Annotated in this window: 35 protein-coding genes; 30 read left to right on the plus strand and 5 right to left on the minus strand. The window is 47.5% G+C overall.

The features are described from left to right. A partial coding sequence (locus B2X00_RS00035) for a hypothetical protein (RefSeq protein WP_290485596.1) occupies positions 1-396 on the plus strand: 396 nt, incomplete at its 5' end. Positions 397-524: 128 nt separating this feature from the next. Here B2X00_RS00035 and B2X00_RS00040 read toward each other — a convergent pair. Beyond that, entirely contained in the window at positions 525-1,253 is a 729-nt protein-coding gene (locus tag B2X00_RS00040; RefSeq protein WP_290485597.1) for a sulfotransferase family 2 domain-containing protein, read from the minus strand. A 158-nt stretch (positions 1,254-1,411) separates the two neighbouring features. Between B2X00_RS00040 and rfbD the strand changes: the two genes are divergently transcribed. The 12 genes from rfbD (at position 1,412) to B2X00_RS00100 (ending at position 18,555) form a co-directional block, all read left to right on the plus strand. Next, on the plus strand, positions 1,412-2,290 hold the full coding sequence (gene rfbD / locus B2X00_RS00045) for a dTDP-4-dehydrorhamnose reductase (protein WP_290485598.1): 879 nt from the start codon (positions 1,412-1,414) through the stop codon (positions 2,288-2,290). Beyond that, positions 2,280-3,149 carry a glucose-1-phosphate thymidylyltransferase RfbA gene (gene rfbA / locus B2X00_RS00050; protein WP_290485599.1) on the plus strand — a complete coding sequence of 290 codons (870 nt, stop codon included), beginning with the start codon at positions 2,280-2,282 and terminating at the stop codon, positions 3,147-3,149. The genes rfbD and rfbA overlap by 11 nt, the downstream gene beginning before the upstream one ends. Before the next feature lie 16 nt (positions 3,150-3,165). Next, positions 3,166-3,708, plus strand: a complete 543-nt coding sequence (gene rfbC / locus B2X00_RS00055; protein ID WP_290485600.1) for a dTDP-4-dehydrorhamnose 3,5-epimerase — start codon at positions 3,166-3,168, stop codon at positions 3,706-3,708. Positions 3,709-3,715: 7 nt separating this feature from the next. Next, complete coding sequence (locus B2X00_RS00060; protein ID WP_290485601.1) at positions 3,716-6,103, plus strand: glycosyltransferase; 2,388 nt, start codon at positions 3,716-3,718, stop codon at positions 6,101-6,103. Positions 6,104-6,223: 120 nt separating this feature from the next. Further along, complete coding sequence (locus B2X00_RS00065) at positions 6,224-8,443, plus strand: glycosyltransferase (RefSeq protein ID WP_290485602.1); 2,220 nt, start codon at positions 6,224-6,226, stop codon at positions 8,441-8,443. A 5-nt stretch (positions 8,444-8,448) separates the two neighbouring features. Beyond that, the gene (locus tag B2X00_RS00070) at positions 8,449-9,321 is read left to right on the plus strand and encodes a hypothetical protein (protein WP_290485603.1); all 873 of its coding nucleotides are present in this window, start codon (positions 8,449-8,451) and stop codon (positions 9,319-9,321) included. After that, positions 9,318-10,145: a glycosyltransferase gene (locus B2X00_RS00075; RefSeq protein ID WP_290485604.1), complete on the plus strand. Its 828-nt coding sequence runs from the start codon at positions 9,318-9,320 to the stop codon at positions 10,143-10,145. The genes B2X00_RS00070 and B2X00_RS00075 overlap by 4 nt, the downstream gene beginning before the upstream one ends. Further along, positions 10,142-13,000 (plus strand): glycosyltransferase, encoded by a 2,859-nt coding sequence (locus B2X00_RS00080; RefSeq protein ID WP_290485605.1) that lies wholly within the window; start codon positions 10,142-10,144, stop codon positions 12,998-13,000. Before B2X00_RS00075 ends, B2X00_RS00080 begins: the two co-directional genes overlap by 4 nt. Continuing rightward, positions 12,993-14,351 carry a hypothetical protein gene (locus B2X00_RS00085; protein WP_290485606.1) on the plus strand — a complete coding sequence of 453 codons (1,359 nt, stop codon included), beginning with the start codon at positions 12,993-12,995 and terminating at the stop codon, positions 14,349-14,351. Before B2X00_RS00080 ends, B2X00_RS00085 begins: the two co-directional genes overlap by 8 nt. Before the next feature lie 122 nt (positions 14,352-14,473). Further along, complete coding sequence (gene cysD, locus B2X00_RS00090; RefSeq protein WP_071463227.1) at positions 14,474-15,382, plus strand: sulfate adenylyltransferase subunit CysD; 909 nt, start codon at positions 14,474-14,476, stop codon at positions 15,380-15,382. Continuing rightward, the gene (cysN, locus tag B2X00_RS00095) at positions 15,382-16,800 is read left to right on the plus strand and encodes a sulfate adenylyltransferase subunit CysN (protein ID WP_290485607.1); all 1,419 of its coding nucleotides are present in this window, start codon (positions 15,382-15,384) and stop codon (positions 16,798-16,800) included. The genes cysD and cysN overlap by 1 nt, the downstream gene beginning before the upstream one ends. Before the next feature lie 21 nt (positions 16,801-16,821). Beyond that, positions 16,822-18,555, plus strand: a complete 1,734-nt coding sequence (locus B2X00_RS00100) for an SLC13 family permease (RefSeq protein WP_290485608.1) — start codon at positions 16,822-16,824, stop codon at positions 18,553-18,555. On the opposite strand, the gene B2X00_RS00105 is transcribed toward B2X00_RS00100, so the two are convergent. Genes B2X00_RS00105 through B2X00_RS00115 form a run of 3 tightly spaced genes read right to left on the minus strand, consistent with a single transcriptional unit; the run spans position 18,552 to position 22,547 of the window. Next, positions 18,552-20,570 carry a glycosyltransferase family 2 protein gene (locus B2X00_RS00105; protein ID WP_290485609.1) on the minus strand — a complete coding sequence of 673 codons (2,019 nt, stop codon included), beginning with the start codon at positions 20,568-20,570 and terminating at the stop codon, positions 18,552-18,554. The genes B2X00_RS00100 and B2X00_RS00105 overlap by 4 nt on opposite strands. Continuing rightward, the gene (locus tag B2X00_RS00110; RefSeq protein ID WP_290485610.1) at positions 20,537-21,484 is read right to left on the minus strand and encodes a glycosyltransferase family 29 protein; all 948 of its coding nucleotides are present in this window, start codon (positions 21,482-21,484) and stop codon (positions 20,537-20,539) included. Before B2X00_RS00110 ends, B2X00_RS00105 begins: the two co-directional genes overlap by 34 nt. After that, positions 21,474-22,547 (minus strand): hypothetical protein, encoded by a 1,074-nt coding sequence (locus tag B2X00_RS00115; RefSeq protein ID WP_290485611.1) that lies wholly within the window; start codon positions 22,545-22,547, stop codon positions 21,474-21,476. The genes B2X00_RS00110 and B2X00_RS00115 overlap by 11 nt, the downstream gene beginning before the upstream one ends. Before the next feature lie 112 nt (positions 22,548-22,659). Here B2X00_RS00115 and B2X00_RS00120 point away from each other — a divergent pair, with 112 nt between their 5' ends. The 11 genes from B2X00_RS00120 to B2X00_RS00170 all read left to right on the plus strand — a co-directional run bounded on the left by B2X00_RS00120 (position 22,660) and on the right by B2X00_RS00170 (position 35,849). Beyond that, positions 22,660-24,609, plus strand: coding sequence for a capsular polysaccharide biosynthesis protein (locus tag B2X00_RS00120; RefSeq protein ID WP_290485612.1), 1,950 nt, complete (start codon positions 22,660-22,662; stop codon positions 24,607-24,609). A gap of 319 nt (positions 24,610-24,928) precedes the next feature. Next, positions 24,929-25,990: an undecaprenyl-phosphate alpha-N-acetylglucosaminyl 1-phosphate transferase gene (locus B2X00_RS00125; RefSeq protein ID WP_290485613.1), complete on the plus strand. Its 1,062-nt coding sequence runs from the start codon at positions 24,929-24,931 to the stop codon at positions 25,988-25,990. A 15-nt stretch (positions 25,991-26,005) separates the two neighbouring features. After that, positions 26,006-27,172, plus strand: coding sequence for a nucleotide sugar dehydrogenase (locus tag B2X00_RS00130; RefSeq protein ID WP_290485614.1), 1,167 nt, complete (start codon positions 26,006-26,008; stop codon positions 27,170-27,172). A gap of 23 nt (positions 27,173-27,195) precedes the next feature. Beyond that, positions 27,196-28,260, plus strand: coding sequence for a UDP-glucose 4-epimerase GalE (gene galE / locus B2X00_RS00135; RefSeq protein WP_290485615.1), 1,065 nt, complete (start codon positions 27,196-27,198; stop codon positions 28,258-28,260). Then, positions 28,247-29,728 carry a glucose-6-phosphate isomerase gene (gene pgi, locus B2X00_RS00140; RefSeq protein WP_290485616.1) on the plus strand — a complete coding sequence of 494 codons (1,482 nt, stop codon included), beginning with the start codon at positions 28,247-28,249 and terminating at the stop codon, positions 29,726-29,728. The genes galE and pgi overlap by 14 nt, the downstream gene beginning before the upstream one ends. Further along, a complete protein-coding gene (gene cysC / locus B2X00_RS00145; RefSeq protein ID WP_290485617.1) occupies positions 29,718-30,314 on the plus strand; it encodes an adenylyl-sulfate kinase in 597 nt (198 codons plus the stop codon). The genes pgi and cysC overlap by 11 nt, the downstream gene beginning before the upstream one ends. 18 nt (positions 30,315-30,332) lie before the next feature. Continuing rightward, positions 30,333-31,079, plus strand: a complete 747-nt coding sequence (cysQ, locus tag B2X00_RS00150; protein WP_290485618.1) for a 3'(2'),5'-bisphosphate nucleotidase CysQ — start codon at positions 30,333-30,335, stop codon at positions 31,077-31,079. Positions 31,080-31,219: 140 nt separating this feature from the next. Next, a complete protein-coding gene (locus tag B2X00_RS00155) occupies positions 31,220-33,445 on the plus strand; it encodes a S8 family serine peptidase (RefSeq protein WP_290485619.1) in 2,226 nt (741 codons plus the stop codon). Positions 33,446-33,465: 20 nt separating this feature from the next. After that, positions 33,466-33,951: a hypothetical protein gene (locus B2X00_RS00160; protein WP_290485620.1), complete on the plus strand. Its 486-nt coding sequence runs from the start codon at positions 33,466-33,468 to the stop codon at positions 33,949-33,951. 124 nt (positions 33,952-34,075) lie between these two features. Further along, positions 34,076-35,395: an alkaline phosphatase gene (locus B2X00_RS00165; protein ID WP_290485621.1), complete on the plus strand. Its 1,320-nt coding sequence runs from the start codon at positions 34,076-34,078 to the stop codon at positions 35,393-35,395. 58 nt (positions 35,396-35,453) lie between these two features. Then, the gene (locus tag B2X00_RS00170) at positions 35,454-35,849 is read left to right on the plus strand and encodes a hypothetical protein (RefSeq protein ID WP_290485622.1); all 396 of its coding nucleotides are present in this window, start codon (positions 35,454-35,456) and stop codon (positions 35,847-35,849) included. A gap of 32 nt (positions 35,850-35,881) precedes the next feature. On the opposite strand, the gene B2X00_RS00175 is transcribed toward B2X00_RS00170, so the two are convergent. After that, positions 35,882-37,057: a DcaP family trimeric outer membrane transporter gene (locus B2X00_RS00175; protein WP_071463245.1), complete on the minus strand. Its 1,176-nt coding sequence runs from the start codon at positions 37,055-37,057 to the stop codon at positions 35,882-35,884. 158 nt (positions 37,058-37,215) lie between these two features. Between B2X00_RS00175 and acs the strand changes: the two genes are divergently transcribed. The 6 genes from acs to B2X00_RS00205 all read left to right on the plus strand — a co-directional run. Then, the gene (acs, locus tag B2X00_RS00180; RefSeq protein WP_290485623.1) at positions 37,216-39,156 is read left to right on the plus strand and encodes an acetate--CoA ligase; all 1,941 of its coding nucleotides are present in this window, start codon (positions 37,216-37,218) and stop codon (positions 39,154-39,156) included. 12 nt (positions 39,157-39,168) lie between these two features. Further along, positions 39,169-39,801, plus strand: a complete 633-nt coding sequence (locus tag B2X00_RS00185) for a response regulator transcription factor (RefSeq protein WP_290485624.1) — start codon at positions 39,169-39,171, stop codon at positions 39,799-39,801. 51 nt (positions 39,802-39,852) lie between these two features. Beyond that, complete coding sequence (locus B2X00_RS00190) at positions 39,853-43,299, plus strand: PAS domain-containing hybrid sensor histidine kinase/response regulator (RefSeq protein ID WP_290485625.1); 3,447 nt, start codon at positions 39,853-39,855, stop codon at positions 43,297-43,299. A gap of 140 nt (positions 43,300-43,439) precedes the next feature. Beyond that, positions 43,440-43,706, plus strand: a complete 267-nt coding sequence (locus tag B2X00_RS00195) for a DUF4212 domain-containing protein (protein WP_006954159.1) — start codon at positions 43,440-43,442, stop codon at positions 43,704-43,706. A gap of 6 nt (positions 43,707-43,712) precedes the next feature. Then, positions 43,713-45,419, plus strand: coding sequence for a sodium:solute symporter family protein (locus B2X00_RS00200; protein WP_071463248.1), 1,707 nt, complete (start codon positions 43,713-43,715; stop codon positions 45,417-45,419). Positions 45,420-45,489: 70 nt separating this feature from the next. Then, a partial coding sequence (locus B2X00_RS00205; RefSeq protein ID WP_290485626.1) for a DUF294 nucleotidyltransferase-like domain-containing protein occupies positions 45,490-46,963 on the plus strand: 1,474 nt, incomplete at its 3' end.

Below are 46,963 nucleotides of genomic sequence, written 5' to 3' on the forward strand. Positions count from 1 at the left end.
CGTGTTGGTGAAAGTATCGGCATGGGTCGATTGCTTTCTCGAGAAGTGCTGGAATTACTTGATTATAATGTTTGGACAGGCGAGCCGATAAATAAAGGGCTCGATCTGAGGATGAGAAAAAACTTAGAAGCACTTGGCTTTTTGCATGTAGAGTATGAAGAAATGAATGTTGGAAGCTTTAAACTTGCGATCCCTAACGCAATTGTAACGCTTAAGTCCGGAGATGAGCATATGCTGTTAGACGTGAAGTATCAGAATAACGTTACAGACTTTGAAAAGTACCGTATCAATTCTTCCAAGATTTACGATTTTGAGGTGATTCAAAGAAAGCATTTTGGTGCCGAGTTAGTTGGTCAGTTAAGGTCACTACGAGAAGCGGATAATCTTTCGGATTAAGTTTTATAAATTAAAGAGTAGACGGACGAACCATTTAGTCAAATGGGGGCGCTCTTGTTTATACAATCTGGGTTATTTAAAAACCTCGCTCATCTAAAAGGCTGTAAATTACTCTTTTAAAGAGCTGATTATTTAATCAGCCTCTCGTGGATACGATACTCTTCACTAAAGTATGCGCGCTCTTTATCGCTCAGCTCTGGTGCAGGCTGTTTATTTTGGCTTGAGTTAAGCTGCTGTCTAGGTAACGGTCTTTGCATAAGTTCGGCAAGCCGGTCTAAATCCTCGTCGTAGTGTTCCGTTGAGCCGACAAAGAAGAAGAATTTTTTGTTAAATGATTTGTAGTCGCGTGTGTAGATATTAAGAAACTTTGCACTTTTTTTGTGTTTTATCATTGCTCTAAACAACTCTTCACGGTCAGTGATACCCTGATCCAAGAAGTTAGTTTTTATGAACTGATAGACGTTGTCATTATTTTGCACGTCGAGGGTATGGTTCAACAGCGACCAAGCTCGCTTAATGGGATCGCGCACCCATGTAATGCGTTTTCCGTTTGGAAACAGCTGTCGATGAAGGGCATGCGGTCTGAAATGTCCATGAATTACTTTCGTGCTGGCTGGCAACCAGATGGGTTCACCACGGCTTAGCTCATTAGCCCCCGAGAATTCATAAACTGCGAAAAATTCGCGCTCTTCAAACGCGTTTTGCAATGCTGAACGGAATGATGTACCCGCTGTTTTTGGAATGTGGTAAGACACCCACTCCACTTTTTCTGCGTTAGTTAACATCCGTCGACGTACGCGTTTGGCAAATGCTCGCTCGATTCTCTCTCTCAAGCCGAGCTTGTTAACGTTATCCATGCTTTTACTACTGCGTTTTACTCATTGAGGTGAGAAAGATACCGCAAATGAACGCTCGATGAAATTACTATCCTGTTCTGATATTAAAATAGTCTGAAATGACAACAAATTGAACCCGATGTTATCATACCGTTATATTGTTCGTTTAGGGGTTGGCAATGAAGATTTTTGTTACGGGTGCAAACGGCCAAGTCGGTTTTGAACTGGTTCGTAGTTTATCAGTTTTCGGACATGTATTGGCACCCTCACGGGACGAACTCGATCTCAGTAATGAACAAGCGGTTGCGGACTATCTTGCTCAGCATGAGCCAGAGCTTATCGCCAATGCCGCTGCGTATACAGCGGTTGATAAGGCTGAACAGGAACCGGAACTAGCTGATCGATTGAATCATTTGTTACCAAAACAGCTCGCAGAGTATGCTTTACACAATCGGGCATCTCTCGTTCACTTCTCGTCTGACTATGTTTACCCTGGGACTGGTGATACGGCTTACACCGAAGATAGCAAAGTGGGGGCGTTGTCGGAATACGGACGTAGTAAGTGGGCGGGTGACCGTGCTGTGATGGGGAGTAGTTGTAACCATATTATTTTACGTACGAGCTGGGTATATAGCGCGCGCGGCAATAACTTTATGAAGACCATGCTACGGTTAGCCGCTGAACGCGATCAGCTAAATATTGTGAATGACCAAGTCGGTTCTCCCACGCCCGCGCGCTTGTTGGCGCAAGTTACTAGCTTATCGGTACACCCTTTACTAGAACATAAGCTCACGGGGGTGTACCATGTTGCGCCGCGTGGGGAAACAAGTTGGTGCGGCTTCGCAAACGCCATTTTCGATGAGGCATGTGCCCATGGAAAAGCTCTGGCGGTAAAACAAGTACACGGGATTCCAACGTCAGAATACCTAACACCTGCAAAGCGCCCATTGAATTCTCGATTGAATATCAACAAAATTGAACAGGTATTGAATATTACGTTGCCAGATTGGCAAACATGCCTGCATTTAACACTATCGGAGTATTTGGATGCCTTATAAAGGAATTGTTTTAGCTGGTGGCTCGGGAACTCGACTGCATCCGATAACCCGGGGCGTGTCTAAACAGTTGCTACCCGTTTACGATAAGCCGATGATTTACTATCCAATATCCGTACTGATGTTGGCAGGCATTCGCGATATTTTGATCATCTCCACGCCGGAGGATATGGAACAATACCAACGCTTGTTAGGCGATGGTAGTGCATTTGGTGTCTCATTTTCTTATAAAGTACAGGCATCGCCCGATGGGCTCGCACAGGCGTTTACCATAGGTGCTGACTTTATAGGCAACGATCCCGTCTGCTTAGTGTTAGGTGATAACATTTTCCATGGGCAGTTTTTCTCTGATCAGCTAAAACGTGCTATTAGAAGAGATAGAGGGGCAACGGTTTTTGGCTATATGGTTAAAGATCCTCAGCGGTTTGGCGTCGTTGAGTTTGATAATGAGGGCAAGGCGCTCTCGATTGAAGAAAAACCGGTTGAGCCAAAGTCAGACTACGCGGTAACTGGACTCTACTTTTACGATAACGACGTAGTGAATATTGCGCAAAATGTAGAACCTTCGGCACGTGGTGAGTTAGAAATTACGTGCGTAAACAATGCCTATTTAGAGCGGGGTGATCTGCACGTTGAGCGCCTCGGGCGTGGGTTTGCATGGCTCGATACCGGCACACACGACTCGCTGCTCGAAGCAAGCTCTTATGTCCAAACGGTAGAGCATCGGCAGGGCCTTAAGATTGCTTGTTTAGAAGAAATAGCATGGAAGAATGGCTGGATAAATGACCAAGAATTAAGAGTTCATGCTCACTCGTTAGACAAGACACAGTACGGTCAATATTTACATGAGCTTTTAAGCTAATATCGATAGGAATAATATGAAGTATCAGCCTCTTGCAATTGCAGACGTGATATTGATGACTCCCAAAGTATTTGGCGACGAACGTGGTTTTTTTATGGAAACTTTTCGTCAAAATGAGTTCGAAAGGCACTGCGGCAAGTATTCCTTTGTACAAGATAACCATAGCAAGTCACGGCGTGGTATTTTGCGGGGGCTGCATTACCAACTCAAACAGCCGCAAGGAAAGCTCGTGCGAGTTACTCAAGGTCGAGTCTTTGATGTCGCAGTCGACCTTCGTCAAGATTCTCCTACGTTTGGTGATTGGGTGAGCGTAGAGCTGAGTGACGAAAACCGTCAAATGCTTTGGGTACCACCCGGTTTTGCGCATGGGTTTTATGTATTAAGCGAAACAGCGGAATTCTCGTACAAGTGCACCGATTATTATGCGCCTGATGACGAATATAGTTTGAGGTTTGATGACCCTTCTCTCGCTATTAACTGGCCGCTTAATGGCGAGCCGCAACTCTCTGAAAAGGACCGCCAAGGACTGGCGCTAACAGACTGCCCTACCTATGATTAATGTTGTTATGTTCTGGAAACAGAACGATTCAGAGCTTTATGGTCGCCGCAGTGATATGGTGGCTAAGTACTTAGCCAGCAGAAGCGATGTAGGTAAAGTACTGGTGCTTGATGCGCCGATTGACTCAGATGCGCTCGAGCAACGAAATTCGGGCGAGCGATTTGATCAAAATCAGTTTGTTTATGATGGCACCAAGGCGATCGCTGATAAAGCCCGAGACCATGAAAATATTTACCGCCGCGTATTTGTTTACGACAAAAGCAAACAAGGTGTTGCAGACTACTTTTCTTTTTTGGATGAATGTTTCACGGCTCTTGAAATCGACCCTGCACAAAGTGTTTTTTGGATGTACCCCAAGTTATTATGGGGCGAGCAGCTCATTGAGCACTTTAGACCCGCCAAAAAAGTCATGGATGTTGTCGATGATCACCGAGCTTGGCCAAATGTGGGTGAGAAAAAGCGAAATCAATTGAATCAGCATTATGGGGCAATGCTCAGCAACGCCGATAAAGTGCTGACCAACTGCTTACCCGTAAAGCTATCAATGTATGAGTTTAATCAAAACATCGCTTTAGTGCCAAACGGGTGCGAAACTGACGCGTCTATTGCCATACCCGAGTCTAACGAACACTATCAACGTATTGCCTCGCATAAAGGTCCTGTGTTGGGATTTGTTGGCAATCTAGAGGCAAAAATTGATGACGTATTACTACGTCGATTATCCACCGACATGCCAGATGCGCTAATTGTATTAATTGGTTCAACGCATGCTAACCCCAGCATACGCGCATTAGAAGCGCTTCCTAATGTAGTTATGACAGGTGTTGTGCCATACCAATATGTAGGTGCCTTTGTCAGGCTGTTTACTTTGGGAATGGTGCCTCATAAGCGGATGGATCTGACCGAAAATATGAACCCATTAAAGGTTTATGTTTATTTAACCCATCATGTCCCTGTGGTTGCGACAGACGTACCTAATATCGCTATGTGTGATTATGTTTGGCGCTCTGAATCGCACGAGGCTTTTATTGAAAACGTAAAAAAGCTAATTACCGATCGCAGTCATTTAGACCCTGAAGTTTTTGACCGCTTCACTCACAGTAACAGTTGGAGAATGCGGCTAGCAGTCGTCGTTGACGATATCATGAACACTAAAAACGAGCAGTCAGTAAAGCGCATAGCTAACTCCCAATGTAACGAATCAATTTGTGTTATTGATAAGTTCACTTCAAACGATAGCCTCAGAGTTTTAGAAAAAAAAGTCGCGGCTATAGTATTCACTGATGTGCAGGAGCACGCGTTTGATTCTGCGCGACTATTTTCTCGCCGAGCCAATCATGAGTTAGACGTGCTTATTGCCTGCTGTGAGAAGAACGAACGCGACGAGCTACTTATACGCATTTTAGATCATACATGTTATCGCTTCATCATGGTGGCAGATAGAAGTGCATTTCCTTGTCGTGACTGGCTTCAGTTTGGCCATGAAGCGCTATTAAGTAACGGCGAGGTGATAGTTAGAGCAGCCTCAGTTGCTTGTGACTCTGTAGAATCCAACTATGTTTTCTCCTACCGAACAGTGTTGCGTAATATGCTGTCGGGACGCATGATTAAAGAAGTCACAGATGACCGTTTTCTCGTTGCTGACTTGGGTGCAATTGGCGATAAAAGATGCTGGGGAGATGAAGCAGAAGTTTCAATTGTTGATGTTAATGAGCTTAACTCTGCTGAATTGAGATTCAAGCGTGATATCTGTGTGGTGATGCCTTGCATTAATAAAGAAGCTGGCATTAAGCGAATTCAGTTACTAAAGCGTACAGCCGGTATTGAAGCGGACTTTGTTGTTGCTCTTGATACAGAGTATCAAGGCTTCATAAAAACGCTCAATCAAACAGCGCGGGTATCCAGCGCTAAGTACGTTGTTTACTTGGCCGAAGATGCTGTGCCCGGATGCAATTGGCTGAAGCTTGCGCATGATAGATTAGAGCAAGAAAATAAGTCGGTATTGGCGTTTAACTGTGGCAAGTGGCACGGTCGGATAGCAGCCTTTGGCATGGTGCGTAAAGAGTGGGTTTATCAATACTACGGAGACTGCATTTTATACCAGGGTTATAGATCGCATCGAGCTGATAACGAATTAACCGTTATTGCTCGAGCTTGTAATCAGTTCATTTACGCGCCTGACGCCATTTTATTCGAAAACGATAAGAGTAAAGACTTTAAGAAGAAAGAGTCTGATGCTGGCAACTTCACAGAAGAAGACAAAAATCTTTTTAAGCAAAGGTTTAAGAGTGGTTTTGGTGGTCAGCTAGATTACTCGTTATATGAAGATCTACACGACGAGTACTTAAAGCGGAAAAGATTTGTAAAGTCGAAAATTCCGTTTGTGATCGAATGATATAATTAATGACAGTCGATTGGTTCTAGCCGTTGATAAGATTGATATTTGGCGCTTTAACCAGTAGCCTAATGACAGTTTTTTGATGGCATGAGTAAATAAGGTGCAGGTAGTGACGTTATGCTAACGAGTGACGAGCTGATTCAAGAGAATGCAGCATTGCGTGAAGAAAATGCGGCTCTTAAGGAAAAACTTAAGCAGCAGGCAGAGGATAACGCTAAGCTTACAGCACTATTGCTTAAACTTCCTGAACACCCTGCGACAAAGCGTCTAACAGGTGGTGATAATCAGCGTCGAATAAAGCCATCAACCCAACGTCTTTTGAGTAAAGTGAAAAGGGCTTTGAGAAAAACTGATTCAGATACTAATCTATCGACGTCAGATGTTGAGCTGCTGCGTAACTCTGAATGGTTTGATGGCAAGTGGTATCTGCAAGAATATCCTGATGCCGCCTTATTAGACATGCACCCGGCCGAGCACTACTACAAATTTGGTGCGAAGTTGGGAAGAAATCCCAGTGTAAATTTTGATACCGAATTTTACCTTGAGCGCTACCCAGACGTCGCCGAGAGTGGAATGAACCCGCTGGTACATTATATTCTGCATGGTGCGAGAGAAGGTCGTCACTGCAGTGAGAATAAGCTGGATGTCCTAGAAGATAAAATGTGGTCTGGACACGCGATTACAGCCTGTCGTGTTCTCACTGAAATTCTCGACAATGAGCGTGCACTTTTGCGCGAGCGCTACCTGGCTGCGTGGTCATTGGCTCGGTATCGTTCATTTAGTGGCGAGCATCAAGAGGCATTAGCACTTAGTTTTAAAATGGCTGAGTTGTTACCAGAACAGCGTTTAAATAAAACACGTGTGTTACTTCAAGCGAATAGCCAGTTAAAGCTAGAGCAACCAAATGAAGCCGCGGCGATACTCAACGAGTACTTAGCCGAAGATCCAGATGACCCTGACACACGTCTGATGCTTGCCAATACGTTTAGCGACGATGAACAGCGATTAGCTTGCATAAATGAGATGTATCAACGCCATGGTTATTTGCCGGTCACACGAATTGATGAGCATAAACCGCTTGGCTTTGATAACTTAACCTCAAAGCATGATGTATCGGATGGTGCTGTTGAGCCTGATGAGCAGCGCGAGAAAGTATCTATCATCATGCCAATTTTTAAAGCTGAAGAGCGGATAGAAATAGCGATCAACTCACTACTAAACCAGACTTGGCGTAACATTGAAGTGATCGCGGTGGATGATTGCTCGCCGGATGATACGGTCGCGGTGTTAAATGCTATTGCTGCTCGTGATAGTCGTGTAAAGGTGATACAACAGCCGCATAACCAAGGTGCTTATCCTGCCCGTAACCGAGGTTTAGAAGAGGCGACCGGAGATCTCATCACCACACATGATGCTGATGATTGGTCTCATCCACAGAAGCTTGAGCAGCAGATTGAGTTATTGCGTGCTCAGCCTGAAGCGCAGGGGGTGATACTCAGTTGGGTTCGCGCTTCGGATGACTTGCACTTTACCATTAACTGGCGACCTTCAGATAGTATTATCCATTATAGCCACTCGTCCTTTATGTTAACTCGTGAGGCTGTGAACACGATCGGTAACTGGGATGAAGTGCGTATCAGTGCGGACACTGAATATATTTGGCGTGCGCAGCATTACTTTGGTAAAGAAGCGATATTACATGGAGTTGCCGAAGTACCTATGGCGTTTGCCTTAGATGATGAAAGCTCGTTAACTCGTACTAAAGCGACGCATGTAAGTACGGTCTACTTTGGACTACGCCAAGTCTATCGCGAGATATGCCGCTGGTATCATAAGCGGGGTCTTGACCCTACAGCAAAGACCTCTATCCCTAAGGCAATGTTGAGAAAACAGGGCGATTATCAAGTCTTTGATACGGTCGTTGTTGCCGACTTTTTGAGTAAACAGAATAGTCGCGACGTACTTTCCAATGCTCGAAAGCTTGCTGAGCAAGGCGAAAAAATTGCCCTCTTACACTGGCCCAGCTTTAATAGTAAACAGAACCGCTTTTTTGATGAGTACTTTGAGCTGCTGCATGAAGGTTTAGCAGAGCCTGTTGTTTTTGGAGATAAAGTAAACGCGGCACGCTTAATCGTAAGTGATGTCGAGTTGCTAGTTTATCCAGTTGTCGCAACACCAGAGTTTTATGGAATAGAATCAGCGTTGCTTTATGATCGAAGAGCGGCACCCGTGACTGACCCTCATTCGAGTGTTATCCAACAAGCCAAAGAAGCATTGGCTGATACATTCAAAATGTCATCCGGTCACATTGATGTCAAAAATATAAGTGAAGAGTAGTTACAGTGAAATATAGTCTTAGCACGGATTATGAGTTTAGTGGTTTATCGTCTCTAACTTGTGTTATTGCAACCAAGCGAAGTGGTCATCACGCATTTATTGAGTGGCTGTGTTCTCACCTACACGACTACTTTTATTTAAATAATGTTAATGTGAATCCCGACGTTGAGCGTGATAAATATCAGAAAAAGCATATCGAGACTGATATTAATATTGAGTTCTTACATTCAGAAGCTGACGAGTTTGGGGATGTACAGTACAGTGAAAAGGATGTAGAACATTTCCTGATGAGCTTTGAAAACAAAGCGGTACCCAGTGTGAGTCGTTCGGGACGACTTGAGTCTTTAAAGAATCTTTCGCTGCGTGAGCATCTGTCAAATACTGCCATCCTATTTTTACGAGATCCGATTAACTGTCTCGCCTCTATCGCTCGCTACAATGAAGTTAACCCCAATTTTAGAGTTTCTGTCGAGCAGCAAGCCGGTCATTGGGTAGCACTAGCAAAGGATTTTTTTGATTCTGAACGCGCGAAGAGTTTACTCGGGCTTAACGTAAAAACTGTTCGCTACAATGACTTTATCCGCGACAGAGTTAAGATAACCGACTTGTTGGGTAACCACTTAAAACACAGCGAAAAACGTATGTCGAACTTGTCTCGCTTTGGTGGTGGCGGTGACTCTAAATTTAAGAATGCTAAAAGTGATATGTCAGTTGACGCGCTTGAATCACGCTGGAAAATGCTTGAGTCACCAGCTGTAATAACGGATATTTTTAAAAGCAATGCGGACCTGCGAGAACTCTCCCGTCAGTTTTATCGAGACTCACAGATGTCAGATGCTATGAAGCTCGGCGTAGAGAATTTCTTAGGGGCGTTATGAAAAAAAAGATATTTTATTTGATTCGCTACTCAGTGTTGCAAGACTCCAAGCAATGGAAGATCGCTCGGGATAACGATTACGAGCAATATAAGAGGGCGCTGTTTGGTGATGAGCGCTTGGCGCTTAAATATAAGCTTTTTAGTCAATTGACTTTACCAAGCGTTGTCGCACAACAACGACCGGATGAAGCGGATAACTACGAGGTGATTTTGCTCACCTCAAAAGACTTACCAACTGATCGTTTAAACCAACTTGAACAACTTGCTAAAAAGCACCCCTGTTTGACTATTTTAGCGGTCGATCCTAACCGCAGTTTTGTTAGCGTAGCGAGTAACTATCTCAAACAACAATTTGATAGGGCATCAGAAGACTGTGTTTACTCGACAGTTCGGTTAGATGACGACGACATTTTACATCGACGTTTTGAGCGTCGCTTGCGCTTTTATACAGCGAAAATAAATCTAAATTATATGGTTACTTTTTCTCAGGGGTATGAGGCGTTTCTAGATAAGCAGCGTCAGTATGAACTCAGTCAGGCTATTGAGCTTTACTATCCAAAAATTGCGTTAGGTTTAGCGCAGGTGGGATTTTACTCGGCCGAGAAAAATAGTGTCATAGGTAAGAATATTCATGTTTACCAAACAGGAAAGCATACGACGGTTAACCAGCGCTATAATTTAATTGAAGATACAACGCCGCATATGTTTGTCAGGGTCAGTTATGATTTACAAGATACTCAAGCTGAAGGATTTCTAAAACGTGTTAAATCGGCCGAATGCACAGATATTAAAGTATTAATCGAACAATTCCCGGAACTCGTGTGAAGCAACTACTAGGAAAACTCTTCAACGCGCAGCATTACAGCCGTGCGTACGCGGATATTAAAGCTGCTTGCTTTGATTCGGCCGAAAGAGCTTTTCAACACTATATACAACACGGTCGTTTCGAAGGGCGTTGGCCCGCGGCGTTCAGGTCTGTCGGACTCTCTCACCAGCTTTGGAGCAATGAAGCTGCTCGTTTTGAGTTAACTCAACTTATAAAAAACTCAGATAACAATGATGAGCTGATCGTACAGGCAGATGCGCAGCTAGCGCGCTGGTTTTTAGCTCAGTACTACGGCTCCGTAAACTCTTGGCATGAAGTGGTGAGACTTATAGGTGGGCTTACTCAGACGGACGGATTAAGGCTATTGCGCGCTCTGGTGCCACATCCTGGACCGTTCTTGTGTCTTTTTCATGCGTTCGTTCACACCAAACAAAAAGATGCTGCAAGCGCGTTGCTTGAGAACCCCAGCTGGCCACTTGAAAAACTGCTTTATAAGCATGACCATACGTTGGCGCGTTCGATGCTCGCGAGCTCTAAGCAAGAAAAAATTGCTGTAATTAATCAAGTTTATCAATCGTCGGGTATAGCTCCACTTGAAGCCGATGGTAAAATGTTGAATTTTGACCAACTGCACGCATCGAGTCATGTGATGCGTCGGAAATTATGGCAACGCAAGCCCAAGGTCAGTGTGATTATTCCGTGTTACAACTGCGCAGATACGCTTGATACTGCGGTACGGAGCCTTTGCCGACAAACGTGGCATCGTCTACAAATCATCTTGGTTGATGATGCCAGTACCGATGCAACGTTTGAGGTGATGACTCACTTCGCCCAACGAGATAAACGTATCACTTTGTTGCGGTTAAGCGAAAACGAGGGGGCTTATGGCGCTCGCAATGCTGGCTTGGGCATTGCGAAAGGACAGTTTATAACCACTCACGATTCGGATGATTGGTCTCACCCTGAAAAAATTGCTAGCCAAGTCGAAGATTTACTAAAACACCCAAGTGCCATGGCTAACCGCAGTGCTTGGGTCAGAGCGGACAACAAACTCAATTTTAGTCGCTGGCGTCCCGAATCGAGTTGGATTTACCCGAATGTCTCGTCCTTAATGTTTAGAAGAACCGTGTTTAAACGCTTAGGTTATTGGGATGCGGTCAAAGCGGATGGTGATACCGAATTTTATAATCGAGTTATAGCAGAGTTTGGCGATACGGCAATCCGCGAAGTAATGCCAACAACACCGCTTGCCCTCGGACGAGTGGACATTAACTCGTTAACACAGGCAAAGCCGACTCACGTGAGCAGTATGTTGTCAGGGGTTCGTCATAATTATCAAGTCACTGCCGCGCATTGGCATCAAAGTACTCGGTCTCGCTACTTAGCAAGATATCCCCAACAGCGAGCGTTTTTAGCGCCATTAGCACTTTGCCGCGGTACTCAGGCATCCCAACGCGATAATGCAATAAAACACATACAGCAATCACCCTTATTTGATACGGACTATTATCGCAGTCGCTATCCAGATATTGCCGCAGCTGGAATTGAGCCGGCCGAGCACTACTACAAGTTTGGAGCTAACGAAGGACGTGACCCCTCTGCACAGTTTAGTAGTTCAGGTTACGCATTTCTGCACACGTTGGAGGCTCATAAGAATCCGCTAATACATTATTTAATGCGGTTAGAGTCAGCAAATAAGCCACAACAAGCGCCTGAGCTCTCACTGGGGCAAACATCAACAAGTGCGAGCAAGCCCATTTTGATGGTTATCGCTCATAGCACTGCGGGGCAGGCGTTTGGTGCTGAGAAAAGCCTACTGGATGTTTTGTGTATGCTACGTGAACATTATCAGTTATGGGTGGTTCTGCCGGGGGCTTTAAACAGTGAGTACGTTAAACAGATTCAGCAGCTGAGCGATAAGGTGAGCTTTTTAGCGCTACGTTGGTGGCAATCAACACGCACAACAGATACTTATTTAGTTGAAAAGCTCGCGTCATGGATGGATGATGTCGCTCAGGTGTATATTAATACCTTAACCTTACACGAGCCCTTATTGGCCGCACGACAGGCTAAGCGCCGTTGTACCGTCCATGTTCGTGAGTTACCTGCTCATGATCGCGCATTGTGTGAAACGTTGGCTGCGTCGCCTGAATCAATTTGCGAACATTTGTTGCAGAACAGCACTGATGTGATCGCTAACTCGCAGGTGGTTAAAGAGGCACTACAGGCGCCTGAACGGACCTATATTGTTCCTAATGTAATACGCACGGCCGAATACGCAGCGGCGCATACCGATCTGCCTGACGTCGCCGCTGGACGGCCTTTAAAAGTAGCCATGCTGAGTAGCAACCTAGCTAAAAAAGGCGTAAAGGATTTCTATCAACTGGCGACGGCGTTAAAGGACGATATACGATTTGAGTGGCATCTATATGGTCCCGAAACTGACGATTTAGTCCATGCGCGGCAAAGCTATCCGCATGCACATGTTAACAATCACGGGTATGTAGCGGATCCTGTGGATGCGCTTAAACAGTGCGATGTGGTACTTAATTTATCTCATTTTCAGGAGTCTTTTGGCCGCTCGGTATTAGAAGCTTTTGCTGCAGGTAAAGTGGTGATAGCCTACGAGTGGGGGGCCTTGACAGAATTAGTGAGCGATGGTGCTGGCGTTCGAGTGCCTCTAGGCGATCTTGGTGCGTTAACGTCTGCGCTTATTGAGCTTTATAATCGACCCGAGCAGATGGAGTCACTCCGAAATTGCGCGCTTAAGCGTGCGAGGCAGTTTGAGCCCGATTTAGTAAAGTCTAAATTACTGGTAGCCCTAGCCACTTCGCGCGAATTAGAAAATGAATAATAAGGATACGATGGACGTTGTTTTACATATTGGCGCGCCCAAAACAGGCTCGTCTGCGATACAGTACTTTTTACATCAGAACCGCGCCCGGCTATTGAAGCATGGCTATTACTACCCAGAGCATAACTTCGATGAAAACAAAGTATCGGGGGGACATGCTCACTTTGGTACCGCAATTGCTGCCAATGATCTTGATCGTGCAAAGGAATTGTTTGAGCAATGGTTAAACGAGGCACGGCAACTCAATGCTAAACTATTGATTTCTTCAGAGGCGTTGTATCGACATCCAGAGCGAGTGAAGCGACTTGTCGAGGGGCATTCGGTAAGCGTGTTAGCGTATTTTCGTCATCCCCTTGAATCACTTGTCTCTAATCATAATCAGTCAATTAAACGACACTATTCGACACAAACCTTAGATGCCTTTCTGAATAAACAAGTTGGAGTCATTAACCGTGGTGTAAGTGGTCAAGTATTTTTTGATTGGATTGAGTACTTTGGCAGAGATGCAGTATCGGTGAGGCCCTATTTAACGAGCTGCTTTGTAAAGCAGCAGATTGAGCGAGACTTTTTACAACGACTGAGTATTGAGGGTTGGTCCGCGTACCGGTTTAAACGAAGCCGTGCACGTATTAACACAAGCTATACGTATGGTGCGCTCGAAATAAAACGTTTGCTCAATGCGTTGCTTGATCAACAAGAGCCGGAAGAAAGTAGGCGAATTGATCGCACGTTACAAGCTCATGTTGATCAAGCCAATAAACATCCGAGTGCAGTTCATCAGGTTGTGAGTAGTACAGTTTATGAAGCCATTACTAGTAAGTACCAAAGTGCTCTAGAGCGAGCGCAGGCGCAGTTATTAGAATGCTGTACAGAGGAGTTTTTTAAGCCCGTGTCGGTTGTCGCGGTCGATAACGCACGTATAAATCGGCGGTTAGTGGATGTTGTCGATGCGTATCACTTTTTACTTAAACAACAGCCAGAACTCATGGGTCTTTTACAGAAACGCCTACTCATACGTTTGCATGAGCATTGCGAGAATGGCACTAGTGAGGCGTTGCCATATGCTTTGCTTAAGCTCGCTGAAGTCATGGGTGTGCCAGTGGCAGAACCGATACTGCAGACTCCTTTACCTGCGACAACTAGAGATGTTTTTTTGTCGGACAAGTCAAACCGTGTAGACTATTTGATAGAAGTCGCTAAGTTGCTTGAGTTGCAGAGGCAAACTGAGTTTGCGCTAGATGTGCTCGGGCAGGCCAAACAAATCGCCTTGAACAAAAATATGACAGGGCGACGACTGACAATAATCGAACGTCATATCAGTAAATTCAAAGAACGGTTACAGGTAAAATGAGTTTCTCCTCATAACGATATTTTATGAGATATTGCGTCGTGTTAGATTCAAGTTCTTTGCCAAGGAATCGGCGAGGAACATATGAGTATATATATATTAAGAACTAGGGTAAAAAAAGACCAATGGACGAAAAACGTTTAACCCATCTCAAGGCACTTGAGAACGAGTCGATTCAAATCTTCCGCGAGGTTGCGGCGGAATTTGATAATCCCGTGATGCTGTATTCAGTTGGAAAGGATTCTTCAGTGCTTTTGCACTTAGCGCGTAAGGCGTTCTATCCCGGCAAGATTCCGTTTCCGCTGATGCACGTAAACACCACGTGGAAATTTAAAGAGATGATTGAGTTCCGCGATCGCATGGCAAAAGAATACGACTTCGAGTTGATTGAATACATCAACCAGGAAGGCGTGGATGCCGGCGTCGGTCCGTTCTCGCATGGTAGCGCTAAACACACCGACATCATGAAAACACAAGCGCTTAAACAAGCGTTGAATAAATACAAATTTGATGCGGCCTTTGGTGGCGCACGGCGTGATGAAGAAAAGTCGCGTGCAAAAGAGCGTGTGTATTCTTTCCGTGATAAAAATCACCGTTGGGACCCGAAAAACCAACGTCCTGAGTTGTGGAATATCTACAACGGTAAAGTTGATAAAGGCGAGAGCATTCGTGTGTTCCCATTATCAAACTGGACCGAGCTCGATATTTGGCAGTACATCTACCTCGAAAATATTCAGATCCCATCACTCTACTTGGCGAAAGAGCGCCCTGTGGTTGAGCGCGATGGCACTTTGATTATGGTTGACGACGAGCGTATGCCGCTTGAGCCTGGTGAAGAGCCAGAAATGAAGATGGTGCGGTTCCGTACTTTGGGTTGTTATCCGTTGACAGGGGCTGTGGAGTCGAGTGCTGCGACTTTGCCTGAAATTATTCAGGAAATGTTGCTCACCAAGACCTCTGAGCGTCAGGGCCGAGTTATCGATCACGATAGCGCGGGTTCAATGGAGAAGAAGAAAATGGAAGGGTACTTCTAATGAGTCACGCATCACCGCTTATCGAACAAGACATCTTGGCTTATTTGCAGCAGCATGAGAACAAAGAGCTGTTGCGCTTTATCACCTGTGGCAGTGTCGATGATGGTAAAAGTACACTCATCGGCCGTTTGCTACATGACAGTAAAATGATTTTTGAAGACCAATTGGCGGCGATTACTGAAGACAGTAAGAAGTCGGGCACGCAGGGCGATGAAGTCGACCTCGCGTTGTTGGTTGACGGTTTGCAGTCGGAGCGTGAGCAGGGCATTACTATTGATGTGGCTTACCGTTACTTCTCGACCGATAAACGTAAATTTATTATTGCTGATACTCCAGGGCATGAGCAGTACACACGTAACATGGCGACTGGTGCATCGACCTGTGATCTTGCGGTTATTTTGATTGATGCCAGCCAAGGCGTACAAACGCAAACCCGTCGTCACAGCTACATTTGCTCGTTGCTGGGTATTAAGCACGTCATCGTCGCCATTAATAAGATGGATTTGGTGGACTACTCGCAAGAGGTCTATAAGCAAATCCAAGACGATTATCTAAAGCTTGCCGGCTCGCTTGAGATTCCGGATATTCGTTTTGTGCCTATCTCTGCGCTTAAAGGCGACAACGTCGTGAACAAGAGTGAGGCAATGGACTGGTTCCGTGGGTCAACCCTGATGGAGTATCTTGAGACTGCTGAAATTGAGCGTGCACAAGATACCGATCAATTCCGTATGCCGGTGCAGTTGGTCTGTCGTCCAAACTCGGATTTCCGTGGCTTTCAGGGCACTATCACATCGGGTAGCGTAAAAGTCGGCGATACGGTCCGTGCGTTGCCTTCGGGTAAAATCAGCACGATTAAATCGATTGTCACTTTTGATGGTGAGCTGGAAGAAGCCTTTGCGCCAATGGCGGTCACGCTAACGTTAAATGACGAAATTGATGTTAGTCGCGGTGATATGATCGTGCGCAAGGACAACTTGCCGCATGTGTCTAACCGTATGCGCGCTAAAGTTGTGTGGATGCATGAAAAAGCCATGGAACCTTACCGCGAGTACTACATTAAGTTCAACTCTAAGCTGACACGCGGCGAAGTGACCGCGATTCATCATCAAATTGATGTGAATACCTTAAAAGAAAAAGAAGCGGGCAAGCTTGAGTTAAACGAAATTGGCTTAGTCGATGTGCACGTGCATGAACCTGTGGTCTTTGATGCGTATCAAAGCCATAAGGAAACCGGCGCGTTTATTATTATCGACCGCATGACCAACGTGACCGTGGCTGCGGGTATGGTCGATGAAGCCCTTTCATCCGATGAGGGTGAGCGCGAGCCTAACGACTTTAGTGAGTTTGAGCTTGAACTGAACGCTTTAATCCGTAAGCACTTCCCACATTGGGGTGCGAAGGATTTGCGTAACCTATAATACTAGACGAGACGCGCTACTATGGGTGATACCCTGGGATTGATCGCACTGCTCGCTGTGATGGTGGGTCTATTGGTTCGCTACCAAACGCATTCTGTAAAGATTTTTGGTAGCGCCATGTTAGTCACTGTTTTAGTGGGTTGGGTGAACGCCGATGAGCTATTGAGTAACGCGGCGAACCCAGGGCTTATCACCCTGATTATGTTGGTGCTTATTTCGTTTGCGTTAGAAAAAACCTCCTTATTGCGGCGTGTAAGCCGCTTTTTATTTACCGACTCTGAACCTGCCAGCGTGATGCGCACCATTGGTGTTAGCGCGCTGGCGTCGTCGGTACTCAACAATACGGCTGTTGTTGCCGCCTTGCTTAATTCGGTACGCAATAATAAACGCGTGGCTGCATCGAGGCTGCTGATCCCACTCTCTTATGCCTCAATCATGGGCGGTACTTTAACGCTGATTGGTACCTCTACCAACCTTATTGTCAACTCAATGTTCACCGATACGGGACACCCAGGTTTTGGTTTTTTTGATTTCACCCTGGTAGGGCTTGCGGTGGTCGCCGGCGGCAGTATTACACTGTTTATCGTCAGTCGCTGGTTACCTAATGACGGTTGTCAGCACGACGATATAAAAGAATACTACGTCGAAGCCGAGCTCGATGCGGATTCTCCGTTGGTAGGGAAACAAATCGATGAAGCCGGTTTACGGCACCTAGACGAACTGTTTTTAGCCGAAATTGTGCGTAAAGGTGGGCAAGAAAATCTGCGACCTGTAGCACGTTACGATGTGCTGCAAGCCGGAGATAAGCTCTTGTTCTCGGGCGATGTCACTAAAGTGAAAACTTTATCGCAATTTGATGGCTTGCGATTGTTTGCCGACGATCATGGGTTAGAAACTCAAGAGCTCACCGAAGTCATCGTAAAAGAAGAATCGGTGCTTATCGGCAAGACGTTGAAATCCTCGGGGTTTCGTGCACGCTTTGACGCCGCCGTAGTGGCGATTCGTCGCGAGGGTGAGGCGATTTCGGGCAAACTGGGTGAAGTGCACCTACAAGCGGGTGACTTCCTATTACTGGCAACAGGCCCTGACTTTTCTGCCCGTACTAACATCACTAAGAACTTTTATGTATTGAGTGGCGTTGAGCCCGACTCGATGCTCAGTGGCTGGCGCGAAAAACTGACGCTATGGGGATTCTTAGCCGCTATCGCAGGTTCGGTTATTACCGGCACATCCTTGTTTTACAGCATGCTGTTTTTATTATCCGCCTTGCTGATGACAGGCTGTTTGAATAGTAACGAAATTAAGCGTCGTTTCCCTGTCGAAATTTGGGTGATCGTTTCGAGTGCGTTGTGTTTGGCAGAGGCAATGGATGCGACGGGCAGTGCGCAGTTGTTATCAGATTGGGCACGAGCCACATTAACCAACAGCTCGCCCTATATCCTGTTAGTGGGCGTGTTCTTGTTGACCTATGTATTGACTGAGATTGTAACCAATAACGCCGCCGCAGCGCTTATGTTTCCCATTGCCTATAGTCTAGCGACAGGTTTGGGCATTGATCCGATGCCTATCGTGCTAGGTGTTGCTTTTGCGGCTTCTGCTAGCTTCATAACGCCCTATGGCTACCAAACTAACCTGATGGTGTTTAACGCCAGCAACTATCGACTGAAACACTTCGTTTTGTGTGGTGTGCCTGTTGCGATTGTGTATGTGGCACTAAGCCTCGTTTTTATACCTTTGGTTTTTCCTTTCTATTAGACGTCAAAGGATAACCTGATATTAAAGTCTTCGTTTTCGCGGGTTAGGTTCACACTGTAGCAAGGGTCATTTTCAATTTCTTTTGGCCACTTTTGAAGCATATATTCTATTTCACCGGCCTCGCGTGCTTGCTTTTCGGGTGTGTCATCTTTACCACGCGACTTAGACTCGTAATGGTACAATTCGGCGTAAGGCGTCCAAATGTTGTGATACCCGAGCGCTTGGACTTTTAAACAGAAATCGACGTCATTAAATGCGACCGTTAAATCATCTTCGTTTAGGCCATTAACGCGTTGATATATCGACTTATTGACCAGTAAGCAAGCAGCGGTCACCGCACTGTATTTTTGTACCGATACTAAACGGTTCATATAGCCTGGTGCGTGACGTAAGAAGAACTTATGCGAATGGCCTGCAAGCCCCCAAAGACCCATTACTACACCTGCATGTTGAATGGTATTGTCATGGTAATAGAGCTTGGCACCCACGCAACCGACATCATCACGCAGGGCGTATTGTGCCATCTCAGTTAACCAGCCCGTGTTGATGACCTCGGTATCGTTATTGAGCAAACAGACCCAGTCACCCGTTGCGTGCTCTACGGCAAAGTTATTGATAGCTGAGTAATTAAATGGTGCGTTATAGGCTAAAACTTTTACCCGCTCGTCGTGAGCTATTTCATCAAACCAGGCTAAGGTTTTTGGATCGCTACTTTGGTTATCGACGATAATAATTTCGTAGTTCGCATAACTGGTTTTATGCAAGACGCTGTCAACACATGTCTTGGTCACTTCAAGCGCATCCCGAGTCGGGATAATTATGCTTATTTTGGGCTGCTCGCTTAGACTAATAGATGCTTTGGTCACGCCAACCGAGAAGCCCGACTCGACCGATACACTACCTAACTGATGCTGTTGGTACCACTGCTGTACGAGTGTTTGTCGCGCCTCCATCTGCTTGGCGTTTAACCATACACTTTGTGTTGCAGGCAGGTGTTGCAGTACCGCACCGATATGAACAATCGACTGCTGAGAAGATGGGATGTGTTCACCTACCAGCAAGTTTAATAACAGCAAATGCGGACGGTGCGTTAATTCCGCATTATGGCTCATTAATTGTTTAAGTACCGATCCTTTTACCGCAAAGGCTAAGCCAATGTAGTCGTAGCTCATAAAGTAATCTGCATCCCAGCTCGGCTTAAATTGCGGCTGTACGCGGTGCCCATCGGCTAAGTAATCGTGGTCCCAGTACACCACCTCGGCTTGAGGGTGCGCCGAAATCGCTTCGTTGATGGCTTTATCGAATTGGCGTGCATTAGTGACGTCATCCCCCAGTGGGGTGTACCAATGGTTTTCGTTAAACTCATTCAGCTTTGCGAACGCATTGACTTGAATTTTATTTGTAGTTGCTTGGCTCACACTGAGTTTCGGCTCGGCGTACAAACGCCAGTATTGGTAGGGTTCGCATGTTATTAGCTGGTGAGTCAATAACGGCTGATATTCTTGGACCAGTTTTTTTAATGCGTGCGTTGTGCCCTGACGCTTTTGACGCGCGCGGGTGATACGGTAAATTTGAGAATGTTTTTCACCCTTGTTCGACTTTCTTTTAGCTACCGACTGCAGCATGTAGAACCAAGCTTTTGTCGCTGTTATCGCTCGATGCTTTATCACGAAGTGTGCTTTTTCATGGTTGAGTTCGTGGCTGTCATCTTGCCACTCTAAAATTAAGTGGCTCAGCGGGTTGTGACGATAAAATACCAGCGCCAGTTTACGTGGCGACTCTTTAATGAGTGACACGCTGGCGATATTGTCATTTTGACGAAGATAAAAGTTTAGGGTGCCTTGAAGCTTTTTAAGCGCCGTCGGGTTTTTCGCAGCAAGAGTAACCCGTTGCCAGCCCAACTTTTGAGGTCCAACGGCGATCAGCTTAGCGACACCAGAGGTCAGCTTGAGTTTCCAGTGTTTGCTTTTTACTTCGAATTTTACAGTCGGTTTAATTTTGATTCTTTTTTCCACGTTTCTATGACTTCTTGTTCAGCGCGCCAGTTGTGCCGTGAAGTGGCCTTATGCACATCACTTTGAATATGGTAACGCGAGTGTTGAGTGGGATTATAGCCAAAACCCAAGGCGCTGGGGCGAATGTTTGCAATTCTTTGATCATTGATAAGCCAATCAAGGCACGCAAAGCCCGCACTCGGTGGTGCATCGAGCTTGGCGACACTGGCTTGCCATGAAGTGAGTGGAATACCTAGGATTGGACCGTTCGCGCAAGCCAAGTGTTGCCAATTTTGTTGCCACCAAACCATATTGGGGCCCGTGATGAGTATGTAGCGGGCGTGCTCGGGAATCGGATCGCGAAAACCGGGGGACATGACCCAAATATCAAGTTTTTTACCGATACTGCTAGATATATCTCGTCCGTCCGTCGGCAAAAATTGATTAAAACGAATGACCAGGTCGTGAGAGTCGATGAACGCGCCTTGGCTTGATTCCAGTAACTTGGGACTATTGCCAACCACCGCCACCGATTGTGCTTGAGATAGCTCGGACTGCAGCTTGGTTTGCCATTGTGATTGTTGAGATCGCAATGACAAAGCTAGGCGACGACTATGTTTAGGCACTCCGAGTGCCGATTGAGTGTTGTTATTGAGTTCATCAGCCAGATTCGTCAATTGGCGAACTTGGTGTCTAGAAAGCCCTTTTAACAACAGCTTAAAAAAGGAGCTCTGATGCAGCTCGAGTAGTGTTTTTTGTTCTTGCTTATCTAACGTCCGCCCTTGGTTACGTAGCATAATGGCATAGCGCAAAAAGGCTTGCGCCGATTGCTTTGTTTGCCAGTCCCGCCTAAATGCCTCTAAAACAGGCTGGGAGTAGTCTCCCTCACTGGCTGACTTTATCCACTCTTGTTGATTCATAAGTTCAGTTTGCATGGGCAATGGCGAGCAGGTCCTGCGCGTGTTGCTCGGCGCTGTATGTATCGTTGATCACAAAACGGTAATCGTATGCGTTCTTACTCTTTAAACATTGCTCTAACGCCCGCAACCACTCCTTATCGCTATTTGCCAATATGAGTCCTTCATGTTTTAGTCGCTGCATATCGGGGATTGGCGAAGCAATAATCGGTCGCTGATAGAATCCCGCTTCGATGGCTTTTAAAGCTGATTTACAGTCGTTAAATACCGAGTGCTCTAGCGGTGCAATATGTACATGACCATCATTCACTACGTCCGCATATTCAGTGAATGGCCGTTTCGGCTCAAACACGAGTTGCTTTGGTTCGCAATCTAATTGTTCGCGAATACGTTGCTCGTCGATCACCCCTGTTATCTTGAGTTTAGCATTTGGATGCTGACTCAAAAACTCACTGAGTGGCTTATAGACCTGTGCAAAGTCGCGGTCGTGACTGCGTGTGCCAGGCAGGTATTTAATGATAAACTCTTTTGGGCTCGGCGTATTCACCTGTGCATGGTTGCGATGCCAAGACAGATGAGGTGAGTTCGGTAGTAGGTGAACATTAGCACCTTCCACCCGTTGTTGCATGGCCTCGAGTAAAGGCTGGGTAGATACTGTAAAGGCATCGAAGCGACGTAAAATTTTTTCATGCGCAGCAAAATTTTTTTGCGTTTGTTTTAGGCTGACTAAACCATTAACGTAGCCGGGACTAAATTGTGCAAAATCGGGCGAAAACACTAAGTCATCAAAATCAGCGATAAGAACGCTACGTTGCTTTCTTAAACGACGCAGAATACGACTCATGTGCCAACGGGTACGCCAATCTCGCATATGGGGTCGATGAAACACGACCATATCGAACCGTTTATGGGTACTCATAAAATCGTGTACGTGAATTAAGGTCACGTCGTGACCTTGCGCCTCAAGCGCTAACGCCGGATTTTCGCATCGATAAATAAATGCAGGATCCTGCAGCATTTTGTCTTTGGCTTTGTTTCCGGCGACAAATGCAATGGTGTGGGCGCTTTTCGACGATGACAAAACAATATCCTCAAGCATGATTGAATCTGGTATTTTGATGATCTCGTTAACAAAAGGGAAGTAAAGTTTGGAATCTCCTCAATCTTCGGTTAAATATTACACAAGTTCCCGCGTGCTCAAAAATACGCCGCACTTAGCCGACATGCTTAACGCGCGTGTTGTGTACCAATCACCGAGACGACCTCACTTTACAAAAAAACACGCAGAAGGCGTATTAGCGTGGGGCTATAAAGCCTCTTCAGTTAAGGCGGAGCGGCTGGCACAGCAAATGAAGCTGCCTGTTGTGCGCCTAGAAGACGCGTTCTTACGTTCTGTTAAACTGGGCTTTGAGTCGTCCCCACTGGGTATCGTGCTCGATCGCGGAGGAATGTACTATGATCCTACGTCGCCATCGGACTTATTTAAGCTGATTCCTGAATCGTTAAATGATCAACAAACAGCGCGTGCTGAGGCGCTTATCATACAATGGCGCTACGCACGAGTATCTAAGTATAACCATTGTCGACCTTTAGAGATTGATTATTCAGCACCTTATGTGTTGGTGGTAGACCAAACCTTTGGTGATGCATCGATAACACGGGGCGCCGCTGACCCTGAGCGCTTTAAGGTGATGTTGCAAGATGCGAAAGCGCGCTATCCAAACCATAAGGTGGTTATCAAGACCCACCCGGATGTGATTTCGGGCGCGAAGCAAGGGCACTTTGATCCGGATAGCCTAAAAGATGATTCTCAAGTCGTACTCGAGGGACGATCGATTCATCCGCCGGATTTATTAGCGTCTGCCGAGGCAGTATTTTGTGTCACCTCCCAGATGGGCTTTGAAGGGTTGTTATGGGGTAAGCCTGTTTACACCTACGGTATGCCGTTTTATGCAGGCTGGGGACTCACTCACGATTATCTTAATTCGCCTGACTCACGTTGTGCTGTCTCACTGGTGCAACTGGTCCATGCGGCACTGATCCGCTATGCCCGTTATTGGCACCCTGAACGTCAACAGCTCTGTGAAATAGAGTCGCTGATTGATTGGATTGCTAAACAACGCGAGTATCGTTCAGCCTTTCCTCCACAGCTTACCGCGGAGCGTTTTCCTCGCTGGAAAAAGCCATTTATTGAACAGTATTTAGATGGCACCGAACTCGTTTTTTTGCCGCGCCATGTTGCGCCGCCGAAGGATACGCTTTATGTGGGGTGGGGTCGAAAAGACCATACCCCACGTATTTCCGTGGAAGATGGTTTTATTCGCTCGGTGGGATTGGGCGCTGATTTAACGGCACCTAAATCTTGGGTGATTGATGATTTAGGTATGTATTACGATGCTGCTCGGCCTTCTCGTTTAGAGCAGATTCTTGAACACGAGAAATTTAGCGAACACGAGCTAGCGCGGGCGCTGACAGTCCAGCAACGCTTGGTCAACGAGCAAGTCAGTAAGTACAACATCGGCAATGATACGTGGCAGCGACCTGACGGGGTCGAACACATCATTTTGGTGCCAGGGCAAGTTGAGTCGGACGCATCGATACAGTTCGGGTCACCGCATTTAAAAGCGAATATTGAGCTACTTGAGGCGGTGAGAGAACGCAATCCTGAAGCTTATTTGGTTTATAAGCCACATCCTGATGTCGTCGCCGGATTGCGTAAAGCTGACCAAGCACAACAGCGTCTTTATGCACTCTGCGATGCAGTAATATTGAACGATAACATGGCGACGCTGTTAGGTAAGATCGATGAAGTACATACAATGACCTCGTTAACCGGTTTTGAGGCGCTGCTACGGGGGATCCCCGTCACCTGTTATGGCCAGCCGTTTTACTCGGGCTGGGGACTCACCACCGACATCGACCCCAATGCACGACGCAACCGGAAGCGATCCTTAGCCGAACTCGTTGCTGCGACGTTAATTCGTTATCCGCGTTACTTGAGTCGTAAAAGTGGCGCATTGTGTGAAGTAGAGCAAGCGCTTGATGAGATTGCTGAGGAGCGTGCCTGGGCGAGCGAAGCGAGTGCACTTACGCTGTGGCGAACAAAACTAAAACGGGTACTTTTACGGTTTAAGCGTTTCTAAATAGCGAGTATAGTATAATGATCATAATTAAAGGTTATTGAATGATAGTTATAGCTATTGCATAGTGATATGCTACGCCAATATAGACAAGGCTTATAGCACAAAGCGGCTACTTAACTGTGGAGCTATTAAGCAATAACAAATTTTACAACTTGATTGCAGCGACTTTAATGGAATATCCGCTATAATTGAGTAATAATTCCATTGTGTAACGCTGTGTTTGAAACACGGCTAAGCAACTTAACAACAACGAAAACTAATAATCATACGGGTTGCGCCGATTAAGTTACACAACGAGCAGTTTTAGCAAGGATTTTGAATGATCATTGAGCATTGGCTCTCGTTGCCAGTTTGTTTTATTGTAACGGCACTCGCCATTAAGCATTTTAGACATCGCGCACGCATTTGGGGACTCGTTGACCACCCGAATGAGCGAAAACTTCATACCGATAAAACGCCCCTTGTCGGCGGTCTTGCGATCTTTTTGGGGCTGTTGTTCGCTTTTGGCGTTTGGGCTCCGGAGCATGCGACCTTCCGCTTCTTTATTTTGGCGGCGAGTTTGGTGGTCGCAGTGGGGATTGTCGACGATCGCTATGATATCAGCATACGCATGCGCCTGCTGGGACAGGTGCTTGCCGCCACACTGATTGTGATATCCGGTGATGCACGCATTGACTCGCTGGGTAATCTCTTAGGTAATGGCGAGATACTGTTAGGGCCATTGGCAGGCGGCTTTACGGTGTTTGCCGTGGTGGGGGTCATGAATGCGTTTAATATGGTGGACGGTATTGATGGCCTGCTCGGTTCGCTGGTGCTGGTTGCAGTAGCCGCGTTTGCGGCGTTGTGCTTATTCGTCGGTAATAGTACGTTATTTTTTGTCAGCGCGTTGATATTTGCCGCTTTAATTCCTTATCTGTATGCCAACATGAAGCCTGAAGGCCATACCTGCAAGGTCTTTATGGGTGATGCCGGCTCGATGTTGCTCGGTTTTACTGTTTCTTGGTTGTTTATTATGGGCTCACAGCCTTCAGGGCCCTTGCCGCAAGTGATGGAGCCGATTACTGCATTGTTTTTTGTCGCAGTGCCTTTTTGGGATTTACAAACGGTGGTTGCGCGACGCTTAAAACAAAAACGTAATCCGTTTAGAGCAGACCGTCAGCATATCCATCATCTGTATGAAAAGGCGGGTTACTCTAAACGAACTACACTCATATCATTACTTGTAATAGGTGTGTTGATTGCAGGTATCGGTATTTTCATGCAACTATTGGCTGTTTCAGAGCTCACCAGACTGATGGTGTTTGCCTTAATTGGGTGCGGCTTTGTCTACCTGACCAAGTTTTTAAAAGATCGAATGACTAAAGAAATAGAATCACAATAGGGACAGAGGGTTTTGATGAAGATAGCGGTTGCCGGGACAGGCTATGTGGGTTTTTCAAATGCGGTATTGTTAGCTAAACATCATCAAGTCACCGCTGTCGATATTGTCCAAACCAAGGTAGACGCCATTAATCAAGGGCGCTCACCGATTAAAGATCGCGATATCGATAACTTCCGTTCGCAGCATGAACTGGACTTAACGGCGACAACCGATATAAAAAAAGGGTACGCTGGCGCAGAGCTGGTGATTATCGCCACGCCAACTGATTACGACCCTGAGACCAACTATTTTAATACGCAAACGGTCGAACAAGCCGTCTCACAAGTGCGCAGTGTGAATCGCGACGCACTGATTGTTATTAAATCGACTATTCCGGTCGGCTTTACCAAAGCGCTTTGCGAGGAACTTGGCGATAATCAGATTATCTTTTCACCGGAGTTTTTGCGTGAAGGCCAAGCCTTACACGATAACTTGTATCCGTCGCGTATTGTGGTGGGTGATCGGGGTCAAAACGGTGAACTGTTCGCCAATTTAATGAAAGATGCGGCAGTGGTTGATGATGTACCTTGTCTGTTAACCGACTCCACCGAAGCTGAGGCGATAAAGCTATTTGCCAATACTTATTTGGCGATGCGTGTAGCTTACTTTAATGAGCTGGATACGTATGCGGCAAAGCACGGGCTCAATACACGTCAAATCGTTGATGGTATTTCTTTGGATCCGCGTATCGGCAACCACTATAACAATCCGTCCTTTGGTTATGGTGGTTACTGCCTCCCGAAAGATACTAAGCAATTATTGGCTAACTATGATGACGTGCCGCAAACCATGATCAAGGCGATAGTCGAAGCTAATGATACGCGCAAGAACTTTATCGCTGATGATATTCTCGCACGCAATCCGCAGCATATCGGTATTTACCGTTTGGTGATGAAATCAGGGTCTGATAATTTTCGTGCTTCTGCCATCCAAGGTGTGATTGAACGCTTGCTTGCTAAGGGCGCGCACGTCACTATCTTTGAGCCAGCGTTTAACGGTGACAAATTCTTGAGCGCGCGAGTTGAAAAGGATTTTGAACGGTTTAAAGCCGATTGCGATTTGATTGTTTCGAATCGCCGCGAGCCGGTGCTGGAAGATTGCCTAGATAAAGTCTATAGCCGTGATTTATTCGGCTTGGACTAAAAGAATTAATTAAGAGTAACGACATGAATGTATTAGTAACAGGCGCAGCGGGCTACATTGGATCTCATACGTTGGTGGCGCTGATTGAAGCCGGTCACCAGGTGGTTGCGCTGGATAACCTAGTGAATAGTAGCGCAGAGAGTATCAAGCGTGTTGAGCACATTACCGGCAAAACGATTCCATTTTATACTACCGATGTGCGTGACACCGCTCAGGTTACCGAGATATTAAACACTCACGCGATTGAATCGGTGATTCATTTCGCGGGCTTAAAAGCCGTGGGTGAGAGTGTAGATCAACCGACTGCGTATTACTCGGCGAATGTTTACGGAAGTTTGAGCTTGGTCGAGGCGATGCAAGCCGCTGGTGTCACCAGTATTGTGTTCTCGTCCTCTGCAACGGTTTACGGCGAAGATGCGCCTGTGCCTTATCAAGAATCAATGCCACGTGGTCGCACGTCGAATCCCTATGGCACCAGCAAAGCCATGGTTGAGAAAATGCTCGAGGATATTCAGCATGCACATTCCGATTGGTCGGTTTCCCTGCTACGCTATTTTAATCCGATTGGTGCGCATCCTTCTGGCCTCATTGGGGAAGACCCACAAGGTAAGCCGAATAATTTAATGCCATTTATTGCTCAGGTTGCGGTAGGACGCCGCGAACAGCTATCGATTTTTGGCAATGACTACGACACCGAAGACGGTACGTGTGAGCGAGACTATCTGCACGTTGTCGATTTAGCCGAGGGACACAGTAAGGCGTTGATTAACGCGAGTAAGCCCGGCGTGCATATTTATAACCTGGGTACGGGGGAGGGCACCTCGGTACTTTCTATGGTGTCGACTTTTGAGCGAGTTAACGGCGTGAGTATTCCGTATCATTTTGCGTCACGTCGTGCTGGTGATCTGGCTGCATTTTGGGCCGATGCAAGCAAAGCTGAGAAAGAGCTCAACTGGCGCACACAGTGTACGCTGGAAGACATGATGCGTGATACGTGGCGCTGGCAGAAAGGTTTTCCGAATGGTTATCGCACACCTATGGAAGGGCAACAGCAGGAACAAGAAGGAAACAACCATGACGCAAATTAATGGAGCCGGTTTGACACTCGATGTGGCGTTTCAGCAAGAGCGTGTCAGCGCCGTTATCGAGCAGGTTAACTTACCAGAGAACTTTAACTCGTTGCGTGAGCAATTGATGCAGGGCAACTATATTAATCAAAGTGAGCAGCGTCAGGTTGTCCATTGTTTAGAGCGTGCGGAGAATGCCGAGGGTGAGCGCGCTGCTGGCCGTGAAAAGTTTAACCATATGGTACATCAGCTGCGCGGTGGTGAATGGCGTGGTGCCACCGGTAAGCGTATTACCGCCGTGGTCAATGTGGGTGTCGGTGGTTCGGACTTAGGCCCTAATATGGGTTCGTTTGCACTTAAAGAGTTCGATGATGGTCATATCGAGGGTGAGCATGCGCTTGATGTGCATTTTGTGTCGTCGATGGACGGCGGTCAGCTTTATGCGGTATTGCCTATTATTGACCCAGAAACCACGGTATTTATCGTTGCTTCGAAAAGCTTTGGCACTATCGATACTTTTGCCAATATTGATACGGTGCGTGCGTGGGTCAAGCAGCATTTTACCGAGCAAGCGTGGCTTGAACATCATGTGATTGGTGTATCCTCTAATCAGCAGAAGATGCTGGATTACGGTATACCGTTGACGCACCAGCTGCCTTTTGATGAGGGCGTGGGCGGCCGGTTCTCGTTGTGGTCGCCGATTGGTTTGAGCATCGCCTTGAGCTGCGGTCTCCATACGTTTGAGCGTATGTTGGCGGGTGCTCGGGCAATGGATCAGCATTTTGCTGAAGCACCGACCCATGAGAATATTCCGGTATTGATGGCGCTCTACGGCATCTACAACCGTGAACAGCTGGGTATCAATAACTTGGCGATATTGCCCTATGATGGTCGTTTGCGGATGCTGCCGAACTATCTCCAGCAGCTTGATATGGAGAGTAACGGTAAGCAGTCGACAGCAGACAACAGAGCCATTGACTACCCGACCGGACCGATTATTTGGGGTGGTTTTGGACCCAATGGGCAGCACGCGTTTTTCCAACACTTGCATCAGGGGTTTGATCAGTTTACTGCGGATTTTGTTTTGGTACTGGAGCGGCAAGCGCCGGGGTTCTCTAACGAGGTGGCGGCCCAGTTGGCAGAGCAGCAGCAACTTTCGGTGGCTAACTGCTTGGCGCATCGTCAGTTAATGAAATTCGGCGATAAAAATAGCGATTCGCCACGCGATCATTATCCGGGCGGTCACCCTTCAAATTTGCTAATGATGCAACAACTGACACCTGAAACCTTCGGCGCTTTGATTGCCGCTTACGAGCATAAAGTATTTACTCAAGGTGTTTATTGGCAGCTCAACTCGTTTGATCAACCGGGTGTAGAAAAGGGTAAGAAGTGCGCCATTGACATCTTGGCGGCATTGAATTCCAATGATGCGCCTCAGTTCGATGCTTCAACTAACGATATTATTAAGAAGGCACGCAATGGACACTAATATAGTTTGGCACCAAGCGGCCGTTTCGCACCAAGAGCGTTGCGAGCAAAAAGGGCACCAGCCCGCTATTTTATGGTTTACTGGATTAAGTGGTTCGGGTAAGTCGACCATCGCCAATGCCGTTGATCGCATGTTATTTGAGCGTGGCTGCCACACTTATTTATTGGATGGTGATAATGTCCGTCACGGTCTTAATAAAGACTTGGGTTTTGATGACAACTCGCGCGTCGAGAATATTCGCCGTATTACCGAGGTGGCTAATCTATTTGCCGACGCCGGGCTTCTCGTCAGCACGGCGTTTATTTCACCGTTTGTAAGCGACCGCGAGCAGGCACGTGAGCTAGCCGGTGATCGGTTTATTGAGGTGTATGTTGATACACCGTTGGAGGTTTGCGAGCAACGTGATCCCAAAGGTTTGTATAAGAAAGCCCGGAAAGGGGAAATCCCTCACTTTACGGGGATCTCGTCGCCTTATGAGGCGCCTGAATCGCCCGAAGTCCACCTAAAAACCGCTGATGTTGTCATTGAGGCCGCTGCACAGCAAGTGGTTGATTATCTTATCGCTAACGGTTTTATACCCCATTAATAACTAACAAGGGTTGTTATGTTCAAGAAAGATTTACTAACTATCGCGCGTGATGCAGGTGCTGCAATCATGGATATTTACCAAAACGACGATTTTGGTGTTGAGGCGAAGAGCGACGATAGCCCACTCACAAAGGCTGATTTGGCGGCTCATAAGGTAATTGTTAACGGCTTAAATGACCTCGAACATACGTACCCTATTATCTCCGAAGAAAGCTGCGAAATTTCGTGGACACAACGTAAGAACTGGCATCGCTATTGGTTAGTTGATCCGTTAGATGGTACGAAAGAATTTATTAAGCGTAATGGCGAGTTCACCGTTAACATTGCATTGATCGAGCATGGCGAGCCTATCATTGGTGTCGTCTACGCGCCGGCGAAAGATGATATGTATTACGGTGAACGTGACTGTGGGGCTGAGTTGAATGGTGAAGCGATCTCGGTTGCTCAGGAAGAACCCGAAACCTTACGTGTTGTCGGCTCACGTTCTCATCCGTCTGAAGAAACGATTGCTTGGTTAGAGCAACAAGGAAAGCCTTACGAGTTAGTGCCAATGGGCAGTTCGTTAAAGATTTGCTTAGTGGCGCAAGGCGAAGCCGATGTCTATCCGCGTTTGGGGCCAACCAGCGAGTGGGACACAGGAGCCGCGCATGCAGTACTTAATGCAGCAGGCGGAATTGTTACCGAAGTTGACGGTAGTCCGCTCAAATACAATCAGAAGGAATCGTTCTTGAATCCATATTTTATTGCTAAATCAGCAGGTTAAGAAACTTGTGTCCAATTGACGAATAAATGTTAATATGACGTTTACAAACTGTTACATTTTGTTGGAATTTCCTGTTACTAAAAATTAACAATTTCATGTAGCATTGGGTGTCTGGGTAAAAACATAACAATGAGGTTCCCATGACAACCAAATCTTTTAAGCTGGCCAGCCTGTCAGCAGCAGTAATTTTCGGTCTCTCTGCCTGTGGCGGTGATGACGACACTAATTACGCACCTGAAGTTAGCAGTGATAACATTGCCGCTGCCCAGCAGTGGTCTCCGGTTTCCGGTTCTGTGACTGCTACTGATGCGAATAATGACAGTCTTACGTATAGCGCAAGAGTTGTTGTTCCAGAAGATTCTGAAACCCCCGGAACGGTTTCTATCGACAGTAGCGGTCACTTCACTTATTTCCCTATCACGATGGACCCAGCCACCATCGAAATCTCTGTGAGCGACGGTGAAGCGACAACGACCGCGCAAGTGATGATTGAAAGCGTAGAAGGTGACCCGCTAGCTAATCAACAATGGCATTTGCGTAACACTGGGCAAATGGCCTATGCACAGAGCCAAGCGTTCTTCGACTTTTTGATTAACAGCTTCGGTTATACTGAAGAACAAGCTTATGAGCTGTTCCAAGACCCAACCGTTTCGCAAGCAGGAAACGACATGAACATTGCTGCGGCACATATGCAAGGTGCATTTGGCCAAGGCATGATCGTGGGTGTTGTAGACTCGGGCTTAGAGCTGAATCACCCTGATTTGCGCGCTAATATCGCAGCCAATAAATCATTAAACTTAATCAGTGGCGCGACCAATAAGGGCGACCCGACTAGCTCAAGTGTGATGGGTGACCACGGTACGTCTGTCGGTGGCTTAATTGCAGCGGCTGCGAACAACGGCCTGGGTGGTCGTGGTGTAGCGCCTCAGGCCCACATTTTTGGTGTGAACTTCCTTGGTGGAGGGGGCACACAAACCACTTTAAATCGCGGTTTGAGCCATGGTATCCCGGGTAGTGGTATCAGCGAAAACGATCCTATTATCGCTTACAACCGCAGCTATGGTATTTCTGTGCCATTTGCGCTGGCGTGGTCAGCAACTGATGAGTCGTTCGCGACTTATACCATGCTTGGTTTACGGGGTGGTTTAGGTGCTGTCAACGTAAAATCATCAGGTAACGCGTTTAACGATACAGGCAGTGCCGGTTACTTCTCTGACATCTGTGATGCTACAGGGGCGACAGAAGCAGGCTTGAGCTGTATCAATGGTAACTTTGATCCAAGCAATGGTAGTTTCTTCAACGTCTCAGTGGCTGCGGTTAATGCGGATGGTACCCATACCAGTTACTCAACGGCTGGTTCTAACGTATTTGTATCAGCCCCTGCGGGTGAGTACGGTGAAATTGAACCTGCGATGATCACCACTGACCAATCAACCTGTTTACAAGGTTATTCAAGCTTCCCATACGGTGACTCGCTTGATGGCCAAGTCGGTGTCCCTGGTTACTATGCCGGCGTCCAATCGTTCAACGCACCGGGTCACCCAGATAACGTAGCCTGTGATTACACCAGTACCTTCAACGGTACTTCATCTGCTGCGCCAAATGCCTCAGGCGTTGTTGCTTTAATTGGTTCTGCCAATCCTGACCTGAGCGCACGTGAAATTCGCCATATCTTGGCGAGCACTGCAACGGTTATTGATGCTGAAGACCCAGGTGCAGTGCTGACAGTCGGCGATGGCGAGTTTGTGGCTGACGCAGGTTGGGTTGAGAATGCTGCAGGTTATAACTTTAACCTCAAATACGGCTTTGGTCGCGTCAACGCGGGCGATGCGGTTGCCATGGCTAAAGAAATGACAGCCGGTTCAATGGGTCCATTGCTGACCTCGGACTGGGTTGATGTTTCTCCCGAAGCGCCGGTTGACGTACCTGATAATGATCCTGCGGGTGCGACTTACAGCTTCGAAATGGAAGCCGGTATGACGCTGGAAGGCTTGGAGTTCCAACTGACCGTTGCTAACGATGACTTTGCCGGTTGTGCATTATCGACTGCAGGTAACGACTTAGCGGTCGAAGTGACTTCCCCAGCGGGCACGACTACACAACTATTGACCGGTCGCCAAGCACTTAACGTGGGCGCAGACGGCTCTTGTAGTCAGTACATCTTAGAAGACACACGCTTCTTAGCGAACGCGTTCTACGGCGAAGATGTCGCAGGTACTTGGACGATTCGTTTAGTCGATACTAATGGCGAAGACTTGATTGCTGATGGTCGTGCGGTCGGTGGTGTGTTTGGCGATACCTTCGCTAACAACAGCACGCCATCGCGTCTGGAAGCTGTTTCAGTCCGTGCATTTGGTCATCAATAATAGAGCGCTAGGAGATTATTATGAATAAGGTATTTTTAATTGCAGCAGTCGCTCTGGGTGTCGCATCGACCAGTGCAATGGCACAGGATGATGGCAAATTGCCACACCGTGCAAAAGCGGAAGCGCCTGCTAAAGCATTTAACGTAGGTAATGATTACAAAACCTATCGTTTTACCAAGTTACCAGAGGGCGCTGATCCAGTGCTTAAAGGCCGTAACGATGCTTTACTTGCTGGTACTGAAATGACAAACAGCATTACAGGCAAGCCAGCATTCGTTTCAGGTGTTATCTCGGTATTAATGAACACCTACGATGCAGACAGCGTTGCTAACCAACTAGGTTTAACGGTCGAGCGTGTTTATCCACGTTTAGACTTAGTACTTTTCAAGGCCGCGGAAGGCACTGAAATGCTGTCGTTACGCAAATCCATTAAGGCAATTGAGGGCGTTAATGGTGCAGACATTGAAATCGTCGAAGAACGCATGACGGCAGATGTATTGAGATAATGTGACAAGGACTGTGTACAGGCTCAAATAGAGATTTCCCTGGTGTTTTGAGTCGGTACATACATTTGTCATAATTTCTCTGCTAAGATTGGCCCCATTACTTGTTAATGGGGCCATTTTTTGTATGAAGCGTTCTATTTTAACCGCCGCTTTGGCGTTATCTTTTTCAGCAGGTTCGGCGTCTGCTTTCGCAAACGATCACAATGACGATCCAAACATCATCTATATCATCGGTGATGGTATGGGCTTTGAGTATATTAGTGCTTACCGCTATGCGATGTCGGATCTTGAGACACACACGGTTGCACCGATTGAATTTGATGCCATGCTTACGGGCGCCGCGACCACCTATCCTGAAGATAAGACATGGGTCACTGATTCTGCCGCGGGCGCGACGGCGTTAGCCACGGGTGAGAAAACCTATAATGGTGCGATTGCGGTCGACAATGATAAGCATCCACTGAAAACCATTATGGAAATGGCCAAAGACAATGGTTGGGCTACCGGCGCTGTTTCGACCTCGCAAGTTAACCATGCCACACCCGCATCGTTCTTTAATCACCACCCTTCACGTTACGAATATAACGAGATTGCTGATTTGATCGCTGAACAAGTGGTCAACGGCAAGCCTTCGTTTGACGTTTTATTAGGTGGTGGACGCAGTTACTTTGAGCGCGAAGATAAGAACTGGTTTGAGATCTTGCCTGATTATGGCTTAACGATTACCACGGACTTGAATTCCTTAGATCAAATTGACGAGACGCCGGTACTGGGTGCATTTGCCCCTAAAGGCTTGCCATTTGCCATAGACGGTGACGTGAATGCCTTGGCAAAGATGACCGATGCTGCACTGCGTTTGCTTGAGCCAAAAGAGGGTTCGTTTGCACTGATGATTGAAGGCAGTGAAATCGATTGGTGTGGGCATGCAAATGATATTGCCTGTGCGGTGCATGAGATGGATGGCTTAAATCGCGCTCTTGAAGTGGTACGTGAGTTTCAAGAGAAGCACCCAAATACCTTAGTGGTGATGACGGCTGACCACTCGACCGGCGGTTTAACATTGGGCCGCGACGGCGATTACGCCTGGTACTCTGACCGTGTAATGAACATCGAATCATCGATTAGCTCAATGGTGTCTGACTTGCTAGGAATGGAAGCTGACGAGTGGGCGGATTATGTTGCTGATAAAGTAAATTATGAACTCACTGAAGAGTACGTTGATGAGCTGATGGCAGCGGCTGATGAAGATGAGGATGACCGTAAAGACGCATTACATGATGCCTTGGTCTATATTACCGGTGATATCACAGGTACCGGCTGGACGACCAGCGGACATACTGGCATCGATGTGCCTGTATTTGCTCGTGGACCTCATAGCGACGCATTCCGTGGTTACATGAACAACACAGACATCGCAAAAGCGCTGATAAACATCGTTAAATAAACTTGCAAATGAGAACTGTTCGTATTTAAATGGTGTTATCCGTTGAAAGGGGGTAACTATGAACGTGTTCCAACAGCAAGAATTACTGTATCAACAATTGCGCCAAGGCTCGGGGTATTTAAAACGTGCTCAGTGGCGAGACGCCCATACAGTACTCAACGATGCGCAAGCCACTGCACTTGAGTTATCCGATGTGTCGTGGTTTGCGAGCAACGCTCAACAGCACTATGCAACAGCGGTCATGCTTGCCTGTGGCGCTTGTGTTCATTTAGATGAGTTTGAGCATGCACAACAATTGATTCAAACCGCAACACGACAGTTTGATAATTGGCTGAGTGATAGCGCAGTGCATGAGGCGAGAAGAACTTTATATGCGTGTCGTGCGCAGCTCATTAAAGCTTGTCGGCATGTGCATCAAGTGGCCACCGTGCAGACACAAAAAAGCCGCACATAATGTGTGCGGCTTTTTTTATTGGCAGAACCTGCTTAGAACGCGTATTTAGCCATGAACTGAACGCGGTTTAAGTCGCCATCAATACCTGCTTCGGTCTCACGTTGTGCTTTAGAGATTTCAGCACCGAAGGTTAGGTTAGATGCCGCGCTATACATCACGTTGAACGCTAACCGTTGTGAATATTCGGTTGCGCCACCACCGACTAAGGTTTCTGGATTATCGGCCCAACCGCGTGAGTAAATCACGTTCGAGCGAATTTTGTCGGTCCAGAAATGGCGGTATGCGAATGAGATACCGGTTGAATCGATCGCCTCTAAGTCACCGTTGGCATCGATTACCGCGCCATTCCATTGGTTAAGTGCAAGGTACCGTCCTAAACCCGAGCCTGTGGTAATTGACGCGCGGATATCGTCCATGCCAAAGCTGTATTTTGCGCCTAAACTCACGCCGTAACCAAATTCAGTTTCGTCGTCACCATCACCGTTGACGTCATAGGTTAACTGACGTAACAGGGTCGATGCCTGCCAAGTGAGGTTATCGCTCTTGCCGGTGTATTTAAAGGTCACGTCCGGCATAAAGCCATCGCTCGAAACGATACGTCCGTTACCGTTAGCAATGGTATCTGTGACTGTTGTTTCTGGGTTCTCGATGGACATGCTGAAGCCGCCAGAAGTGTAGCGGATCTGCGCTTGACGGTTAAAGACGATACCGTCAGTGACACCGATGAAGTCAACAGACTCACCTAAGATGTTGAGGTCTTGGAAGTTTGACCAAGTTTGGCCAAAGGTCCAGTTTTTGTATTTAATGAATGCGTGACGCAAGCGCGGGTTATACGAGTTGGAGATGCGTTGGTCACCGTCAGGGGTCAATTGGAAATCCATCTCAACGTGACCAGTCAGTACTTCACCGTTATCGAGTTCGGTTTTTGTGCTGAGGAAAAAACGTGACTCACGTGCACTGAAGTCAGTGACCATATCATCGCCATTACCGCCTACTGGCGTCAGGCTTGGAATATATTGTTGGCGCGCAATGCTGCCACTCGCTGGTGCTTGACCATCGGTATAGTCAGAAACCATTAAGTCGAGTTTTACGTACCCACCAAAAGATACGTCAGTGTCTGCTGCTTGTGCGCTGATTGATGCGGTGCCGAGCGCCGCTGCGATAGCTGCAGATAATGCAATAGATTGTGTAGAGCGTGCTTTTGCCATGGTGTTCTCCCGTGTGAAAGCCGTCGTTATTGTATTATTCACGCCAGTAATTCTCGGTAATTGGTCAGTTTTTAGCAATCTAGACTATGGTCTAATAGTGTTAATAAAGTGTAGTACGTACAACAGTTACCATCTTGCGAATAAAGGAGGAAGAGGTAATGTCGCAACTGTACAAAGTTCCAGAAAACATAAAAAACACAGCGAAAATTACAAACGACGATTATTTGGAAATGTATCAAGCGTCGATTAATGACCCAGAGGGTTTCTGGCGTGAACAGGGTAAACGAATCACGTGGTTTACTCCATACACCAAAGTCAAAAATACCTCTTTTAGTCCGGGTAACATCAATATTAAATGGTACCAAGACGGTACGCTTAACGCCTGCTACAACTGTATTGACCGCCACCTTGCCGACAAGGCCGATAAAACAGCCATCATCTGGGAGGGTGACGACCCGAGTGTTGATAAACACATTACTTATCGCGAGATGCATAAAGAAGTTTCCCGCTTCGCCAATGGACTGAAGAAGCTGGGCGTTGGTAAAGGTGACCGTGTGGCGATTTACATGCCGATGGTACCTGAGGCCGCCTACGCGATGTTGGCGTGTGCGCGTATCGGTGCGGTGCATTCGGTCATTTTTGGTGGCTTCTCCCCGAATGCCATTGCTGATCGAATCAACGACTGTGGCGCTAAGGTGATTATCACCGCTGATGAAGGACGTCGCGGTGGTAGCACCATTGGCCTTAAGAAGAACGTTGACGCAGCGCTCGAAGACGATGCCTGTCCGACTCTGGAGCATGTTGTCGTTAGCCAAGTCACCGAAGGCGCTGTGAATTGGACTGAGGGTCGCGATGTATGGTGGCATGAGCTCATTGCCGACGTCAGCGAAGAATGTCAGCCGGAAGTCATGGATGCGGAAGACCCGCTATTCATCCTTTATACATCGGGCTCGACGGGTAAGCCGAAAGGCGTCGTGCATACCACCGGTGGCTACATGGTGTGGGCATCGATGACTCATGAATACGTGTTTGATTGTCACGACGATGATATTTATTGGTGTGCGGCGGATGTGGGCTGGATTACGGGTCACTCGTACATTGTTTATGGTCCCTTCGCGAACGGCGCAACCTCGTTGATGTTCGAAGGCGTACCGACATATCCGGGTGTAGGTCGTATTGGTGAAATCGTCGATAAGCATCAGGTTTCGATTCTTTACACAGCGCCAACGGCGATTCGCGCGCTGATGGCAAAAGGCGATGAAGCCGCGAAAACCTCAACGCGTAAATCGCTGCGTGTGCTAGGTAGCGTCGGTGAGCCTATTAATCCAGAAGCATGGGAATGGTATCACAAGCGTATTGGTAACGGTCAGTGTCCTATTATGGATACCTGGTGGCAGACCGAGACCGGTGGCATCATGATTACGCCGTTACCTGGCGCTACGGATTTAAAACCTGGCTCAGCGACACGACCTTTCTTTGGTGTCAAACCGGCACTGGTCGACGGCGAAGGCAATAAACAAGCAGGCGAGGCTGAAGGTGGCTTGATCATTGAGGACTCATGGCCGGGCCAAATGCGTACGCTGTGGGGCGATCACGAACGCTTTGAGCAGACCTATTTCTCGACCTACAAAAATGTCTACTTTACCGGTGATGGTGCCAAACGCGATGCCGATGGCTATTACTGGATTACCGGGCGCGTCGATGATGTCTTGAACGTTTCAGGTCACCGCTTAGGTACTGCTGAAATTGAGAGCGCGTTGGTTGCACACAGTGCGGTCGCGGAAGCCGCTGTGGTCGGCTTCCCTCATGATATCAAAGGGCAGGGCATTTACGTTTACATTACGCCCGTAGATGGTGTTGAGGTGACCGATGAACTGACCAAAGAGGTACGCAACTGGGTACGTTCAGAGTTAAGCCCGATTGCGACGCCGGATATCTTGCATTGGACGAAAGGTTTACCTAAAACACGGTCAGGTAAAATCATGCGTCGTATCTTGCGCAAGATCGCAGCTAATGAGTTTGATAATTTAGGTGATACCTCTACGCTTGCCGATCCAAGTGTGGTAGATTCTTTGATAGAACATCGTAAGAATCAATAACCTAAAGCGCTCATGGCAAAATTTCTAATAGCAGATGACCACCCGCTGTTTCGCGAGGCGCTTCAAGGCGCGCTCGCGAATCATTTCGAAGAATTGACGCTGCGTGAAGCCGAGGATTTAGACTCGACACTCGCCGCGCTTAATGAAGACGATGACGTGGATCTTCTGCTGTTGGACTTACACATGCCGGGTAGTGGCGACCTGTATGGTCTTATTCGGGTGCGGGAAGATTATCCAATGCTTCCCGTCGCCATTATCTCGGGTTCTGAAGATGCATCCATCGTGGCCAAATGCATCGGTTTTGGCGCACTGGGATTTATCCCCAAATCACTCCCTTCAGCGCAAATAGCCGAAGCGATTAGTACCATCCTCGATGGCGATACCTGGGTACCAAAAGATAATCGTGACCGACTCGAGGGTATTTCGAACGAAGACCAAGAGCTGGCGCGTAAAGTTTCAGAATTAACACCTCAACAATATCGCGTGCTGCACTTTCTACACGAAGGCCTTCTTAATAAACAGATTGCGTATCAGCTCAACATCACTGAAGCGACTGTTAAAGCGCATATCACCGCCATCTTCCGTAAGCTTGGGGTTTATAGCCGTACGCAAGCTGTCCTAGTGGCTGAACGTTTGCAATTGTAGACTGCGCACGATGCGCAAGAAAATCACGATGCAATTACTGAGGATTCACCCATGACTTGGATACTCGTACTGGCCTCACTACTTTATGTTGTGTTTCTTTTCGCCATTGCGAGTTGGGGTGATAAAACGAACTCATGGGCGAACAAACTGAGTCATCGCCCGTTTGTTTATGCCATGTCGCTTGCGATTTATTGCACCAGTTGGACCTATTACGGCGCGGTGGGTAATGCGGCTGTTGATGGTTGGGCATTCTTTCCTATCCTGCTCGGTCCGATTTTGCTGTTTACCTTTGGTATCCGAGTGCTGAAAAAGCTCGTGTCGGTGAGTAAGCAGCAGAATATTACCTCGATTGCCGACTTTATCTCGTCACGCTATGGCAAAAAGCGGCGGTTAGCCGTGGTGGTGACCTGCATTGCAGCGCTTGCGATTGTGCCTTACATTGCGCTGCAGTTAAAAGCGGTTGGCTTGAGCTTCGCGGTGCTAACCGAAAGTGATTCGATCACCAGTGAGTTTTCTCTAAAAGAGCTTGGCGCAGCTGCCTTGATGGCGCTATTTGCAATGCTATTTGGTACTCGCCATGTCGAGGTGACAGAGTACCGCAGCGGTATGATGTTAGCGATTGCGGTTGAGTCGATGATAAAGCTCACTGCGCTCACAGCCGCGGGTATTTTTGCCTGGCATTTACTGAGCGAACAGCCGAGTTTTGATTGGACTCAGACATTTGCGGCGAGTGTGAATCCACATTGGAGCCTGGCGAGTTTTGGCTCTTTTGAATTTATCGTACAAACCCTTATGGCCGCTGGCGCGATACTCTGCTTACCGCGCCAATTCCACGTTGCTGTGGTCGACAATGTTGATATCAAACATTTGGGTACTGCACGGTGGGGCTTTCCTGTTTACTTAGCGCTGACAGCGTTGGCCATTGTTCCGATCGCGTTGGCGGGCAGTTTGTTGTTGCCCAACTATCAAGATGGCTCCACGTTTGCGTTGCAACTTCCACTGTTAAAAGACCAGCTTTGGCTCTCGCTGATTATCTTTATAGGCGGCATCTCTGCGGCCACTGCGATGGTGATTATTGCATCGGTGACACTGAGTACCATGATTACCAACGATGTGATCATGCCGATTTTGTTGCAGCGTGAGTCGCGCTTGCCACTGCGTGAGCGGCGCCGCGAGTATGACCGTAGTTTGCTGCTGTTCCGTCGTGTGGCGATCGGCGTCACCATGGCATTGGCGTTTCTTTGTTATTACTTTTGGGCGGCACGCACTAATTTAGTCAGTATTGGTTTACTTGCCTTCTCTCTAGTTTTACAGCTGTTGCCCACGCTCATTGGTGCACTTTATTGGCGCCGAGGTCATGCACGCGGTGTTTATGCGGGGCTGTTAGCCGGTTCGGTAGGCTGGATAGTGAGTGTATTGATACCACTCTACAGCGATGCGTTGCTCTCCGACGTTGAGATTATCACCCGTGGCACGGTAATTTCGCTGTTGATGAACAGCTTTGCCTATATCGCCTTCTCGTTGCTGTCGCGTCCACGATTAGTCGATCGCATTCAAGCGACTGCATTTGTAAAACCACGTGCATCTTTACCTGATAGTCCGCTGCATAAAAACCAGTCAGCGACTAACGCGGATATGTTGCTGCTGCTGAAGACTTTTTTAGGGGCGGAGCGCGCGCAACAACTGATGCGGTACTACCAAGCACCCAACGAATCGGTGTCCTTGCGTGCTGAAGCCGTTGCCGACCAGAACTTAATTAATTACGTCGAACGTGCGATTGCGGGTGTTTTAGGGTCTGCGACGGCGCGTTCTTTAGTTGAGGCGGCGCTACGCGATAGGCAGCTCAATCTGGAGGAGGTGGTTCACTTTTTTGATGACACCACGCAAGCGCTGCAAACCCAGCAATCGATTTTGTTTAGTTCGCTAGAGAACTTGGCGCAGGGCATCAGCGTGGTTGATTCGGAGTTGCGTTTGGTCGCGTGGAATAAACGCTATACCGACCTATTCGACTATCCAGAAGGTATGGTGAGACCGGGCCAACCGATAGCCACATTAATTCGTTATAACGCCGAGCGAGGCGAGTGTGGTCCCGGTGAAGTCGAAGAGTTAGTGAGTAAACGCTTACGCTATATGCAAATGGGTTCGCCGCATCGGTTTATTCGTCGCCGCGCCGATGGCCGTGTGATTGAAATGGTAGGTAACCCGTTACCGAGTGGTGGCTTCGTAACTAGTTTTACCGATATTACCGAGCACGTAGAAACTCAGCAAGCGCTCGAGGATGCCAATATCGACCTTGAGCAACGCGTGGATACGCGAACTCAAGAGATCCGCGAAATCAACCAAGAGCTCACCGCCGAGATTGATCGACGCCGTGAAGTTGAGAAAGAGCTGAAAAAGGCAAAAGCAGAAGCCGAGGCGGCAAACGCATCAAAAACGCGGTTTTTAGCACTCGCCAGCCACGATATCCTGCAGCCACTCAACGCGGCACGATTGTATCTATCGGCGGTGAATGAGGATGAGCTATCAGAACGCAATCAAGGCTTGTTGGGTAAGTTAGATACGGCGTTGGGGTCTACTGAACACTTGTTATCGACACTGCTCTCGATTGCAAAAATGGACCAAGGAGCGCTTAAGCCACAGTTTAAACATGTGATGTTAAGCAGTGTTTTAAAGCCACTGATTGAAGAGTATCACGTCCTGGCGGAGCAGCGACAACTTGAATTCCGCGCGTTTTATGTCGATCGCCCGGTATATACCGATCCGACTTATTTGCGCCGTATTGTGCAGAACTTTTTGTCGAACGCCATTAAATATACACCTAAGGGTAAAGTATTACTCGGTGTACGTAAGCGGGGTGACTACTTACAAATCGCAGTGTGGGATACGGGACCGGGCATCGCTGCTCAGCAGCAGAACAAAATCTTCGACGCTTTTTATCGAATCCAGAACCAAACGGTGGATGGCGTCGGCTTGGGCTTGAGTGTTGCGCAAAGGATGAGTGAGCAGCTCGGCTGCGAACCGCAAATCCGCTCGGTTGAGGGTAAAGGCTCGTGTTTCTCGGTGACGATACCCTTAGGTCATCATGCACAAGTGGTCGCCAAACGCACCGAACAAACCGACCAAACGCCGACAGCGGAATTGAGCCTGCTCGTGGTCGACGACGATAAGGATAACCTCAGTGCTGTGAGCGCACTGCTAGAGAAGTGGAATTGCCGTGCGATAACCTGTCGCTCTTACGCCGATGCTGTTGCCTATGCAGAGGCCAACGAGCCGTTAGACGGCCTGTTGCTTGACTACCAACTCGGCGGTGACGACGGCATTCAACTGGCGGGCGCGCTCCGTACCATTTGGCAGCGTGACTTACCCGGTGCACTGGTCACCGCCATGCGCGACGACCACGTAAAGCGCAACGCGCGCCAAGCCGGCCTGCACTTCATGCCCAAACCAGTCAAACCCGCCGCCCTCAAAGCCCTCCTAAAATACATCTCATCGCGGTAGGTCGCGCATTTTGCGCGACTATAAAGCGCAAAATAACCCACTACGACCAAAGTCCAATTTCACCTGTATACAACTCCACCTACATTTGTTAACGACCCTAACAAAGGTTAACAATTATTCTTACAACAGGAGGGGACGTTATGGCATTTAAAAACGAAGATGATGCCAAAGCGTATTGGAAAGAGAACCTGAGCTTAATGCTTAAACTGCTCGTCGTGTGGTTTGTGGTTTCCTATGGCTTTGGAATTCTCTTAGTGGATGTGCTGAATGAAATCCGGTTCTTTGGCTTTAAGCTAGGATTCTGGTTTGCGCAGCAGGGCTCCATTATTACCTTTATCGTGCTGATTTTCCTTTACGTGCGGGGAATGGCGAAACTCGATAATAAATACGAAGTTCACGAGGACTGATGCGCTATGGATATTCAAACGCTCACATTTATTATTGTCGGTCTGACCTTTGCACTGTATATCGGTATCGCAATTTGGTCTCGTGCCGGCTCAACCAATGATTTTTATGTTGCTGGCGGTGGTGTACACCCCATTGCTAACGGTATGGCGACCGCTGCTGACTGGATGTCGGCTGCGACCTATATCTCAATGGCGGGTATTATCGCTTTCGCAGGTTATGATGGTTCGGTTTATCTAATGGGCTGGACCGGTGGTTACGTGCTGCTTGCTATGTGTTTGGCGCCTTACCTACGGAAATTCGGTAAGTTCACCGTGCCTGATTTTATCGGTGACCGCTATTACTCGCAGACAGCACGCACCATCGCAGTGCTGTGCGCGATCTTGGTTTCGTTCACCTACATCGCAGGTCAAATGCGTGGGGTTGGCGTGGTATTCTCGCGCTTCCTCGAAGTTGATATTGCGACCGGTGTCATCATCGGTATGGTCATCGTGTTCTTCTACACCGTGCTCGGCGGCATGAAGGGAATTACTTACACCCAGGTCGCGCAATACTGCGTGTTGATGTTCGCTTATATCGTACCTGCTGTTTTCTTGTCACTCTTAATGACAGGCCACATTTTGCCGCAAACCGGCTTTGGAGGTACCGTCGCCGACGGATCCGGCCAGTTCTTGCTCGAGCGGCTGGATGGGCTCTCGACCCAGCTGGGTTTTGCCGAGTACACCGAAGGTGTGCGTAGTAAAGTCGATGTGTTCTTTATTACCGCTGCCCTGATGGTGGGTACAGCAGGCTTACCGCATGTCATTGTTCGCTTCTTTACGGTACCTAAGGTACGTGATGCGCGTCGTTCAGCGTTTTGGGCATTGGCATTCATCGCTGTTGTTTACCTGACTGCACCGACTATCGCTGCATTCGGTAAGATGAACATGATCAACACCGTTAACGGGCCCGATCTGCAAGGCGTTGAGTATGATAATGCGCCAAGCTGGATTAAGAACTGGGAAAAAACCGGTCTGATTTCTTGGGAAGATAAAAACGACGATGGTCGTATGTTCTACTCAGGTGATGAGCGCAATGAAATGACGATTGACCGCGACATTATGGTCTTGGCAAACCCAGAAATCGGTGACTTACCGGCGTGGGTTGTGGCACTGGTTGCTGCCGGTGGTGTGGCTGCTGCCCTGTCGACATCGGCGGGTCTGCTGTTGGTTATTTCAACATCGGTCTCCCATGACTTGCTCAAGCGAAATCTGATGCCTAACATTACCGATAAGCAGGAGCTGATGTATGCGCGTCTCGCTGCAGCGGTGGCTATCTTGATTTCCGGTTACTTTGGGGTCTATCCGCCCGGCTTCGTGGCGCAGGTGGTCGCCTTTGCCTTCGGTCTCGCGGCATCGAGCTTCTTCCCTGCGATCATTTTGGGTATCTTTAACAAGCGCATGAACAGTACGGGTGCTATCGCCGGTATGATCGTGGGTATTGTGTTCACCTTCAGTTACATTGTGTTCTTTAAATTTATCTCTCCAGAGTTAAATACACCTGACCATTGGTTATTTGGCATTTCGCCAGAGGGCATTGGTACTTTAGGTATGATCTTTAACTTTGTGGTGGCATTTATTGTTCACAAAATGACAGGTGATGCACCTAAAGACATTCAGGATTTGGTGGAGTCTATCCGCTATCCTAAAGGTGCAGGCGAAGCACAGGATCACTGATTTCCCAACCAGTGAGTGAAAGAGCAAGCTCCGGTGCATCGCATCGGAGCTTTTTTTATAAGGCGGACTTATGGATATCGAACGCTTTTTAACAGACTGTCCCCCGTTCGATGATTTAACCGAACAACAGCGAACGTGGTCAGTCAATCAAATGCAGTCCACTTACATGAACGCGGACAACTGCAATGAGATTATGCGTGATTGCAGTCCTGCGCTTTTTATCGTGCGCTCGGGTGTGTTTGACCTAAAAGGCAAAGACGGCACATTAGTCGAGCGACTCGAGCAGGGCGATCTATTTGGTTATCCATCGCTCCTCAGTGGCCGTGCTATCGTCAATACGCTGCAGTGTATTGAAGACGGGATTGTTTACGTGTTACCGCAAGTCGCGTTTGATAAATTACGCAACCAATCGCGCGCCTTTGAACGTTATTTTATCAACGCGCATGGTGAGCGCTTACTGACCGAACGACGAGGAAAGACGGCCGGCTATGACAACTACGACTGGACCGAGCAACGTGTGGAAGATGTTATTCAGCGAGCGCCGATTAGTCTCGCGAGTGATACGACGATTCAAAATGCAGCGCAGTGCATGTCTGAGAATGGTATCTCTTCGATACTGGTAGTCGATAACGACCAATTAGTCGGCATTCTTACCGACCGTGATATTCGCAACCGTGTCGTGGCAAAGGGACTGGGATTTAATGTCACTGTCGCTGCGGTTATGACGCATCTGCCCGAGTTTGTGTTTGCCCATCGTTCTTTATTAGATGCGCTGACGACTATGACGGCGAGTAACGTCCATCACTTACCAGTCGTCGATGAACAGTTGCGCCCTGTCGGCATGATCACCGCTACCGATTTAATAAAACAGCAACGCAGTGAGCCAGTCTATTTAATCAGTTCAATTTATAAGTCGACAACGCGGGCGCAGCTTGTTGAAGAAGCACAGAAAATCCCGCAATACCTGAATAGCTTTGCTTTACGAGTTAAGCAGACAGCCATTTTAGGACGACTAATGGCCTCGTTGACCGACGCTATGACTCGTCAGTTTATTAAACTATTTGAAGCTGAGAATGGCGCGGCACCGGCACGCTATTGTTGGCTGGCTTTTGGTTCGCAAGGGCGCGAAGATCAAACTCTGAGCTCTGATCAGGACAACGGCTTATTGTTAGCCGATGGGCTCAGCGAGAGCCAGCTCGATTGGTTCAGACGTTTGGGTGAATATGTCTGTGAGGGGTTACATGATTGTGGGGTGCCACTTTGCCCAGGCAATATTATGGCATCGAACCCTGAATGTCGCGGCACTCAGCAGCAATGGCTGGCACGTTTTGAACGCTGGACCACACATCCTACCCCCAAAGCGCTCATGTATTGCCAAATATTTTTTGACAGCCGTGCGGTAGCCGGGCAGCAAAAAATGTTTAACCAGTTTCGAGAAGCAGTCGCTGGTATTGGAAAAAATGAATTTTTTATTGGCAACTTAGCTTTACTTGTTAACCGCATTTCGGTCCCGCTGGGTTTATTTAATCGCTTTCGTACTGAAG

It is taken from the genome of Idiomarina sp. UBA3162 (genome assembly GCF_002364475.1).
Taxonomy (GTDB): domain Bacteria; phylum Pseudomonadota; class Gammaproteobacteria; order Enterobacterales; family Alteromonadaceae; genus Idiomarina.

Excerpts from the sequence above, each read along its gene's own strand:
- B2X00_RS00155 (WP_290485619.1), top strand. The coding sequence starts at position 31,220 with ATGACAACCAAATCTTTTAAGCTGGCCAGCCTGTCAGCAGCAGTAATT.
- rfbD (WP_290485598.1), top strand. The coding sequence starts at position 1,412 with ATGAAGATTTTTGTTACGGGTGCAAACGGCCAAGTCGGTTTTGAACTG.
- B2X00_RS00075 (WP_290485604.1), top strand. The coding sequence starts at position 9,318 with ATGAAAAAAAAGATATTTTATTTGATTCGCTACTCAGTGTTGCAAGAC.
- B2X00_RS00085 (WP_290485606.1), top strand. The coding sequence starts at position 12,993 with ATGAATAATAAGGATACGATGGACGTTGTTTTACATATTGGCGCGCCC.
- cysN (WP_290485607.1), top strand. The coding sequence starts at position 15,382 with ATGAGTCACGCATCACCGCTTATCGAACAAGACATCTTGGCTTATTTG.
- acs (WP_290485623.1), top strand. The coding sequence starts at position 37,216 with ATGTCGCAACTGTACAAAGTTCCAGAAAACATAAAAAACACAGCGAAA.
- B2X00_RS00125 (WP_290485613.1), top strand. The coding sequence starts at position 24,929 with ATGATCATTGAGCATTGGCTCTCGTTGCCAGTTTGTTTTATTGTAACG.
- rfbC (WP_290485600.1), top strand. The coding sequence starts at position 3,166 with ATGAAGTATCAGCCTCTTGCAATTGCAGACGTGATATTGATGACTCCC.
- B2X00_RS00065 (WP_290485602.1), top strand. The coding sequence starts at position 6,224 with ATGCTAACGAGTGACGAGCTGATTCAAGAGAATGCAGCATTGCGTGAA.
- rfbA (WP_290485599.1), top strand. The coding sequence starts at position 2,280 with ATGCCTTATAAAGGAATTGTTTTAGCTGGTGGCTCGGGAACTCGACTG.
- cysQ (WP_290485618.1), top strand. The coding sequence starts at position 30,333 with ATGTTCAAGAAAGATTTACTAACTATCGCGCGTGATGCAGGTGCTGCA.
- B2X00_RS00130 (WP_290485614.1), top strand. The coding sequence starts at position 26,006 with ATGAAGATAGCGGTTGCCGGGACAGGCTATGTGGGTTTTTCAAATGCG.
- B2X00_RS00195 (WP_006954159.1), top strand. The coding sequence starts at position 43,440 with ATGGCATTTAAAAACGAAGATGATGCCAAAGCGTATTGGAAAGAGAAC.
- cysD (WP_071463227.1), top strand. The coding sequence starts at position 14,474 with ATGGACGAAAAACGTTTAACCCATCTCAAGGCACTTGAGAACGAGTCG.
- B2X00_RS00165 (WP_290485621.1), top strand. The coding sequence starts at position 34,076 with ATGAAGCGTTCTATTTTAACCGCCGCTTTGGCGTTATCTTTTTCAGCA.
- B2X00_RS00170 (WP_290485622.1), top strand. The coding sequence starts at position 35,454 with ATGAACGTGTTCCAACAGCAAGAATTACTGTATCAACAATTGCGCCAA.
- B2X00_RS00200 (WP_071463248.1), top strand. The coding sequence starts at position 43,713 with ATGGATATTCAAACGCTCACATTTATTATTGTCGGTCTGACCTTTGCA.
- B2X00_RS00190 (WP_290485625.1), top strand. The coding sequence starts at position 39,853 with ATGACTTGGATACTCGTACTGGCCTCACTACTTTATGTTGTGTTTCTT.
- B2X00_RS00110 (WP_290485610.1), bottom strand. The coding sequence starts at position 21,484 with ATGCAAACTGAACTTATGAATCAACAAGAGTGGATAAAGTCAGCCAGT.
- cysC (WP_290485617.1), top strand. The coding sequence starts at position 29,718 with ATGGACACTAATATAGTTTGGCACCAAGCGGCCGTTTCGCACCAAGAG.
- B2X00_RS00100 (WP_290485608.1), top strand. The coding sequence starts at position 16,822 with ATGGGTGATACCCTGGGATTGATCGCACTGCTCGCTGTGATGGTGGGT.
- B2X00_RS00040 (WP_290485597.1), bottom strand. The coding sequence starts at position 1,253 with ATGGATAACGTTAACAAGCTCGGCTTGAGAGAGAGAATCGAGCGAGCA.
- pgi (WP_290485616.1), top strand. The coding sequence starts at position 28,247 with ATGACGCAAATTAATGGAGCCGGTTTGACACTCGATGTGGCGTTTCAG.
- B2X00_RS00185 (WP_290485624.1), top strand. The coding sequence starts at position 39,169 with ATGGCAAAATTTCTAATAGCAGATGACCACCCGCTGTTTCGCGAGGCG.
- B2X00_RS00160 (WP_290485620.1), top strand. The coding sequence starts at position 33,466 with ATGAATAAGGTATTTTTAATTGCAGCAGTCGCTCTGGGTGTCGCATCG.
- galE (WP_290485615.1), top strand. The coding sequence starts at position 27,196 with ATGAATGTATTAGTAACAGGCGCAGCGGGCTACATTGGATCTCATACG.
- B2X00_RS00175 (WP_071463245.1), bottom strand. The coding sequence starts at position 37,057 with ATGGCAAAAGCACGCTCTACACAATCTATTGCATTATCTGCAGCTATC.
- B2X00_RS00060 (WP_290485601.1), top strand. The coding sequence starts at position 3,716 with ATGTTCTGGAAACAGAACGATTCAGAGCTTTATGGTCGCCGCAGTGAT.